The sequence below is a fragment of the Bacillus cereus group sp. MYBK79-1 genome, from assembly GCF_051915365.1.
Lineage (GTDB): Bacteria > Bacillota > Bacilli > Bacillales > Bacillaceae_G > Bacillus_A.
Window position 1 is genome coordinate 55,776 of sequence record NZ_JBQAEO010000003.1, and the last position, 57,671, is coordinate 113,446.

The window sequence follows — 57,671 nt, forward strand, 5'->3', positions numbered from 1 at the left end:
TCATTCTTTGCAGAGTTAGGTGCAGACGGTATTCGTTTAGATTTAGGATTTGACGGATTAACAGAAGCAAAAATGACGAATAATCCGTACGGCTTAAAAATTGAACTGAACGTAAGTAATGATATTGCATACTTAGAAAATATTCTTTCGCATCAGGCGAATAAATCAGCTTTAATTGGTTGTCATAACTTTTATCCGCAAAAATTCACTGGTCTTCCGTATGATTATTTCATTCGCTGTAGTGAACGCTTTAAAAAACACGGTATTCGTACGGCAGCATTTATTACGTCACATGCAGCCGACATTGGTCCATGGGATATTAATGACGGATTATGTACGTTAGAACAACATCGTAACTTACCGATTGAAGTACAAGCGAAACATTTATGGGCAACAGGGCTTATCGATGATGTTATTATCGGAAATGCTTATGCGAGTGAAGAAGAGTTAGAGAAACTAGGAAACTTAAATCGTTACATGTTACAGCTAAAAGTACACTTTGTAGACGAAGCGACTGAAGTAGAGAAGAAAGCCACGCTGCAAGAATTACACGTAAGACGCGGCGACATAACAGAATATATGGTACGCTCTACAGAAGTACGTAAAAAGTATAAAGACTATGATTTCCCAGTGCGCGAAAGTGTATTACAGGAAAGAGGGCAAGTTGTAATTGGTAACAACTCATTCGGAAAGTATAAAGGTGAACTGCAAATCATTCTAAAAGAAATGCCGATAGATGAACGGAAAAATATTGTCGGTACAATTGCAGAAGAAGAGTTATTCTTACTAGATTATGTAGGAGCTTGGACACAGTTTACTTGTGTGGAATAGGGAAGGGCAGGAGAGGATGCTATAGCATCCTCTTTTTTCTGTTGAAATAGTAATCTATCGTATATATAAAAAAAGAGTCAGTCTCATTATTGAGACTGACTCTTTTGCGTAATTAGTTTAAAACTTTTACTGTAACTGTTTTACGTCCCCAGTTACTTGATGTGCCTTTATCTGGCATTAAAACGTCGATTTTATTTCCTTTAATAGCTCCACCAGTATCACCAGCGATTGCTACTCCGTAACCTTCAACCCATACTTTTGAACCTAATGGAATGACACTTGGGTCAACTGCAATAAGTTTCATGTTTGGGTTAGCTGTTAAGTTATGGCCCATAGCTGATTTTACTTGGTCGCCTGCTTTATAACCATTTTCAAGTGGATCTGCTGTGTAAGCTGTTGCTACAACACGTAATTCACGAGAAGATGATGGTGCATTTGTTTCAGTTTCTTTTGCAACAGGTTGTTGTGTAGCTGGTTTTTGAGCTTTAGCCGCTTCACGAGCTTTAGCTGCCTCTTGAGCTTTAGCCGCTGCTTGAGCTTCAGCTGCTTCTTGAGCTTTAGCTGCTTCACGAGCTTTAGCTGCTTCTTGAGCCTTAGCTTCTGCTTGAGCTTCAGCTGCTGCCTGAGCTTTAGCTTCTGCTTGAGCTTTAGCTGCTTCACGAGCTTTAGCTGCCTCTTGAGCTTTAGCCGCTGCTTGAGCTTCAGCTGCTTCACGAGCTTTAGTTGCCTCTTGAGCTTTAGCTTTTGCTTGCGTTTCAGCTACTTCACGAGCTTTAGTTGCTTCCACCGCTTTAGCTGTATCTTGAACTTTAGTTGTTTTTTCTACTTTAACTGCTGGCTGAACTTTAACTGGAGCTTTACCTGTTAAGTAAGGAACATGAACATAAGCTGTTTTTCCGTTATATTCAAATTGGATCCAATCATTTTCAACTTGGTGTGTTGTTTCAATTACATCATCTTGTTTTAATTTACCAAGAATTTCTGAGTCTGTGTTTGCACCAGCACGTACGTTTAATACGTTTGCTGTTACGTAGTAAGTGTCTTTTGTATAGTCAGCGCTAATGAAAGCTTCTTTACCGCTGTTCAATTTCACTTTTGACCATCCGTTTTCTGTATGTAAAACGTTAACTTTATATCCATCTAATAATTTTCCGACAACTTTTGATTCAGTAGTTGGGTTTTCTCGTACATTTAGTACATCAGTCGTTACAAACGTTTCTGCTTTAGCAGATGTTGTGAAAATCCCAAGACCAAAAACCGCTGCTGTTGCTATACCCATAAATTTTTTCATAATAGCCTCCATTGCATTTGTTTTCGTTGACCTCATTATAGCAACCATTATTTTCTTATTTGCGGAAAACATAAAATTACAAAGGTTTCGTAACGGGTCATTAATATTCTGTAATAATTCCAGTAATATCCTAAAAGCGCTTTCTTATAGTTTATAGGGGAGGTTAGAGCATATAATGCATAAAAATAGAGGTATTTCAATTTCTAATGGGTTAATAATGTTTCTTTGGTATTACGTAATTATTTCGTAATGATTACAAAAACGACATTTTTTTCTATTGAAACAGGAAATTAGTTATGTAAAAATAACTATTTTAGTTGTGGAGAAATATAAATGGGGTGAAATTTAATGAAATATCGCTATAATTGTTACAAAATAAGTCGAGGTATGGAAAAAATTACGCCTTGATTTTAGTCTTTCACATATTATTTTTGCAATAATAGGATTCTATAATAGCTTTAGTACTTTGAAATAGTTAAAGGGATGTATAACATGAAACATATATAATAGAAGAAACATGATTTAATAGATAAAGTGAAACTTTAATCAGTGGGGGTTTTCTTCAGCCCCCACTGATTATCAGTCCTCACCAATCGGGCTGCCCATTAAAGCGGGATAAATAAAAAAACGTAGGAGTGTAAATTCCTACGTTTTTGTTTATTCATATCGTAAACATTCAATTGGATCTAGTTTTGCAGCTTTGTTAGCTGGTAGTAGACCGAATATAATACCGATTAGCATGGAAATACCTACTGCAAGAAGTCCAAGTTCTTTTGAGACAACGAGTGGCCATCCGGCAAATATGGAGACGATCCAAGCGAAGAAGATACCGAGCATGAATCCGATGAAACCGCCGAGACCTGTTAAAATACAAGATTCAATTAAGAATTGTGTTAATACTTTACCGCGCGTTGCACCAAGTGCTTTACGAATACCAATCTCACGTGTACGTTCTGTTACAGATACAAGCATGATGTTCATTACACCGATACCACCAACAAGTAAGGAGATAGCGGCAATACCACCGAATACCATTTTCATCATACCGATAGATTCGTCTAATTGTTTCGTAAATTCACCTAAGTCTTGTGCTTCGAATTTGTGCTCAAATTTAGGAGCTTTCATTTCGTTTAAAACAGAAACGGCTTGTTTTTCTACACTTTTACGTTCTGTTGGAGAGGTCATTGTTAATCTTACAGAGTCATATTCATTTACTCCTGAAATGACAGGCGCGTTTTCAAGTGATGTATAACCTTCAGGCATAGGCATTCCAAAGTCGTTTTTCGTTTCGTATACACCGACTATTTTATACGGCTTTCCTTTTATATCTGTGTATTGATTTGATTCCCAACCATTACTAAATAATTTGTTGAAAGCTTCTTCATTTAATATAACAGCAGGGATTGCTTGGTTTAATTCACTGTCATTTAATTCACGACCGTGAACTAATTTTATTTTCGAATCTGTCATAAAGGCGCCTGTTCCACCTTTTAAATCAAGATTTACATCTTTTGAACCAGCAGATGCTTTTACTTTCATACTTACGTCTGGATACACATCTTTAACGCCTGGTACAGCTTGAAGACGGTTTAGCATATCAGGTGTGATTTTGGCACTATCTGTTCCATAATCAGGATTGTTGTAGTAAATCGTTATTTCATTATCTTTTCCTTGGCCTAATTCTTCTTTAAACTTTGCATTCGTACCATCACCCATTGAAATGATAGTAATAATGGCACTGATACCGATAATAATTCCTAGCATCGTTAAGATAGAACGCATTTTATGGGCAAAGATAGAGGAAAGGGCCATGCGTATATTTTCACTCGTGTTCAAAATTAACCTCTCCAATCTTGGACGATATTTCCGTCACGAATTACAATTTGGCGTGCTGCAGCTTCCCCAATTTCACGATCGTGGGTAATCATAATGATTGTTGAGCCTTGTTTGTTTAGTTCGTAAAAGAGGTCCATAATTTGTGTACTTGTTTTCGTATCAAGTGCCCCCGTTGGTTCATCGGCTAAAATGAACTTCGGATTATTTACGATTGCACGTGCGACTGCGACACGCTGCTTTTGTCCACCTGATAATTCGTTCGGCAGGTGAGTGGCACGATCAGCTAGACCTACTTTTGTTAAAGCGGCTAATGAGCGCTCACGTCTTTCTTTTTTATCAACTCCAGCGTAAATAAGAGGTAGCTCTACATTTTGAAGTGCTGTAAGTCTCGGTAATAACATGAAGTTTTGGAATACGAACCCGATCTCTTTATTACGAACGCGTGCAAGTTCTGTCTCAGACATGTTTGAAATGTTTTGCCCAGCTAGTTCATACGCACCTGTCGTCGGTTTATCTAAGCAACCGATAATGTTCATTAATGTTGATTTACCAGAACCAGATGGTCCCATAATAGAAGTGAATTCTCCCTGGTTCAGTGTTACGTCAATGCCGTGTAATATTTGAACGGATTCTGCACCATTTTGGAAAGATTTCGTGATGCCTTTTAAGTTAATCATTCAACGACAACCTCCATACCATCTTTTAAGTCTTTTTCAGGTTTAGAGATAATTTGTTCTCCTTTTTTCACTCCAGAAACTTTTGCTTCGCTATCAGTCTCGAATTCAACAGTAACCGCTTGTTCTTTCGCTTTACCGTCTTTTACAACGAAGACAACATTTTTGTCACCTTTTTTCACGATGCTGCTTTTCGGAACAATTGTACCAGTTGCTTCGCCAGATTTACTTGTTACGTAAACGTGGAAGCCGTTTTGTAATTCTTCACTATTGTCTAATGTGACAGTGAATTGATAGTTAGAAACTGTTTTGTTTTCATCCATACTCTTTAATGGTGTAGAACCGATTTCTGTTACTTTTCCTGTCCAAGTTTTACCAGAGACAGTTTTTGAGGAAACAGTTACTTCTTGCCCAACTTTCATACTAGCAAGCTCATATTCAGAAAGTTGACCTTTTACTTTAAATGGACCAGCGTGACGAAGTGTAATGCCACTCATACCTGTTTTTTCATCAGCAGTTTTTACAATATCATCAATTACGCCGTCAGTAGGGCTTGTTACAGAAAGTGTGTTTACTTTCTCTTTTGCTGCTTTAATTAGTTCATCTGATTTTTCAACTTCAAACTTCTTCATTTCAAGTTGTGATTCTAATTGCTGTACTTCGATTTCTGATGCTTTTAATGCTTCAGCAGGAAGGCCTGCATTTTTATCTTTTTGTAATTTTTGTTTCGCTGCATCAATCTGTTTTTGGAACAATGTTACTTCTTTTTGTGCGATTTTCTTTTGCATTTCTGCTTCTGTTACACCTTGCTTCGCAGTTGGGTCATTATATTTAAAAAGGAGTTGACCTTTTTTTACTTCATCACCTTTTTTTACAGCTAATTCATACGTACCTTTTGTTGGATCGAATGAAATTGTTTCGATGCCGTTTGGAATGACTTCACCGCCAAATTTTTGCGCGTTTTCAATTTGTTTTTCTGTTACTTTATATCCGCTATATGCCATTGCTACTTCTGAACTCCCGCCAGCAAATGCAAAATATGATCCAGCTGCAATACCGATTGCTACTACACTAGTAATTAACACTTTATTTTTCTTCTTCATCTATTTATCACCTTTTCGTTCGTTTTAGTATCTACATTCAGTATAAAAGAGGTGAAGAATCTGACAAATCGTTTTAGCTTACAATAACCTTACAGTTTTGTAAGGTATGAATATGTAAATGTAAGGTAGAGCTTGTCCTAGTGTAAGCAAATGAATTGACTCGTTGTTTCTTTCTAACAATAATATTGTATGAAAGAGAGGAGGAGGTAAGATGGAAGCTTATTTTAGTGCGCATCCATTAAAACCATTTATTCCATACTCAAGGCAACACGTACTTATATTACTTATTATGTTGGTAGGAATATTTTTTCTGTATCAATACCAAGATGTATTACGGCAAAGTGAGTGGAATATAACGGTTCGATATGCGATTGCATTTCTATTTATAGGAAGTGAAATTGGACTTCATATGTGGGAGTGGAAAGCGGGGATATTTGAGCTAGGCACTTCATTACCATTTGAGTTATGTACGATTAGTTTATTGTTAGCATCGATTATGATTGTAACGAAAAGTTACCGCATATATGAGATTGTATTTTTCACAGGAAGTATTGGTGCATCACAAGCTATGTTAACGCCGAACTTGCAATATGCCTTTCCGCATTTTCGCTTTATAGAATTCTTCGTTGCACATGTATTACTCATTTGGGCACCACTTTTTATGACGTGGGTAGAAGGATATAGACCGACCTTGCAATCAATTAAGCGTACGATGATATTTTTAAACATAATAATTCCAATCGTTTCTTTTGTGAACTACAAAACAGGTGGCAATTATATGTTTTTAGCTCGTAAGCCAGAAACTGCTTCATTACTCGATATGTTAGGGCCACACCCTTACTATATTATTTCATTAGAAATAGCTGCGCTTATTGGATGCTTTATTTTGTATATGCCGTTTGCGAAAAGAGAAGGGCATGCGCATAAAGAATCACTAGGATCATAACCTAGTGATTTTTCTGTGTAAATATTTACAATTCAGAAAATTAAGAATAAAATTAGAAGGTAAATTATATAAAGAGAGAAGGGAAAACGTGGTCAAAAAAGTTTTTCTGAATGGGATGGAAGTGACGGTTCAATTTATTATTTCGATTTTGGGTATTATTTGTTTAGGGGCACTGCCGAAGTTGTTTTACGGATTTGAGCTGCATGCATCACAGTACATACAAAGTTTAAAAGAAGTGTTTGTGAACTTAATGGATATTTCCAATTTGCAATATGTGAGAGGTAAATTTTTATTTCCGCAGTTGTTCGTCCATTATAAAGAAACGATTATTATTTTTTTGGATGCTTTTTTTATTTCATTATTTGTAGCGTTTTGTATTGTTTATGTCATTATGAGTAGTTCACCGCGTATACAACATCGCATTAAATCATTTCTTATCTTCCTAGAATCTATTCCAGATATTCTTCTTATTTTAGTATCACAAATATTAGTTGTATGGTTTTTTAAAAGAACAGGTTTTTTACCTTTTCAAATTGCGTCAATTGGGGGCGAGTCGATTAGAGGATTGCCAATATTTTGTTTGAGTATACCGACTACGATTCTGTTTGTAAAAATGTTAGTGCTTCGTTTTGAAAATGAGCTAGAAAAAGATTATGTACTATTTGCTAAGGCGAAAGGGCTAGGGCGCTTTCATATTTTAAATCGTCATATTTTACGAAATGTGTTGCTTAGTACACTTTTCTTTGCGAAAACGAATATCTTTTTTATGTTATCTAATTTATATATTATAGAATGGATTTTTAATACGGGTGGTCTTTTTATGTTTTTAAAATCGTATGAGGGTATTAGGGTTGAGGTTTTCATCGTTAGTGTGCTACTTATTTATATTCCGATTTTTATTTTGTTTAAATTGTTTCATTACCTCATTCCAGCTGCGATGAAGGAGAGGCTATAATATGTGGACGTATATAAAACGCGATAAAAGATTTTGGATAAGTATTGGGTTTCTTCTCATATTAGTTCTTTTGAGCATCGGAAATACGATATGGAATGATGGACATATTAGACAAGTTACATTGCAATATGATGCAGATGAAAATCCAGAAGTTCCACCGTTTTCACCTTCATCCCAATTTTTACTCGGGACAGACCGGAAAGGATACGATCTTTTACATTTAGTCATTGAGGGCGCGAAGTGGACGATTGGTATATCTATTTTAATTGCGGCACTTAGAATGGTAATAGGTGTGTTTTTCGGTGTCGTACTCGGAACATATGTAAAAAGAGGGTTTTCAAAAATCGAGGCTTTTTTTGATAGTTTTACAGTTATTCCGACAGTTATGATTGCTTACTTTTTTCTTCGCTTTGCAAATACATTTGGGAGTGGAGAGGAAACAACAACCTTTTTTGAAAGGGCTTCGTTTCAAGTTTTATTACTTGTAATGCTTGTGATGCCAGTTATTGCACTGTATGTCGCGAAGGAAGTACGTAAATTGAGAACCGAGGAATTTATTGAAGCTGCGTACATATTAGGTGGATCGAGAAGACATATTGTTATAAAACATATTTTCCCGCATCTTTATATGACGTTTATACTTGTGTTTTTTCAGCAGTTTACGCAAACTCTTACTATTTTACTGCACTTAGGATTACTGGAAATATTCTTTGGCGGAACGGTTAAGTTTTTAGGACCAATAGAAGAAATAGAATCATACACACATGAATGGTCAGGTTTAATTGGAGTCTATTTTAGATCATTAACAGTGAATCCGTGGATTCCGCTCGTTCCCATTACATTTTTTGGATTTACTATTTTTTCAGGAAATATGATTGTAAAAAGTATAGAAGAAGCGATGATGAAAGTAAGGTTAGGAGGAGAGATAAAGAAGGATGTTGTAGAAGAGGAACAATCTGCTGTGCAGTCAAAAGAAGGGTTATTTACTTTTAAACATACGATGTGAAGAGCCTAGGAAACTAGGTTCTTTTATTTTGTTATATTACAATATCGTAAGGGAGATGTAATGAAAATCGATAGGGGAGAAATATAATTTTGTATACACTTCATGTATAGAGAAATGCGAGAGCAGGTGAAGGTATACGATGGATTTTTTAGAAGTATCAAAACGTAGTATAAAACGAAATATGAAAGATTATTTTCTATACTTTATTTCATTAGTAGGCAGCATTGTTATTTATTTTACATTCGTATCGATTAAACGAAATGAAAGTGTAGTAGCTCTTTTAAAAGAGTCGGATAAGGTGGAAACGACATTTACGTTTGCACAAATATTGTTGATTATCTTTTTAACGATATTTATTTTTTATTGTAATAGCTTCTTTTTGCGAAAGAAGAAAAAAGAAATTGCGCTATACAGTTTATTAGGTATCCGTAAAGAAGAAATTGCGAAGTTACTCTTTTATGAAACATTATTAGTTGGTGCTGCGGCAAGTGTGTTAGGTATTCTTGCTGGTTTATTTATAGCGAATATGTGCGCTGGGCTTCTCGTGAAGTTAATGGGAAGTGCGTTTACTTTTACATTTACAATTTCATTTTTATCTATAGTAGAAGTTCTTATAACGATAGGTGCAATTTTCTTTATTGCATCATGGAAAAGTAAAAAGTTAATTTATGAACATCGTTTAGTTGAATTACTATATGGTGAAAATCAGAAAGAAGAGGCACCTACGTATGCAAGTAAGAAGGCAAAACGAGCGGTTGTGTTATTAATTACAGGTTATATAATTGCTTTGCTTACACAAGGTTTTGGGTTTGGAGCAATTTTTATTACAGGTTTACTTATTTTTGGGTGTATTGTAAAAGGTACGTTTTTACTATTTGAACAATATACAGTGAAATCACTTCATAAAATAAAGGAAGATAAAACGAAATATTGGAATGGAACGAACATTTTATCGATTTCTTCATTGTTCTTCAGAATAAAAGGAAACGTAAAGATGCTTGCGCTATTATCTTTATTAAGTGCGGTAACATTATGTACCATTGGAATTAGTTCTAGTATGTATTATGGAGCGCAGAAGACAGCGTCATTAATGAATCCTGTTAGTTATGAATATGTAACAACTGGAAAGGAATTAGATAAGAAAGTTAGAGAAGAAATTCAAAAACATGAGTTAGCAATCAAAAATGAAACGTCTGCAGCTTTGCTCTCTATGCAAGGGAAGATAGATGGAGAACAAATATTAACAGGGTATTTAATAGGTAATGGTGATGTACAAATTATAAAAGTGACAGATTATAATAAATCAGCTTCTATGTTAGGCAATAAACAAGTTATTCTCGGTTCTGAAAAGGAAGTTGTTTTATTAGATTCATATAAATCATATAACATCGAAAAGAATTCGCTTGAAGGAAATCATGTGTCCTTTGAAGGAATGAAGAGTGGTTTAACAATTGTTGATCACCGTGAAGAAACAGTTGTTAGTGCGAAACTTGCACCAATTGGACTTGTTGTTCAAGATTCGTTATTTAATCAGTTGCAGCAAGGACATGCTGTTTCTACAGTTAGCGGATTTATCGTTGAAGGAAACGGTAATAGAGAGCTAACGAAAGAGCTAGGGACAATCCTTTCTAAGGAAGCGAAATTCCAATCATTTGAAGAGGCGAGCCAATCTGAATTGCAAGATGGTGCAGTGTTATTATTTGCTAGTGTATTTTTAGGGATTGTCTTTATTCTTGCAACGGGTTGTATTTTATACTTTAAACAAATAACAGAAGCGATGGCGGAGCGACCAGCGTACGGAATGTTAAAGAAAATTGGACTAACGAAAAAGGAAGCAACAGAGTCTGTAAGAAAGCAAGTAGGGGCTATATTTTTAGTACCATTACTCCTTGCGATTTGTCATACATTCTTTGCATTTTTAAGTTTGATGGGCTTTACAGGAATGTTTGAATATAGTCTTCCTCTACTAGGCAGTGTAGGGGTGTATATCATCATTTACTTTGGTTACTATATGTTAACGGTTCGTTCGTACACAAATACTGTGTTTAGCGATAGAAAATAAAAAGAAGCAAGCATGGAGTTCATGCTTGCTTCTTTTCTTTATTTTGTAGAAACTTCACCTTCAGCTTCTGTTTGCGGAATATAGTACCCGATTATGCCACCGATGATTGCTGGAATAATCCAGCCGATTCCTAAGTTGTAAAAAGGAATGGTGTGTACGATATTAGCGATAAAGTTTGGTATCATTTCCACATTATCAAGTGCATGAATACAGCTAATAATGAATGCAGCGATCATTGCTCCGATGTAGACAGAAGGTTTACGTTTCGTATATTTATCAATAAATGATACGAAAATTAAAATGATTGTAATTGGATACAAAATGATTAATACAGGTAATGTAATTTTTATTAGTAGGCTTAATCCTAAGTTTGAAATAACGAAGCTAAAGATACAAACGTATAGTACAAGCTTCTTATATGAAACGTTTGTAAGTACTGTTGCGAAATAATTGGCGAATGCACTTACAACACCAATTGCTGTTGTTAAACAAGCAAAGATAATGGCGATGCTTAATAAAACATTACCGCTTGTCCCAAAGAATTGGTACATAACAGTAGCTAATAGTTGACCACCGTTTTCGAATTGTCCTATATTGCCGTTTGAAGCGCCAATATAACCGAGTAAGAAATAAACAATTGTTAAGAATAGAGCTGCGATACTTCCGCAAATAATTGTATATTTTGCAATCGATTTCTTCTCTTGTATACCGTTTTGACGAATTGCATTTACAACAATTGTTGATAATACAAGTGCTCCAATTGCATCTAACGTTAAAAATCCTTCAAGAAATCCTTTGAAAAATGGAATTTCTTTATAGTCACCAACAGGTTCTGCAAACGTTCCTGGTGAAAGAATTGCTTTTGTTGCCATAATTGCAATAATTCCAAGTAAAATTGGCGTTAATATTTTTCCGATATGATCTACTAATTTTGATGGATTTAATGATAAGAAGTAGACGACTGTAAAGAAAATTGCACTAAAGACTAACATAGAGTACCATTGGTCCGGGAAAAGTGGTGCAATCCCAATTTCGTAAGATACAGATCCAGTTCGTGGAATAACAAATAGTGGGCCGATTGAAAGATAAATAATGATAGCGAATATTGCTGCGAATTTTGGATGAACACGGCTTGCTAAAGTATTAAAACTACCACCGGCAAGGGCAACAGCGACGATAGCAAGTAAAGATAAACCGACGTCTGTAATAATAAATCCTGTAATGGAAATCCACATATTTTCTCCGGAAGAAAGACCGAGAAGGGGCGGGAAAATCATATTACCAGCACCGAAGAAAACCGCGAATAGTAATAAACTAATCGAAAGTATTTGCGCTGGTTTTAAAGTTGTACGCATATAAAGAAAATCCTCCTAATGAGTGTTTTTGTCGAAAATTCAAATAATTTGTCGAGTAACTGTTACTATTTTAAAGGTCTGATGACTAGAAAGCAATAGGGAATTTTGAAAATATTAAAAAATAATGCATTAAATCGAATAAATATACTATTTATATCTTTAATAGGAAGGATTTAACTTTTAACGTAAAAAAACACATATCGCTAGGATACGTGTATTAAAAATAAATTTTTCGATCGCGTTCTTCTTTTAAAATTTCTACAGCTTCTCGGAAACGTTGTGAATGGACAATTTCTCGTTCACGTAAAAATCGTAAGCTGTCATTTATGTCAGGATCGTCAGATAAATCAATGAGCCATTGATAAGTTGCTCTTGCTTTCTCTTCAGCAGCAATATCTTCATATAAATCTGCGATAGGGTCTCCCTTTGCTTGAATGTAAGTAGCAGTAAAAGGAACACCGCCAGCATTATGATAAAACAAAGCACTATCATGATTAGCGTACTGTGCGTCTAATCCAGCAGCTTTCATTTGCTCTGGTGTTGCATCTTTTGTTAATTTATAAATCATTGTCGCAATCATTTCTAGATGCGCGAATTCTTCGGTGCCAATGTCGGTTAGTAAGCCAACCACTTTGTCAGGAATGGTATAACGTTGATTTAAGTAGCGAAGAGCAGCAGCTAGTTCGCCGTCCGCACCGCCATATTGTTCGACTAATAATTTTGCCAGTGCTGGATTACAAGTACTCACTTTAACTGGATATTGTAACTTTTTTTCATAAATCCACATATTGTCTCTCCTTTATATTTGCCATGGCCACGGTCCTTTGCTCCATTCCCATGGAGCGTTAGAATAACTATTTCCGAACTGCTGAAGTGGCCCGTATTTTTCTTCAATTTTTTGTTGTAATACTCTTCGCTTATAGGAGAAGTCATTAAATTGATTTATAGCTGCGGTATCATCGGGGTGCGTATCTAAATAGAGAGTAAGTTCAACTAAGACAAAGTCGAGTTCTTGTAGTTCTTCAATCCATTTGTAATATTCATCAGGCAATGTTTGTGTCACGTTGTTATTCACCGTCCTTTTTTATAAGGGTTTTCATAATAATCATAAAAAGCAGGCCATAGAGTTCCTTTTCTTAAAGCTTCTTTTGGTGGGAATTGTGGTAAGTTAGGTGGTTGAAAGCCCATAAATAGGTGTGGGGGAGTTGAGTAATATTTCTTTCCAATTGGAGGACAAGGATCATTGGGACCGTGATAAGGTATGTAAGATTTCATAAATTTATCCATGTTACACGCCTCCTTTATAAATGAAATATTCATCACTACATAGTGTATTCGTACATAATTGTAAATTATGACTCATATAGAAAACTAAAAGGGGCAGGGGGAGTGCGGATGGAAAGTGTTACAACATGTATTGTATTAGAATCCAAAAACTTAAAGGAAACATTATATTTTTATGAAGGAATTCTAGGGTTTAAACCGAGCAAGGAGAGGCCACAAATACGTGTAACAGGTGTGTGGTATGATATCGGTTCAACGAGAATTTGTTTTGTTGTAAACAGGGGACTAGGAGAACATAGAGAGACCGTTATATCATCAGTGAAAGAACTATTGTTAAAAACCACAAATATTGAGCGATTAAAGAAAAAGTTAGCGTTTTATCACATATCATTTGTAGAAGAGCGCCGTGGTGAAGAAGTTAAAATAATATTTCGTGATCCAGATGGTTATATACTCCAATTCCTTTCCATAGAGAACAGGGAAGAGAGCCTTTTACAATGTAATAATCTGGATGTCGAATGAAAAAAATATTGACAAGCTTAGGCAAATATTTTAATGTGATTGTATAAAATTGTGTATATAAAGGGGAGTAACTTATTACAGTAAAGTCGTCATTACAGGGAGAAACCCTCGGCTTTATTGGCAACGTTTCGTTGTTAGTGAGACCTTTACCAGCAATGGTAAAGGCCCCTTATTGTCTTTTTGAGGACCCTTACCATATATTTGGTAGGGTCCTTTTTGTATACAAAGAGAGGAGAAATAAAAATGAAAAAACTTATTAGTAGATTAAGAGTTGTATTTCATGTTCGCCGTTTCGTTCCATTCCTATTTGACTTTTTTACTTCAAAAGAGGTTTCAATAAAGAAGAAAATTTTATCTGTTGCTTTTTTAGTTGGGTATGTAGCGATGCCGCTTGATTTCATTCCAGACTTCCTGCCGTTTATCGGTATTTTAGATGATATTGGAATTGTGTTATTTATTTTGAACCGAATTGTAAAGATGGCGCCAGTGCAATTACAAGAAAAGCATAATGTAAACGTAGGATAGGAGTTAAAAATATGGAGCAAATGATTTTAGATATAATCGAGTTTTTAAAGCAGTTTTCTTATTTTGGAGTTGTACTAGCATTAACGTTTGAATTTATTCCAGCAGAAGTTGTTTTGCCCATGGTTGGATATTGGGTATACGAGGGTGATATGAATTTTTGGTTAGCTGTATTAGCTGGGACACTTGGCGGAACGACAGGACCATTAACGTTATACGCACTCGGTTATTACGGTGGTCGTCCTCTATTAATAAAGTACGGGAAATACTTCTTTATTAAAGAAGAACAAATTCAAAAAGCAGATGATTTCTTTGAGAAATATGGACCAGTTGTAGCATTTGTTGGACGCTTTGTGCCAGGAGTTCGAACGCTTATTTCTGTTCCATGTGGTATGGCGAAAATGAACATATGGAAATTTAGCATATATACATTTGTAGCAATGTTCCCGTTAACGACTTTATATGTCTATTTTGGAATGAAGTTAGGTCCGCATTGGGCAAAGGCTGCTGATGTTGTTGGCCAATATATGCTACCGATATTACTAGTCGTAGTTATTGTTGTAGGTGGTATTTTAATCTATAAATTTATGAAAAAAAGAAACAGAACGGAATCTATCTAGACATTAGTGCAGGAGTTGTCTTATTTTTTGAAAATAGATGAATAGTACAGGCAAAAGACTCTAAAGGACATACACATATAGGGAATATAAAAGAGAGAGGGGAAACAACTATGTCTTGTGAGTGCTCGGGGTCAGCATTAACTTGTTGTCCAGATAAAAATTATGTACAAGATAAAGTGTGTAGTCCGTGGTCTGCTACTGTAGTTGCAACAGCAATTGATAATGTTCTTTATACAAATAATATTAACCAAAATGTAGTTGGTACTGGTTTTGTTAAATATGATGTTGGTCCAGGTCCAATTACTGTAGAAGCGCTTGATTCTGCTGGGGCTACAATTGATACACAAATATTAAACCCAGGAACGAGTATCGCTTTTACGTATCGCCGATTTGATAGTATACAAGTTGTGTTACCTGCAACACCTGCTGGAACGTATCAGGGAGAATTTTGTATTACAACACGCTATCCACTTTCATAGTAGAATAGGAGAGGATTGAAATGGGAATGAGAAGTTCCGGTTTGTCTTGTTGTTCTAATAAAACACTTGTGCAAGATCAAGTATGTACAGACTGGTCTATTACAGGTGCTGGTACTCAAATTGTATATACGAATAATATTACACAAGAAGTATATGGTTCAGGATACGTGAAATATGATGTAGGGGCTGCTCCGATTACAGTTGACTTTTTAGTAGGTGCAACAGTAGTTGACACAATTACTGTACAACCACAAAGTAGTGGTACTTTCACTGTCCGATATTTTACGACTGTTCGAATTACTACGACAGGAACAACTGTTAATCAAGGAGAGTTTTGTATTACTGTACGTTATCCGATTTCATAAAAAAGCATACCGTAAATGGTATGCTTTTTTTAATTGAGAAAGTAATGAAATTGGTATTCTATAAGCAACATGTAAATTGGCAACAGTACTTGCCTTCTAAATATAGTGAAGGATTACTTTGTATATTAATAATACTGACTGATTGCAAGTCTTTTCCTGTGTAAGATATCGTATTGCCGGGAAACACAGTAAAAATATTGGTTACTGCTCCAACAATTTGAATTGTAATTGCTTCTGTGCTGCTAGTACTATTGTAAACCGAGACAGTACCTGATATAAGTAGTATCCCATCACTTTGCCACAGTATCATTGATTGTAGTGCATCTTTGGTAGAGGGGATGGTGTTGTTAGTTATGAGGAAATTCCCTGCAAATTCATTTGTTACTCGCTCACAACTTGGATTTGGAGGAGGGGGCGGTGGACAAGGGTCTGGACAAATGATAGATAAAGGAGCGAAACAGCCAATGTTTTTTTTATTCTTCAATACAACCCCTCCTTTTTAAGTTGTCTTTTACTACTATTAAATGTAGAAGCATGGCCGATGTGTTAAGAAAAGAAGAAAATTTTAAAAATTAAGATTGTCTAATAGGCTTAAACTTTAACTTATTATTATTGTTATAGAAAAGATTATATGTGAATAGTCATAGGAAAAGAATGATTAGACTCTTTTAGACAAAAGGTGGTTGTATACAAGTACGGGGAATGTTGGACTTAACCTCTAATTAACTGTATATTTACAAAAATCTAATAAAATTCATTTGTTATTTAAACGACATTAACATGTTTTAGATAAAATAGCCCTTGTAATGAATCAATTATTATGAGGAGGATTCACGTGGAAAGAACAGCTTTACGAAAAGTAAAAGGTCTTATTGGATTATTAATGGTTTTTGTATTAGCATTCGTATCATTTCCGTGGAGTACATCAGTCAAAGCGGAAGAGAAGAAGCAAGAAAAGGCACCAAGTGAAAAGAAGATCGTTTTTCCAGTTGTAAGTGATGTACATATTAAAAATAGTGGAACGGATGATACGTTTCGCTGGAAACGAGCGATTGAACAGCTCAATACGCTTGCACCAAAGCAAGATGCGTTTGTTATCGTAGGTGATTTCACAGATACAGGGTCACTGCAGCAATATGATCGTTTCATGCAAGTATACAATGAAAATGCAAATAAAGATGCAGTACGCATGAATTCTCTAGGAAACCATGATTATTGGAACGGTTTATCTGTAGAGGGAGCGCAGAAGCGTTTCTTAGAAAAAACAGGAATGGAATCGATTTATTATCATAAAGTGGTGAAAGGGTATCACTTTCTTGTTATGTCTCCAGAGAACGGGACAACTCATGGATATTATTCAGATAAGCAAATTAATTGGTTAAAAGAAGAGATGACGAAAGCACAAAAAGATGACCCAGAAAAACCGATTTTCGTATTTTTACATCAACACATTAAAGAGACAGTATACGGTAGTCATGAATGGGGAACACAAGATAGTGCAAAAATTAATGAGGTATTAAAACAGTACCCACAAGTTATTACGTTTTCTGGCCATTCACACTATCCGTTAGATGACCCAAGATCGATTCATCAAAAAGATTTTACATCAGTTGGTACATCTTCTGTAAGCTATATGGAAGTTGAAGGTGGTAAAGTACAAGGGAATATCCCACCAGGAGCAAGTACGTTAAGTCAAGGTTTATTAGTAGAAGTAGATGATAAAGAAGTAACGATTAATCGACGCGATTTCCATACAAATTCTTGGACAGGCGAACCGTGGAAAATTCAGTTGCCATCAAAGAAAGAAACATTTACACATGTAGAAGATCGTGATAAAGAAAAGCCTAACTTTGCAAAAGATGCGAAGTTATCAGTATCAAATGTAACAGAAAATGCAGCGACAGTAACATTCATGCAAGCATTGGACAATCTCCTTGTTCATTCTTATCGTGTACAAGCTAGAGATAAGCAAACGGGTGAAATAAAGAATAAATTGTTGGCATTCTCAGAGTTTTATCGTGACCCAGTGCCGAAAGAACTGACATTTACACTGGCAGGATTAGATGGTGGGAAAACATATACACTTGAAGTCGTTGCGATTGATTCATTTGGCAATGAAAGTGTACAGCCGTTAACAGCAGAAATCACTACGAAAAAAGATAATATTGATCCGAATGTAAAAGTACCAAAGGCAGACGTCTTTGATGTGAATTTTTTAGATGGTACATTTAAAGATAACTCATCGTTTGGAACGAAAGGCGATGTAAAAGGGAATGTATCTATTGCATACGATAAAGCTTTAAAAACAAGTGTAATGAAATTGAATGGACAAGCAAATACATTTGGATACCTTCCATTTTCAGCAGCACAAAAAGAGAAAGTAGCAAATACGTTTACGTTAGAAACTGTATTTTCAATGAATCAAATCCGTGGACAAGGTATTTTACAAAATACAGAGAGCGGCGGAATTGGTTTTGAGTCTACAGGAAGTGGATATGTTGAATTATGGGCTCATATTGGCGGTAGCTATAAGCGTGTTGGGGTTCAATTAGCAGCAAATAAAACGTACCATTTAACTGGAACGTATAATGGAAGTGAAGTAGCTATTTACGTAGATGGTAAAAAAGTAAATAGCCAACCAGCTACAGGGAAAGTATATCACCCGAACGTACCATTTGCACTTGGGGCAGATCCAGATAGCAACGGGAATGGCGGTATTCCGTTAAATGGACAAATTGCGCTTGCGAAATTATATAGTAAAGCGTTAAGTTCTTCAGAAGTGTTAGCAGCGTATAATGAGTTTTCTAACCGTACAAAGTTAGAAGAAGTAAACGCGTTATATGAAGAGCTTGGAAAAGTAAAAGAAGTGTTAGCTGGTACGTATGAGTTTGGTGACAAACCAGGTCAATATTCAAAAGCAGCATTTCAAGAACTAGAGAAAAGCTATAACACTGCAAAGCAAGCATTTGAAAATGTAGGAAGTACTGGAGAGCAAATCGTTCAAACGTATAACGAATTAAAAACAGCTAATGTAACATTTGTACAATCAAAAGTGGCAGAAGAACAACCGAAAACACCGAAAGAAAAATTACAAATCAATATTGAATCTGCAAAAGCAGTAGTGAAAAAAGCGCAAGCTGCAAATGTAACGGACGGTTCAGTGAAATCATTGAGTCAAAAAATTACAGTGGCAGAAGCTGTGTTAAAAGATGCGAAAGTAAAAGATGCACAAGTAGAAACGATGAATCGTACGGTAGAATATGCGATTTCACTCGTTGAAAAAAGCATAAACAAATAAGAGAGAAGAAAAAGAAGCTTATCATGATAGGCTTCTTTTTTGTTATACTAAAAGTAGCATAGAATGAAGGAGCGAATAATTTGGAAGAGAAAAAGCTAAAAAGAATTCTTGAATATGTATGGATCGCGGTTGTGCTCCTTGTAGGATATTATTTCTTAAAAGAAAAAAGTATATGGGTTCTATTTTTAATGACGTTTTTATTAGCGGGTTTAGGCACGTTATTTATTAATTTCTTCTTTGACAGCCTAAATGCATGGAAGAAGAAAAAGAAGGGAACGAAGTAAAGGAGGGACTATATGCAAAAGTGGAAGCTCATATATCAGGTGATCCTTTTCATCGTGCTTGTAGGTATTGGCGTTTTTAAATATTCTACACCAATAGGGAATTGGGCATCGTTTACAGCTTGCATCGGCATATTTTTCATTTTACAATCGTTAACGAGAAAATATAATAGTACAGAAAAATAGCTCGCCGTTTTACCGGCGAGCTATTTTGTTATGCTTTTTTCTGTCCATCATTTGTTTTTTCAGTAGCTAAATGACTATGCTTTCTAGAGTAGAAGAAATAGAAGCATAAGCCGACTATAAGCCAAGCTATAAAGCTAATCCATGTCGTTTTAGACAAATTAATCATTAAATATAAACAGCAAAGAATCGCGACAACTGGTAATACAGGTACGAAAGGTGTGCGGAATCCGCGTTTTAAGTCAGGATGTGTTTTTCGTAAAATAAGTACCGCACAACAAACGAATGTAAAGGCTGTTAACGTACCGATGTTCACTAAATTAGCTAATACGTGTAGATCTAAAAGTCCTGCTAATAAAGCGGCAACAACGCCAGTGATCCACGTGTTTAATAAAGGGATTTTTACTCTTTTATTTACACGTGCTAGCGCTTTTGGAAGTAGACCGTCGCGGCTCATCGCATAAGAAACGCGAACTTGTCCATACATAACGACTAGGAGAACGGTTGTCATTCCAGTCATCGCTCCAACAGCGAGTAGTCCAGCAATTGTATCTTCGCCAACGAAATGTAAGGCAAATGCAACTGGATCAGAAACGTCTAATTGTGTATACGGAACCATTCCTGTTAAAACGAAAGATACAATCATATATAAGACAGTACAAATAAGAAGGGAACCGATAATACCAATTGGCAAATCACGCTGTGGCTTTTTCGTTTCTTCCGCCGCGGTTGCAATTGCATCAAAGCCTAAAAAGGCGAAGAATACAGTGGCAGCCCCAGTAATGATACCGTCGTACCCGAAAGGAATGAACGGCGTCCAATTTTCAGGTTTTACATATTTTGCGCCTGCTACGATAAAGGCGATAATAACAGCTAACTTGATAAGAACCATAATATTATTAATGCGTGCGCTTTCGCGTATACCGAAACTTAATAGACCAGTAATGAGTAGTAAAATACAAACAGCTGGTAAATCGATAATGCCACCTTTTCCTACGCCAGGGGCCGAGGCGATTATGGCGGGCAGATGGATGTTAAATCCTTGTAGTAAAGATTGTAAATAACCAGACCAACCGACAGCTACTGCCGCGACTGCAAGTAAATATTCGAGCATTAAACACCAGCCGACGATGAAGGCGACGACTTCTCCGACTGTCATGTATGCGTAAGTATACACACTTCCTGAGACAGGAATAGAAGAAGCAAATTCGGCATAGCAAAAGGCTACACAAGCACAAGTAAATGCAGCAATAAGGAATGATAACATAATACCAGGACCAGAATGTTTCGCTGCGACAATACCTGTTAATACAAAGATCCCTGTGCCAATTACGGCGCCAATTCCTAAAAACGTTAAATCAAGTGCAGTTAATGTTCTATTTAACTGCCGTGGTGATTCAGTACTAAGCGCTTTTTTTCGTAATAATGACTTCACTTTGGACTCTCCCCCCGTTTTTTCATTTCCATAACTGCGAATATAGTAGGAGCCCACTAGAAAAGAGTATGTAAGTAAATGGAGGTACAGTTATGGTATATAGTTTTTAAAATTGCTGGATTAATCTTAATATAATTCAGAATATTTTGTCAAATAAAAATGCGACAAATAAAATGCGAATGAATAGGGGAAACTACTGGCAGGAATGGACGAGGGTTAACGACCCACTGATTAAAGTAAAGTAGGAGCAGATGCTATGTTATTTTATTTTGAACTTGTTGTCATTTTACTTTGTACGAAATTAGCTGGCGATATTAGTGTGAGACTCGGCCAGCCTTCTGTACTTGGTAAATTAATTGTTGGTATTATTATCGGTCCGGCTGTACTCGGTATTATTAATAGTTCTGAATTGATCGATGAACTAAGTGAGATTGGTGTTTTACTACTTATGTTTATGGCAGGGCTTGAAACAGATTTAGAAGAGTTAAATCGGAATTTGAAATCTGCATTCGCAGTAGCGATGGGAGGAATTATTTTCCCATTCCTTGGTGGATATTTAGCGGGACTTGCGTTTGGAATGTTACAGTCACATGCGATCTTTTTAGGGTTATTACTTTGTGCTACTTCGGTTAGTATTTCTGTTCAAACATTAAGAGATTTAGGGAAAATGAATACGAGAGAAAGTACGACGATTTTAGGTGCAGCTGTATTTGATGATGTAATTGTTGTTATTTTATTAGCATTTGTGATGAGCTTTTTAGGTACACAAGATGTAAATGTAACGCTTGTCATTGCAAAGAAAATTATCTTTTTTGTAAGTATCGTTTTCATTTCTTGGAAAGTTGTTCCATGGATTATGAAAATGCTCGTACCACTTCGCGTAACAGAAGCATTAATTAGTGCAGCTCTTATTATTTGTTTCTCTTTTTCGTATTACAGTGAAATGATGGGGATTGCAGGTATTATCGGAGCATTTGCAGCAGGAATTGCCATTTCGCAAACAGAGTATAAGCACGAGGTAGAACATAAAATTGAGCCAATTGCTTATGCGATATTTGTACCAGTGTTCTTCGTAAGTATCGGAATGGAAATTACATTTCAAGGTATCGGAAGCCAGATTTGGTTCATTATCATTATGACGCTTATTGCAATTTTTACAAAGTTAATCGGATCAGGTTTAGGTGCAAGACTAACAGGATTCAACCTTCAATCTTCTATTAGTATCGGTGCGGGGATGGTATCGCGCGGAGAAGTGGCACTTATCATCGCAGCGAATGGACTTGCGGCGAATTTATTAGCGAAAGAAAATTTCACAGCGGTTGTTATTGTTGTTATATTAACGACGATTATTACACCACCGCTTTTGAAGAAGTATTTTGTATAGAGAGTAAGAGCTTATCTCATGTAGGTAAGCTCTTTTTTTATTGTAAAAGCAATAGTCATTAGCTTGAATAGGTTGTAATTATGGTAAAATCTACGTATATGATAAGTCGAGGGGAGAAAATGTGTGAAGATTACGAAGGGGACGGTTATCGGTGTAATCATACTTATTGCACTATGCATACCATTTACCGCATGGAAAGAATCAAAAGTGAAAGATTTTCCAGTTTCTATTTTTTCTTCCTATGTAGAAGACGAAAACCCAAAAGACTATAAGTACACTGCTTTTGTATCTGACTTTGCAATTTGGCTAGGTGGTTGGGAAAAACAGCGGTCTGAAGGTGAAATAAAGTCATATAAAAAAGGGGATCGAACTGTAATTGTTCACCATCCACCTGGTAATGATGGTTTTTACCTATATGATACAAATGATAGTAGAGAATATACGCAACCGTAAGAAGTGGAGGTTAAATAGTGAAAGCTTCAACGTTACTATTTAAAATTGAAAGTAATATGGATCAATTTTCACCAGCTGAAAAGAAGGTTGCCATGTACATAATGGAGAATGCAGAGATTGTTCCGAACTTAACGACGAAAGAAGTGTCAACGAATGCGGGAGCAAGTGAAGCAAGTGTTGTTCGGTTTTGTAAATCGATTGGTATCGGAAGCTTTAAAGCATTTAAAATCGCGCTCGTTCGTGAATTAACGATTGCTGATTATAATATTAATGATTTTTCAGTGATGAATACGGAAGATGGACCGTACGATTTGTTTAATAAAGTTACGTATGTGAATAAAGCTGCCATTGAGGCGAGCGTTACGGCTATAGATAAGAAGGAGCTGGAGAAAGCAGCGGACCTTATTGTAGATGCGGATAAAATTATCTTTTACGGAGTCGGCGGATCAGCTACTCCGGCGATGGACGGGGCTTATAAATTTACAAGGCTCGGATTTACAGCGATGATGCTATCTGATTTTCATATGATGTTACCGCTTGTGACGAATTTAAAAGAAGGCGATATATTTGTTGCGATTTCAACATCTGGTCGTACGAAAGATGTACTTGAAATGGCGCAGTATGCGAAGAGACAAGGTGCAACAGTTATCGGAATTACGAAGCTCGATCAATCATCACCGTTATATAAAGCAGCGGATATTCGTCTTTGTATGCCAGATGTAGAGCAAGATCATCGTATTGCGAGTATTGCTTCGAGAATGACACAGCTGAATATGATTGATGCTTTATATGTGATTACTTTTAATCGTATTGGTAATAAAGTGTTGGATCAATTTATGGAGACGCGAGAAGAAGCAGTGCGGTTACGGAAGTTAAAGTAGAAGAAAAGATGAGGGGACTCATCTTTTTTATTATCTTTGACACAAATATGTCATTTTATGAAATTTTATTTCATAAAATAAGAAAGTAATATTGATTTTTAATTTCTTAAAGTTATAATAAAAGTGTGAAATATAATTTCAAAGAGGGTGGCAATATGTTAGAAAATTTATCGACAGAACACCGTAATGAGAAAACGACGAATCTAGATGAGATGAGTATAAAAGAAGTGTTACAGAGTATGAATGAAGAAGATCGAACAGTTGCGTTAGTAGTTGAAAAAGAGATAGAACAAATTGAAAAGGTTGTACAGACTGTTATTAAATCTTTTGAAGCAGAGGGCCGATTAATTTATATTGGGGCTGGTACGAGTGGTCGTTTAGGTATTTTAGACGCAGTGGAATGCCCGCCGACATTTGGCACAGACGATAAAATGGTGCAAGGATTTATAGCAGGCGGATTGAAAGCGTTTACTAAGGCGGTGGAAGGTGCCGAAGATCGCGAAGAGTTAGCAGAAGAAGATTTGAAAAGTATTGGATTAAACGAGAAAGATACAGTGATTGGTATTGCCGCAAGTGGTAGAACCCCTTACGTAATTGGCGGTTTGAAGTACGCGGCTAGCGTGGGAGCAAGTACAGCTAGTATCTCCTGTAATAAAAATGCTGAAATAAGTAAATATGCAAAACTAAACGTGGAAGTAGAAACAGGCGCAGAAATTTTAACAGGCTCAACGCGTTTGAAAGCTGGTACAGCGCAAAAATTAGTACTTAATATGATTTCAACAGCTTCTATGATTGGTGTTGGGAAAGTATATAAAAACTTAATGGTAGATGTTCAATCTACAAATGAAAAGTTAGTAGAACGATCAAAACGAATTATTGTGGAAGCAACAGGGGTTAGTTATGAAGTAGCGGCAGAGTATTATGAAAAGGCAGAACGTAATGTGAAAGCTGCGATTGTTATGGTGTTATTGCAGTGTGAGTATGGGGAAGCACTGGAGAAATTAAAAGAAGCGAAAGGGTTTGTGAAGAAGGCACTATAAAATAATAGGGAGGGGAATTCTATTATGAAGAAAGAAGAGAGAATGGCCAAAGAAATTTCAGAGCAACTTGGGGGAATAAAAAATATTCGTGGCATTGCTCATTGTATGACGAGACTGAGGTTAACGCTTCATGATGAAAGTAAAGTGAATATGGATCTTTTGAAAAAGGTTGAAGGCGTTATGTGCGTCATTGAAGATGAAACACTTCAAGTTGTTGTTGGTCCAGGAACGGTAAATAAAGTAGCAGCCGAAATGGAAGTTTTAACAGGATTAAGAATTGGTGAGGTTGCAGATCATCATCTTGAAGATATTGGTCAAGAGATTAAATCAGAGATGAAGAAGAAAAATAATACACCAGTGAAAAACTTTTTACGAAAAATAGGAAGTATTTTCATTCCGTTAATTCCGGGTCTTGTTGCGTCAGGAATTATAAATGGGGTCGCTAACTTTGCGAAAAACGCAGGTGCTGATCCGAATGCAACATGGCTACAAATGTTACTACTTATTGGCGGCGGTATCTTTACATTTTTAGGGGTTTTAGTCGGTTGGAATACAGCGAAAGAATTTGGCGGGACACCAGTTCTTGGAGCGATTGCGGGTATTTTAATTTTCAATCCAGCGATGGCAAATGTGAAATTATTTGGTGAAGCAATGGTACCCGGGCGGGGCGGATTGTTTGCAGTTATTTTTGCAGCGTGGCTTATGGTTGTAGTGGAAAGACAAGTTCGAAAAGCAGTACCAAATGCAGTTGATATTATAGTAACGCCGCTTATTACTGTATTAGTTGTAAGCATCGTAACGATGTTAGCGATTCAGCCGGTAGCAGGCTTTTTATCTGATGGTATTACGAGTGGAATTAATGGTATTTTAAATATTGGCGGAGCGTTTGCTGGAGCAGTGCTTGCAGGAACATTTTTACCTCTCGTTATGGTCGGATTACATCACGGTTTAACACCGATTCATATGGAATTTATTAATCAAACGCACGTAACGCCTTTATTACCAGTACTAGCAATGGCAGGTGCTGGGCAAGTAGGAGCAGCAATTGCGATTTATGTAAAAACAAAAAATAAACGACTTCGTAACGTAATAAAAGGTGGATTACCAGTTGGATTTTTAGGGATTGGTGAACCGTTATTATATGGGGTTACATTACCACTTGGGAAACCGTTTATTACCGCTTGTTTAGGTGCAGCAGTTGGCGGTGCATTCCAAGCAGTTATGAAAACAGCTTCACTCGGAATTGGCGTATCAGGATTATCATTAATTCCATTAATTGCTGATAATAAATATTTATTATATTTCCTTGGATTAGTAGTGGCATATACGTTCGGATTTATCTTTACGTACTTCTTCGGATTCAAAGAAGAAATGGCAGAAAACATATAGAGAAAGGGATTCCTTTCTCTTTTTCTATTCATAGAAAGGGAGATTCATATGATAGGAGTTTCAATTTACCTTGCAAAAGAACGAGTAAAGAAGCAAGAAGAGTGGCTAAAAGTAGCGAAGGAAAACGGGTTTTCATCTATTTTTACATCATTGCACATTCCAGAAGATGATCCAAATACGTATAAAGAGTTAATTCAAATACTTGGGAAGCAAGCTCTCAAAAATGAAATGGAATTAATGGTTGATGTTTCTCCAAAGTCGTTACACCATTTAGGTATGACGTACGAAAATGTGGAAGAGCTAGTAAACTGGGGCATTACAGGTTTACGAATGGACTACGGCATCACGCCGAAAGAAATCGCACGCGTATCTCATAAAATGAAAGTAGCTTTAAATGCGAGTACGATTACAGATTCATTTTGGAAAGAGTTAATCACTGAAAAGATACAGGTAGAGAATGTTGAAGCGTGGCATAATTTTTACCCGCGTCCAGAAACAGGACTAGCGAAGTCCTTTTTACAAAAACAAAACGAATACTTACATGAGTGCGGAATAAAAACGATGGCATTTATTCCGGGGGATGGTGAAAAACGAGGTCCGTTATATGAAGGGTTACCAACGTTAGAAAAGCACCGCAATATGCGCCCGCTTGAAGCGTACTTAGAACTTGTACAACATTGTGGTGTCGATAAGGTGTTAATCGGGGATATAAGCGGAAGTGTAGAAAGTGTACAAGAGATAGCGAGTGCAAGTAGAGGGATTATCCCGCTGCGATACGAGCCATTGATAGAGAAAAGTGAAGTGTTAAAAATGGTAGAACAAGTGCATACAAATAGACTAGATCCAGCTCGTGATGTCATTCGTTCTGTAGAATCACGAGAAGGAAATAAAGTCGTGTTACAGCCGGTGCATACCATTGTAAGAAAGAAAGGCAGCATTACAATGGATAATGAATTGTACGGTAGATATGCTGGAGAGATGCAAGTTGCCAAACATGATTTGCCTCAAGATGAGAAAGTGAATGTTGTTGGCATGGTTGTAGAAGAGGACTTATCTTTATTGCTTTATGTTGGAGCTGGAAAAATGTTTCAACTTTTTTGTGCGATAGAATAAAAGCTTGAATTAGCGCTATTTTGTAAGAAAACATTATCCGTAAAAGGGATAATGTTTTTTGTTTTCTTAAAAAAAGTATTTGACGAATGAAATGAAATACCGTATTGTTTTGACTTGCAAATAAAAGTTCACCATAACAAAACAAAAAGGAGAGTTCAAAATGAACCAATATATTGGGAATTTAATGATTCGCATCGTGTTAGGAGTGACATTCTTTGCGCACGGTTTAGCGAAGTTTCAATCAGGTATCGATAACGTAGCAGGATGGTTTACAAGCATTGGCTTACCAGGCGGTCTTGCGTATGGCGTGGCAACAGTTGAATTAGTTGGTGGTATATTATTAATTATCGGTTTAGGCGTAAAATATGTAGGGTTGTTATTCGCTCTTATTTTAGCTGGAGCTATCGTAAAGGTAAATGGAGCAGCAGGTTTATTAGGAGATGGAAAGAATCCAGGATATGAATTAGATCTTGCGTTATTAGCAATGGGTGCGTATTTATTCGTTGTAAAAGCAGAAGGATATGTAGATCGTTTCGTAAAAGAGAAAGTAATGAAAACGAAGTAAAACTTATTTATAAATTGTTGACTTGAATCATAATTGTAACTATAATGATTACAACTTGTAGGTTAAGAATAAAACAATTTAAATATTTTTTTACACAAGATGTAACTTTGTTGGTTACGTCTTGTGTAAAAAATAAATAAAATAGGAGGAAATAACATGCTTAAATCAAATTTAGAAATGATTCGAAGTACATATGAAGGATCAGCCTCTTCGAATGCAAAACATTTAGCAGAAGCCCTCTCTGAAAAAGTAGAATGGACAGAGGCAGAAGGATTCCCGTACGGCGGAACATATATAGGTGTAGAAGCAATAATGGAAAATGTATTTAGCCGATTAGGATCAGAATGGGATGATTATAAAGCGAGCGTAAATACGTACCATGAAGTAAACGGAAAAAATGTAATTATTGCTGAAGGTATGTATTCTGGAGTTTATAAAGAAACAGGAAAATCATTTGAAGCAGAATTCGTTCATGTATGGCAGCTTGAGAACGGAAAAATCATGAAGTTTAAGCAATATGTAGATAGTCATATTGTTAGGGAAGCGATGAAGAGCTAATGCTTTTTAAATGGATCGTAAGTATATGTATTACAATTATGGTAATTATCTCGTCTATAGTTGGCGGAAAGAAATTGCTGGCATATGTAGAAAGAGAAAATAAAAATATTCAAACCCAGCGAGTAGCAAACGAAAAAGAGAAGAAAGTTGCAGAAGAAGCTCCACAAGTTAGCGAAGGTGAAATTATCTCTACTATGCACAAAATGGTACACCAAAAGGTAAAATCCTCTGAGAAATGGGGGTTTGTAGAAATGACAACAAAAGAAATTTATAACGTAAAGAAAGGTATTGAAGATAGTGTAGGTTTTCAATATAAAACGAAGCTACTTTCTATTATAAATAGATGGGAAAAAGGAGATTTTTCTCAAACTGTTGAGGAGCATAACTTTTTATGGAGTCTTCAAGGTGGAGATACTGGCAAGGCAACTGAACGTTTATCGTCAGAAGAGGAAAAGCAGTATATAAAAGAAATGAAGAGTAAATAAAAAACATCGCCACTCGGATGACGATGTTTTTTAATTAAGAATGCTTTCGCATTAAAGCTCTAGTTGGCTGAACAGTAACCGTTTTGAAATGAGAAAATAAATAACATCCTGTTACAACAATCATTGTCCCGAAAATTTGTATCCACGTTAGTTCTTCACCGAGGAAAAGGAATGCTAAAATAGCTGTGAAAATCGGATTGAAGTTTAGAAAAATTCCGGATGTAGTCGCTCCTAATTTTTGTACGCCGATATTCCAAAACACCATACATAAAACGGTAGAAATAAGCCCTGTATATAAAAGTGATGTGATGAAAGAAGTATTTATATTTGTAACAGTGAAGCTCCCTATGTTAAATGGTAGTAATAAAATAACGCCGAAAATACCAGAGTAAAGTGTCGCCATGAGCGGTGTAGTTGTTTTTGTTGCCCATTTACTACAAACAGAATACATGCCCCAAATACAAACAGCCGCAATCATCCATAAATCGCCGCTATTAAAATGTAGTGAAAATAAAAGGGCAAAGTTACCTTTTAATAGGACAAGAATAACCCCAAAGAATGAAAGAATCATGGATAGAATTTGAAGTGTATTTACTTTTTCTTTTAGAAATAATACTGAAAATAGTGCAATTGAAATCGCATTTAATGTAGAAATAAGTCCTACATTCGTTGCGGATGTTTTTTCTAGAGCTAAAAATTGAAAGATGTTAAATAGAGCGACTCCTGAAATCCCCATTAGTATTAACGGAAGTATTGCAGCACGAGGCGGAATGATTTTCTTTTCTTTAAACCATACGATCGGTAATAAACAAACAATCGCAATGATCCATCTTAAACTTGTAAGTGTCATCGGAGACGCATGATTAACGAGCGATTTTCCGACGACGAAATTTCCTCCCCATAATAAGCTCGTTAATAATAGTAAAAAGACATAAAAATAAGGCATATTAAAATCCCCTTTGTTGTAATCAATGTGAATTGTAAATAATTTTAGCATTTTTCTTTATTATGTAATATATTCTTTTGTATAATGGGGAAAAGTCGATAAGATATTTTGTTTTTAATGTTATTTACGGAAAGATATTCAGTTTTATGTAGATTATAAAGTGTTTTTTCGAATAATCATCGGTAATAAAAAGGGGGAGTTTTGGTGGAGTCATCTGTTATTAAAGTGTTAGATGATTTAGATGTACAAATTTTAGATATATTGCAGAAGGAGTCACATGTAAGTAATGCAGAGCTTGCGCGCCGCGTTAATTTATCACCGGCTGCGATGCATGCAAGAATAAAAAGATTAGATGGGGAAGGTTTCATTGATAAGCAAGTCGCCATTTTAAATCAAGAAAAGCTTGGTTTTGATTTGTTATGTTTCATTTTTATGAGTACGAATATTCATCAATCAGATAAGCTTGAAGTGTTGGAAAAAGAGTTAGAAGCGATGCCTGAAGTGTTAGAGTGTCACTGTTTAACAGGAGAGTATGATTATTTATTAAAGGTTGCAAATCGTGATCGTAAAGAGCTGGAGCAGTTTATTAGAAAGCTGAATAAGCTTGGTATTACAAGGATACAGACGAGTTTAGCACTTCGTGAAATTAAATATTCGACCGTATTACCGATACGAAATGAGGAACCGAGCATCGATTAGATTGCTTGGTTTTTTGTTTGTATAAAGTGATTGACGAGGAGATAGGAGAGATGTATTATTATATAAAATTGTGTATTAAAATTCATTTAAGTTTATAAATATTAATATCGGGGGCAAGGGGATAGAATATGAAAATCTTTAATGCAGTTACGAGTGATGTGAAAGAAATTTATAGTCTCATTGAAACTTACGCAAAAGAGGGAGTTGTTTTACCGCGTTCTTTGTTGTCTCTCTATCAATATTTGCAATGTTTATATGTGATGAAAGCAGACGGGGAAATTGTTGGAGTTGCTGGATTACATGTATTAGGGGAAGACCTTGCAGAAGTACGGTCTTTGGTCGTTTCGCATACATATGCAGGAAAAGGAATCGGGCGTATGTTAGTGAACCATGTAATAAATGAGGCAGCGAAAATAAAAGTGAGTAGAGTCATTTCTTTAACGTATGAAACGGAATTTTTTCAAAAATGCGGGTTTGATTTTGTGAATAGAGATGCGCTACCAGAGAAAGTATGGATTGATTGTATGCATTGTCCAAAGGTTGATTATTGTGATGAGGTGGCGATGATTCGGTATGTTGGGTGAAACAAATATAAAAAAGAGCAGCTAGCAAACGCTAACTGCTCTATTAAAGGGATCTCTCCAAGGGGGAGTGGAGAAAATATTATGTTACTAGCAGTATTAACAGATTATTAGGAAATATACAAACCGGATGAAATAAATTTAAAATAAACTTTCGGCATTGACAGATTTTAAAATATTCATGTACAATATTTATGAATGACATTCAGTCATTTTTATATAACAGGATGTAGTTTGCTTGGAAATGGAACAAATATAACGGTAAATGAGGATGATAGTTGTTTATATATAGTAGTGATAAAGGAGTATATTTTTTTAAAACAAAAATGACTGATAGTCAGTCATAAGAGGTGAGAGGTATGAAAAATAGAGCTTGGTTATATGTCATATTAACATGTATCTTTGAAATTTTTTGGGTGTTTGGTTTTAATACGGCCGATACTTGGTGGCATTGGATTATTATTTTAGGAGTTATCGCTGTTGATTTTCACTTCTTTTCTAAAGCGTGTGAGCATCTTGCGACAGGGACTGTGTATGCCATTTTCGCCGGAGCTGGTACGGTAGGTACTTTCTTAATGGACGTATTCCTTTTCGGCGGGAGTTTCAGTGTAGGGAAATTATTCTTTATCGTGATGGTTGTAGCTGGCGTTATCGGTTTAAAGCTAGCTGATAATAAGGAAGAAACTGTGGAAGGAGCTGCTTAAAGATGGGTTGGTTTTTCGTATTTTGTGCTGCAATTAGTGAAATAGTCGGTGTGATCGGTCTTAAAATGTATAGTAAAGATAAAACGTTAGCAAATGGGGCACTTTATATAGGCGGGTTTGCTACATCCTTTGCATTCTTGTATACATCTTTCTTATTCTTACAAGTCAGTGTCGCGTATGCGGTTTGGATTGGTATTGGAACAGCAGGTGCCGTTTTATTAAACATGTTCCTGTTTGGTGAGTCAAAAAGTAAAGCGCGTATCATTAGTGTGGCTCTTATTGTATGCGGAGTGACAGGATTAAAGGCTCTTTCGTAAAGATATATTGTATCTCCTAACAAGTTGTTAGGAGATTTTTGTTATAAAAAGTGCACGATAATTGACAGTACAGCTAGTTATTTTATAAAATGAGTGACAGTCATTCAATACGCGTTTGAAAGGGTTTAGATGATGAATAAAAAAGAGAAAATTGTCTATGCAGCTATTGAAGTGTTTCAGGAAAAGGGCGTTGAAAAAACGAAGATTTCTGATATCGTGAAATTGGCTGGCATTGCACAAGGAACTTTCTATTTATATTTTCCTTCTAAGTTATCTGTTATGCCTGCAATAGCAGAAGTGATGGTTGAGAAGATGATCCTTGCAGTGAAAGAAAAAGTGCAAAATGATGCGCCTTTCTCAAGTAAAGTTACGCAAGTAATAGATGCGGTGTTTCACTTCATAGCTGAGTATCGTGAAATACAAGCTTTAATGTATGCAGGTCTTGCATCTACGGAACATATAAAAGAATGGGAAGCTGTGTATGAGCCTCTTTATATGTGGCTAAGTGAATTTTTAAATGAGGCGAAAGAAGCTGGTGAAATTCGTGATTCGGTTCACGCAGAGCGAACAGCGAAATTATTTATCGCTCTTGTTGAATCAGCAGCGGAACAAGTTTATTTATATGATCATAAAGATGAAGAGCAAGTCGAGCTACAAAAGGCAGAAGTACTAGATTTTTTAACACATGCACTACATATAAAGAAATAGTGAGATGAACCTGTCTGAAAAGGTAGGTTCATTTTTGAGGAAAACTGAATGATAGTCATTCACCTAATGCTTATGTATGTGTGGAAGGATAGTGTGCAATTCTAATGAGTGGAGGCATCTCTACTCATGATTAGCCCACAAATAGTAGGATAAAGAAAAAGCTTCTTGGGCATTATTTTTTTTGAGAGGAGCTTACGGGAAGAGGTGTTAAAAAGTGAAGAAACCGATAAAAGAACAAAAGATGGTATTGGTCATTCTTTTGAGTAATATATTTATCGCTTTTTTAGGGATTGGATTAATCATTCCGGTTATGCCGTCCTTTATGAATGACATGAGTTTAACAGGGAAGACGATGGGGTATCTCGTTGCAGTGTTTGCAATGGCTCAGCTTATAGCTTCACCTATTACAGGCCGGTGGGTCGATCTTTACGGTAGGAAGAAAATGATCATCATTGGATTATTTATTTTTGGTGTTTCAGAACTTCTTTTTGGATTAGGAAAAGATGTGTGGATGCTTTATGCAGCACGGGTCTTAGGCGGAATTAGTGCCGCGTTTATTATGCCTGGTGTTACGGCATATGTTGCGGATATTACATCTATGCAGGAACGTCCAAAGGCGATGGGATATTTATCTGCGGCGATTAGTACCGGGTTTATTATAGGGCCTGGAATTGGCGGATTTATTGCAGAATACGGTATACGTGTACCGTTTTTCGTTGCAGCAGCAATTGCTTTTATAGCATGTGTAATTTCTATCTTTATTTTAAAAGAGCCGTTAACGAAAGAAGAGCTTGCAGAGATTTCTTCTAATACGAAAGAATCAAGTTTTATTGGTGATTTAAAGAAATCATTACATCCAATGTATGCAATTGCATTTATTATCGTATTTGTACTCGCATTCGGATTATCAGCGTATGAAACTGTGTTTAGTCTGTTCTCTGATCATAAGTTTGGATTCACACCGAAAGATATTGCGGCGATTATTACAATTAGTTCAATCTTTGGGGTAGTTGTGCAAGTATTTATGTTTGGCAAATTGGTCGACATGTTCGGTGAAAAAGTGTTAATTCAAATCTGTTTAATTGTAGGTGCAGTATTAGCGTTTGTTTCAACTGTAGTCTTTAATTATTGGATTGTACTTCTCGTTACTTGCTTCATTTTCCTTGCATTTGATTTACTACGTCCAGCTTTAACGACGTTCTTATCAAAAGCAGCTGGAAAAGAGCAAGGATTCGTTGCTGGTATGAACTCGACTTATACGAGTTTAGGAAATATCGCAGGACCAGCGATGGGCGGAATATTATTTGATATGAATATTCATTATCCATATGCTTTCTCAGGAGTTGTTTTAATAGTTGGTCTCGCTATTACATTTATGTGGAGAGAGAAACAGCTAGCTGAAAGTTTTGCGAAGTAATGAGAATAAAGAGTTATTGGAAAGCCCCTTTTTGTAAGGGGCTTTTTGCATGTGAATGCGGGACTCCTTTTTTATATAATTTTTAAAATGGATCAACTTCAGCTAAATTTGGAGTAGTTCTAAGCTTTAGTAAAAGATTTTTTAAAGTTCCTACTTCAGAAAGAGCTACTAATATGTAGCCGCTAATCAGTACGATAAGCCCGATAACGCGTAACGTTTGTAAGCTCACTTCACGAGTATTTGTTTCTGTAGGATTTGGGGGCGTTGAAGGTGGAGTGTTATTCATAATTAAGGCTCCCATCTTTTGTATTTATCCCGCGTTAACGGACAGTAAAACTCCCACTTCAAAATTCAGTTGGAGCAAAGCAGTTAGGTGGGAGATCAACTGTCCGTAAACGTCCGATTGGTTCAACTAATAATCAGTGGGGGATGAACAAAACCCCACTGATTACATCCTTTCATATAAATAAAAGGGGATTAATCAAAGTAACTATCCTAATATGCGCAACGATTCTTCAATAAACGCTGGGATATCCTCCGGTTGTCTACTTGTTACTAGCTGATTTTGGCATACGACAACCTCTTTGTCATGAAAATGTCCACCAGCATTTTTTAAGTCAACCTCAATGGATTTATAGCCAGTCACATCGCGTCCTTCAAGTGTTTGTGCAGTGATGAGTAATTGGGGTCCGTGACAAATAGCAAAAACAGGTTTTTTCGCATCCATACATGCTTTGCTAAATCGAACAAAACGTTCATCTGCACGAAGTATATCTGGGGAAAATCCGCCTGGTATGAAGAGGGCATCAAAGTCCTCTGAAGAAACATCATCGATACCTTTATCGATTACGACTTCACTATTTCCTTGTTTACCGTGTACTGTTTTACCTTTTTCTGCTTCAATAGTTGTTAATTCATATCCTTTTTGATGAAAAGCTTCCACTGGCTCTGTGTATTCTGTATCCTCGAAATAATCCGTTATTAAAATAGCAATTTTTTTACTCATTGCAATCAGCTCCTTATATTGTATTATCGATTTCAGAATTGTCCTTGAGCAATGTCTTTTATAAAGTGAAACTTTAATTCATATTTTTCCATTCCCTTCAGTTCCTTTGCCCTGTTAATTTAATACATACCCTTTTTATTAGGACGTAAACATGTATTATCATTTTTGTATGTAAAAATCATAGAATAGCGGTTGTTGCGGTAATTCTTGTTTGAGGAAGAAAAATAAACAAGCCAAGGAGATAATTTATTTTCTCCTTGGCTTTTAAGATACTTCTTTTCGTTAAAACGAAGAAACGCGTTGCTTCGTTTTTGGTACAATAATAAATTTGATCCAGATTAACCCGATAATCATAATGATAAGGCTATGTAAAAATTGACCTGTAGCAATGAGTATAACAGTTGAAAATACAACGAGTTGAATACTTAGCAATATGAAAATTAAGTTAAGAAATTCCTTCATTTTTTCTTCGGTATGAATCGGATATAATGCTGCAATAATATTTCCCGAAAAATATTTCCACAGGGAACGCATTTGCATAGAAATCATATATAGGACGATATATGCGATAGCGCCTTTTACGTATATGTTTGGTATAAAATATAAGGCGAAGGCACCGATCAATCCTAAGCGAATATATATACCGAAATAATCATTTCCGCGTAAAAATGCTAGTGTATGTAAGTAGAAGAAAGTTGCTCGCTTTTTATGTAATAAAGGTTCAATCCAATTTGTAAGCCATTTTCTTTTATTTACTTGCTTATTTAGTTGCGGCACATCGGTGAAGATGCTAGCAAATTGATAAAAACGAACGTTCATTTTTTCTTCTTGTTCAATTATGTAATCCCACGGTATTCGTTTTGTTGGCTGCTTTTTCGTATATAGAAGCAGGAAAGCAAGTAGTAAGAGTAATCCGCCTAATATGAGAACATTTGCTGAGTAAAACAGCATGTAAATAATTAGTGCGTTACAAGTAATCCGAATAATGAACCATATGTTTTTTTCGTGACTATCACGCCATATCCAATGTATGTACATGTTCCAAGCTTTCGTAATCATTAAAACGAGAAAGATTGTACATAAGAAAGGGACCGTTAATTGTAATGACTGCAATGCAAGTGGAACGAGAATAAGGAACGTAAATAATAATGGGAAAAGCTGAATGATGTAATTATATAGAAGAGATTTTTTGAAATAAGATGTTAGTTTCTCTTCTAGTGCGAGTAAATAGACAGCATCAGGTTTCTGAATAAATGTACGGATAGGGCATCTCGTTATAATCGCTGTTAGGACGATTGTAATAAGTAATAAAGATAGTCCTTTAGAAGGAGCTGTCTTAAGAAACTTTGCGTAATAATAAGCACCTATACAGACAACGAAGATAAAGCTATATAGTAAACCGTTAATCATACGTGCAAAGTATGTAATGATATTTTGAATATGTTGTTGGAAGCGACTGCTCCATAGCGATTCGATTGACATGTTTTTCACCTCTTTGTTCTATTATATATGTTTTATAAAAGAAAAAACGAGCAAATTGCGTTACGCAACTTGCTCGTTTTTCTTTTCGTTATTTTTTTTCTGATCACGATTCATTAATGGATAGAAGGCAAAGCCGATTACGAATAAACCAATTCCGAGAAGGAACGTTTTTATATCGGATGCACCTGTTTTAATAACCCATAGTGCGTAACAAAGTGCGATTACTGCGACTATGCCATCTGTAATTCTTGCTCGTATTTCATTTTTATATGTTTCACCAGTTGCGACTAGTTTTAACTGGAAGATTGGTGAAACGAGATATGGAATGAGGTAGGCTAGTGTTGATACGGTAATAACGAATGTATAAGCTTCCGCAATCGTTCCTGATAATGTTGAGAATAAGAACACTTGCGACATAATGTTTGTTAATCGTAATGAGTAAATTGGACTTCCTTTTTTGTTCGTTTTTGTGAAGAAGGAAGGGAAGAAACCTTCTTTTGCTGCTTGATACGGTACTTCCGAGCTTAATAAAATCCAACCTAAGATAGAACCGAATAGGGAAGTAAGAGCAAGTAATGCCATCAGTTTCCCGCCGCCATGACCCATTGCAGCGTTTAATGCGTCTGCTAATGGACGTTCCGAAGCTTGTAATTTATCAACGTGAAGGACACCCATTGTTAAAATTGTAATTCCTAAGTAAATCGCAACTGTAATAAGTAATCCAGCTACCGTTGCGCGTTTTACTGTTTTGGGAGAGGTAGCACGGTTTGATAAAAGTACTGCTGATTCAATTCCGATAAATGCCCAAAGCGTTGTAAGAGCCGCTAAATTTACTTGTGAAAGAAGGCCGTGTGATACGCCTGATTTATCGATCATCGGTGTGTACCATTGTCCAAACTTAGAAGCTTCGAATGCAAATAACGTAACGACGATGAATAAAAGGAATCCAGTTACTTTCGTTGTTGTTGCTAAGAAGTTTAGCTTTCCAGCTCCGCTTACACCGTTTGTTAATATAATATGAGTTCCCCAAAGTAAGATAGAACAAATCGTAAATGTAATGAGTTTTCCAACTTCTATATCGAACGAGCCGATTGAAAATAGTAGTCGTGTATCTTTCATAATTGGGAAGAAGAGTGATAAATATCCCGCGAAAGATGTAATGATGGCAACGTTACTTGCCCAGTTTGCAACCCAATATCCCCATACCATACTGAAACCAGCCATTTTTTTCTTTTTTGGTGATGAGAATAAAGCATATGCATGACTTTGTGGTCCTGTCGTTAAATCAGGACGACGAATTGCTAAATTACCGAAAACAAGAGCTAGCATTAAAACACCAAACCCTGTTGTTAACCAAGCTAAAGTGACACCGAGAGGGCTTGCTGTTTGTGCCAACGTACTTGGCACCATGAAAATCCCAGCGCCAACCATGTTACCGACAACGAAAGCTGTTAGTACCCAAAAGCCCCATTTTTTTTGTTGCATAGAAAATACCTCCAAAGTTAGTATAACCAAGTCAAGCGAGGAGATATGTATGTCTTCTTAGTAGAGAAGAGAAGTCCCAAACAAAACAAAAAAAGCACGTAATTTGCCGCTACATGCTTTCTATCTTATAAGAAACCCACGACATACCTCTCGATAGCTCTCCACAAACGAAACGTTTGTGACAGTTCTGCACTTATTAAATGCAGACCCAGCAAGTGTGCATGGTGGACACGACTTACTTCGGCAATCATTCCTTTCTCATTCCTTCATCAATGCCACTACATCTCCTGAAATGATACTCTTAATGACTGCAACCTCTACCTCACCGAGATACGAATGAGGATTTAAATATTAAATTAACGTCTTTAAGAGTAACAAATGAATTTTTATACGTCAATGGATATAGTAATAATCAGATTATAGAGAAGAGTTTGTTATTAGGAATGAATAATTATTTGATATAAAAAGAAGCTGATCTAAAACTAGATCAGCTTCTACATATAAGATTAAACTAAGTTTAATACAGTTACTTTTTCACGTGTCATAGACTCAAGGCTCTTACGAATACCTTGTGCGCCCATACCTGAACCTTTTACACCGATGAATGGGAAGTGGTCAGGGCCGCGCTCTGTGCGTCCGTTAATTTGAACAGAACCAGTTTCGATTTTGTTAGCAATTGCAAATGCTTTGTTAATGTCTTTTGTGAAGACACTTGCTTGCAAGCCGAACTCTGATTTGTTAGCAATTTCAATTGCTTGCTCATCTGAAGAAACACGGATGATTGGAAGGATTGGGCCGAATGGCTCTTCCCAAGCAACTTTCATTTCTTCTGTTACGTGGTCGATTAATGTTGGGTAAATTAAGTTACGCTCACGTTTGTTACCGATAACGATTGTTGCACCTTTTTCTACAGCGTCGTCAACTAAACCTTGAACGAAGTCAGCAGACTTGTCGTCGATTAATGGAACGATTGTGCTGTCTTGTTCTGGAGATCCAACTGATAGTTCAGCTACTTGCGCTTTTAATAAGCTAACAAGCTCGTCTGCTACGTTTTCGTGTACAAGTACACGTTTAATAGCTGTACAACGTTGACCAGAGTAAGAGAATGCACCGCTTACGATATGGTTTGCAGCATCTTGTAAGTCAGCATCTTCACGAACGATACCAGGGTCTTTACCACCAAGTTCTAATACAAGTGGAATCATTGCAGCTTTTTTCGCTAAATGTTTACCTGTGTTTGTACCACCTGTGAACGATACCATATTGATGCCTTCGTGTTCTACTAAGTAGTCACCAATTACAGAACCGCGTCCTGTCGCTACGTTTACAAGTCCTTTTGGAAGGCCAGCTTTATGAAGTGCTTCAACCATTTTAATACCACTAATTGCACCTTGAGTTGCTGGTTTGAAAATAACAGCGTTACCCATAATTAATGCTGGTGCAAGTTTTGCAGCAGATAAGTTTACTGGGTAGTTAAACGGTGCGATTGCTAATACAACACCAAGTGGTGCGCGTTGGATGATCGCAAGTTTAGATTTCGTTCCGCCAGGGAAGCTATCGCCCATCATGCTTTCTCCGTGCATATGAAGAGCTTCTTCGATTGTGTAACGAATGAAGTCAGCTGTACGAACAACTTCTTTCTTCGCATCTTTATATCCTTTACCGACTTCTTTCATAATGATATCGGCAATTTCATCTTGCATATTTACGAGCTCATCAGCCCATTTATATAAATATTTTGCGCGATCTTGTAGAGAAGCTTCTGCCCATGATTTTTGAGCTTCTTTTGCAGATGCAATTGCTTCATCTACTTCTCCGCGAGTAATTGCTTGTACTTGTCCAATTACTTCGTGTAAGTATGGAGATGGAATTTCGATTGTTTCTCCTGAAGAGCTTTCTCTCCATTCTCCGTCTAAATAAAATTTGTACGTATTGCTAGTTGTCATGATTAGTCCTCCTAAAATAGCAACTTGTAAGAGTGAGTATAAGGTGATTGTAGGGTGTTTGATAACATTTTTCAAATGAAATGTTTGTGAAAACGATTTCTTATTCTTTTTTTATTTTGTATGCCCTTTCTTACAGAAGATTCCCTTATTTCAAAATGATGTAGCGTATATTTTTATTCTATAGCTAAAAAAACAATTGACAGAATACTCAATAAAGTTGTAAGATTATAAATGGAAAATAAATGAAGGGGGTGTGCGTAATGATTGTAATCGTAAATGTAATGGGCTTAGTTCTGTTAAATGGCAGAAAACATTCATATCATTACGCAACCCGTACGGATATATAGGGCATCTTTGTCTTATAAAAGCGTACGTTGCGTATATCGTAACGTACGCTTTTATGCATTTCTGTGCATATCGTCAAGCGGCGGTATGCTTTTTTTTGTTTTCCATGTTACTATATAAAACTTTGGAAGGTGGAAAAATGTGATGAGATTGTATGGATTACGAAATGTAAATGTGATGGGTCTGGATAGTGGGTAAAGAAATGGGAGTGAAACGAGAACGAGAAGGGAGAGGTTACATTGTTATCAGTATTACTAAAGTTAAAATGGTTTTTTAAAGAACATTGGAAGAGATATAGTATCGCTATTGGAGCTCTTTTAATTGTAAATATAGTTGAAGTCATTCCCCCGAAAGTGCTAGGGGTTACGATTGATAACATAAAAACAGGAACGTTATCGAATGAAGCAATTATGCAATCTATTCTTATTTTAATTGGGGTTACGATCGTTGGATACGGTCTTACTTTCGTTTGGCAACATCAATTGTTTGGCGGTGCATTCGTACTGGAGAAAACGATGCGCTCTAAATTTATGGGGCATTTACTTAAAATGACACCGACGTTTTATCAAAAAAATCGTACTGGCGATTTAATGGCGAGAGCGACAAATGACTTAAAAGCAATTGCTATGACAGCTGGTTTCGGTATATTAACGCTCGTGGATTCGAGTTTATATATGCTTACAATCGTTTGTATGATGGGATTTACAATTAGTTGGGAGCTTACATTTGCGGCACTTATACCGCTTCCGATTATGGCGTATGCGATGAATATATATGGAAAGAAATTGCATGAAAGATTTACAGTTGCGCAAGATGCGTTCGGTGATATGAACGATAAAGTATTAGAATCGATCGCTGGTGTGCGCGTTATTCGTGCATACGTACAAGAGAACGCAGATCAAGAAAGATTTCATCATTTAGGAGATGACGTCTACGAAAAAAATATGAAGGTAGCGAGAATCGATGCATTATTCCAGCCAACTGTGAAAATGCTTGTTGGCCTTAGTTATTTAATTGGTTTAGTGTATGGCGCATATCTTGTATTTCAATCAAAGGTAACACTTGGTGAACTCGTTTCTTTTAATGTGTATTTAGGGATGATGATTTGGCCGATGTTTGCAATTGGCGAATTAATCAATGTTATGCAAAGAGGAAATGCTTCGTTAGACCGTGTGAATGAAACGTTAGCGTATGAACCAGATGTAAAAGATCCAAAAAATCCAAAGCTTGTACAAGAGCCGGATTATATTCAGTTTGATGACGTTACCTTTTCATATCCTTCATCAACTGAAACAAATTTAAAGAAGGTTTCGTTTACATTAAAACAAGGAGAAACGCTAGGGGTTGTCGGGAAAACAGGAAGCGGAAAAACGACGCTTGTACGTCAGCTTCTGCGTCAATATCCGCTTGGTGATGGGGATATTGCGGTCTCTGATGTGACGTTAGATAAAATAACAAATGAAAATGTACTCGGATGGATTGGGTATGTACCTCAGGAACATATTTTGTTCTCAAAAACAGCGAGGGAAAATATTTTATTCGGGAACCGAGAAGCGACTGAAGAAGAACTCGAGAAAGCGATTGAAATTGCGGCGTTTACAAAGGATTTAGAGTTTTTACCAGAAGGGTTAGAAACGCTCGTTGGAGAGAAGGGTGTTTCTTTATCAGGAGGGCAAAAACAAAGGATTTCAATTGCGCGAGCTGTGATTCAAAATCCAGAAATTTTAATTTTGGACGATTCTTTATCAGCTGTTGATGCTCGTACGGAAGCAGCGATCATTGAAAATATAAGAACAGAAAGAAGCGGAAAGACGACGATTATTACGACGCATCGTTTATCGGCCGTACAACATGCGGATTGGATTCTCGTTATGGATGAAGGCAAAGTTATGGAAGAAGGTACGCATGATCAGCTTATCCGAAGCGGGGGCTGGTATGCTGAGCAGTTTGAAAGGCAACAAGGGGAAAGTGAAAGTGCGGATAATGGGGTGAAAATATGAGCGTTTCAAAACGATTGTTTCAATATGCGATGAAAGTGAAAGGGGCAATTTTTGCAGCGATGCTAATGTTATTTATTTTCGTCATCGCAGAGCTTGCTGGCCCTTTCGTCGCGAAAACGATGATTGACGATCATATCGTCGGGATAGAGAAACCTTGGTATGAAACAGAAAAGAGTGAAGAGGCTGTTTCGTATAATGGCGCCTTTTATAAGCGAAGTGATCGCTTCCAGGAAGGTGAGAAAAAAGGAAAAGAAGTACGCGTGATGCAAGTCGGTTTTCAATATTACTTTGTACCAAATAAAGTGAATGCTGAAGGGTCACGTACTGTAAAAGATGATATGATTACCGTCCAAAATGGTAAGGCAGTGCAAGTGTATAAAGCGAAAGCATTAACGAAAGAAGAAGTGTTTGCATTTTATAAACCAGAAATAAACCCCCTATTATTACTTGGTGGTGGTTATTTCGCTTTATTAGTAGTTGTCTCATTATTTGCATACGGAAAGCAATTTTTCTTACAGAAGGCAGCGAACAAAATTATTCAAATTATGAGGGAGGATGTCTTTTCTCATATTCAAACGTTGCCGATTCGTTATTTCGATCATTTACCAGCAGGGAAAATTGTATCGCGTGTAACGAATGATACGGAAGCCATTCGTGATTTATACGTAACGGTACTGGCGACATTCGTTTCTAGTATCATTTATATTATCGGGATATTCGCCGCGCTATTTTTACTCGATGTAAAATTGGCGACGTTATGTTTACTTATCATCCCGATTTTAATTGTGTGGGCGATTCTTTATAGAAAGTATGCGTCTGTATACAATCATAAAATGCGCTCACGTTTATCGGATATTAACGGAACAGTGAATGAATCTATTCAAGGGATGCCAATCATTCAAGCGTTTCGTCAAGAGCGTGAAACGAAAAAAGAGTTTGAGGAATTAAATGGCGATTATTTTAAGTATCAAAATAAAATTTTGAATTTAAATGCAGCAACTTCTCATAATTTAGTGTCTGTATTAAGAAATATCGCTTTTACAGGTGTGATTTGGTATTTCGGTGGCGCTTCATTAAGTGCTTCAGGCGTCATTTCTCTAGGGATACTGTATGCGTTCGTTGATTATTTAACGAGATTGTTCTCTCCGATTACAAATATGGTAAATCAGCTTGCTAACTTAGAACAATCGCGTGTTGCATCAGAACGTGTTTTTGAATTGTTAGAGGAAAAAGGGGAAGTAGTAGAAGAGGAACGTATGCCTCGTTTACAAGGAAATGTGAAATTTGATAATGTGTCATTTTCTTATAATGGAAAAGATGAAGTGTTAAAAAATATTTCTTTTGAAGCGAAACAAGGCGAGACAGTAGCACTTGTCGGTCATACTGGATCAGGAAAAAGTTCGATTATGAATGTACTCTTCCAGTTTTATGAGTTTGAAAAAGGAAAGCTTACGATTGACGGTCATGATGTAAAAGAGATGCCGAAACAAGCAACTCGTGAACATATGGGAATTGTATTGCAAGATCCGTTTTTATTTAGCGGGACGGTGGCATCCAATGTTAGCTTAGAGAACGAAAAAATTTCAAAAGAGCGCATCGTAAAAGCATTACGTGATGTTGGTGCTGAACGGTTTGCGAACAATATAGATGAAGAAATTACGGAGAAAGGAAGTACACTTTCAACCGGAGAACGTCAGCTTATATCGTTTGCTAGGGCGCTCGCTTTTGACCCAGCCATTTTAATTTTAGATGAGGCAACGTCTAGTATCGATACAGAAACAGAGGCGATGATCCAACAGGCGCTAGAAGTTGTGAAAAAAGGAAGAACGACATTTATTATCGCTCACCGTCTTTCAACAATTAAAAGCGCAGATCAAATTATTGTGCTTGATAGAGGAACGATTTTAGAAAAAGGCTCTCATGATGAGCTAATGAAAAAGCGCGGGCGTTATTACGATATGTATAAAACGCAAATGGAAGGTAATCAGAGCGCTTAATAGGTACGGGGGAGAACTTGTGATTTTCGCAAGTTCTTTTTTATTGGTGAACACATCGATTCTTCAGAGAATCACGACAGTTAAATAAGAAGTATTGTTTTACCTTTTTCTTTATAAATGCTATATTAAAAAATGTTACTTATTTTTTGTATGTAGCGTTTTTTCCCCTTTTGTTTGATTATGAAGAAAAAGGATAAACTAAATAAGAACATTTTCATTGAAAAATTGTTCAAGATTGCATACAATCAATATAGTTTTTAAATTCCTATCAGAATACTTGGAGGATTACCATTATGAAAAAATTATTTTCAGTACTTGCAGTAACTACATTAGCGATCGGAATTGTAGCGGGCTGCGGTAAAGAAGAGAAAAAAGATACAGCTAGTCAAGATGCGTTACAAAAGATAAAACAAAGTGGTGAACTTGTAATTGGAACAGAAGGTACATATCCACCGTTCACATTCCACGATTCAAGCAATAAATTAACTGGATTTGACGTTGAATTAGCAGAAGAAGTTTCAAAACGTTTAGGGGTAAAACCTGTATTTAAAGAAACACAATGGGACAGCTTACTTGCTGGTCTAGATGCAAAACGTTTCGACATGGTTGCAAACGAAGTTGGTATTCGTGAAGATCGTCAAAAGAAATATGACTTCTCTAGCCCATACGTTTCATCTTCAGCGGTATTAGTTATTGCGAAGGATAAAGATAAACCGGCTACATTTACTGATGTAAAAGGATTAAAAGCAGCACAATCTTTAACAAGTAACTATGCAGATATTGCTAAGAAAAATGGCGCAGAAATTACGAATGTAGAAGGCTTTAGCCAAGCCGCAGAATTATTAAATACTGGACGCGTTGATTTCACAATTAATGATAAATTATCAGTGTTAAACTACTTAGAAACGAAAAAAGATGCAAAAATTAAAATTGTAGATACAGAAAAAGAAGCGTCACAAAGTGGATTCTTATTCCGTAAAGGTAGCGACAAGCTAGTACAAGAAGTAAATAAAGCGTTAGAAGATATGAAAAAAGATGGTACGTACGATAAAATAGCGAAAAAATGGTTCGGTGAAAATGTATCTAAGTAGTGCGTTGGTTTCAGATCGATTGTCTACTTGGATAGATATTATGCAGTCTTCCTTCATGCCTATGCTGAAGGAAGCTGTGTTTACGACAATTCCATTAACGCTTATTACATTTATTATCGGGATTATACTTGCGACGTTAACGGCGCTCGCACGTATTTCAGGTAGTCGTATTTTACAATGGATTGCTCGTATCTATGTATCTATCATTCGCGGAACGCCACTTCTTGTACAGTTATTTATTATTTTCTATGGTCTTCCAACTCTTAATATTGAAGTTGAGCCATATACAGCAGCAGTTATTGGATTTTCATTAAATGTTGGTGCGTATGCATCTGAAATTATTCGTGCTTCTATCCTTTCAATCCCGAAAGGACAGTGGGAAGCAGCTTACACAATTGGGATGACATATCCGCAAGCGTTAAAACGTGTTATTTTACCGCAGGCAACGCGCGTATCTATCCCGCCGCTTTCGAATACATTTATTAGTTTAGTGAAGGATACTTCATTAGCATCGTTAATTTTAGTAACAGAAATGTTCCGAAAAGCGCAGGAAATTGCGGCAATGAATTACGAGTTTTTAATTGTTTATTTCGAAGCAGGTCTAATTTATTGGGCAATTTGCTTCTTATTATCTATTGTGCAACAAATATTAGAAAAACGTTCAGAACGTTACACTCTAAAATAACCCTTTCATAAAAGGAGTTTTTGTTTTTATGATTTCAATTCAACATTTACAAAAAAGTTTCGGAGATAATACCGTATTAAAGCATATAGATTTATCAGTTGAGAAGGGGGAAGTTGTTGTTATTATCGGCCCATCTGGATCTGGTAAAACGACATTCTTACGTTGTCTCAACGTATTAGAAACACCGAATGCTGGTAATATTCGTATCGGTAATAAAGAGCTCGACTTCTCAAAAAAAGTATCGAAGAAAGATATTGTCAATCTTCGTACACAAACAGGTATGGTATTCCAGCACCATAATCTATTTCCGCATTTAACAGCACTTCAAAATGTAATGGAAGGGCTCGTTACAGTGAAAAAGATGGGGAAAGAAGAAGCGAAGAAAAAAGCAAACTATTTCCTTGAAAAAGTTGGTCTTGCGGATAAAGTAGACTTATATCCGTTCCAATTATCAGGCGGACAACAACAGCGCGTTGGAATTGCTCGCGCGCTTGCGATGGAGCCGGAAGTGTTACTATTTGATGAGCCAACGTCAGCGCTTGATCCTGAACTCGTTCAAGAAGTTCTGAAAGTAATGAAAGAACTTGCTAAGGAAGGCATGACGATGGTGATTGTAACGCACGAAATGCGCTTTGCACATCAAATTGCGAACCGCGTTATTTTCATGGATGGCGGTGTCGTTGTCGAACAAGGTACACCAGAAGATGTATTTACCAATCCAAAAGAAGAACGAACGAAGAAGTTTTTACAAATGTTGCAATAAATGAAGGAAGGTCTCAAGGTATATGCCTTGAGACCTTTTTGCCATATATATTTATTTTTGGAATCCGCCAAGGCTTTGCTCAGCCATTGCAACTAGACGTTTTGTAATTTCTCCACCAACTGAACCGTTAGCGCGAGCCGTAGAATCTGCTCCTAATTGTACACCAAATTCTTGAGCGATTTCGTACTTCATTTGATCGATTGCAGCTGTTGCACCTGGTACTACTAATTGATTGTAAGAACTTTGGTTTGCCATAGGAATATATCCTCCTTAGAGTTATAAAAATTTTTTTGGTTGGACTAGCTGGATTTGAACCAGATTATCGCCCCGTTGGCGCTAATCCATCGGTAATTAAGTTTGTACTCATAGTATGGATGTTACCTAGAAAGATATACGAAATAATAATTTGTAAATTTTGTAAAAAAATATTAGTGATTTCGTAAATTATGAAATAAGAGTAATCGTTGTATTTTTTAGAAAGAAGGCTAAACTAAGAGCGATTTGAAATATGCTTTTCTTTTTGTATCCCGCTAATCGGGGGCAAATCATTAACTTGTTATTTATGACTTATTACAATTAAATCTGTAGCAACTTCATAGCCGGTTCTACGTGTGACTAGATGCTTTTAAACGAAAACGTATGGAGGAATCATGATGGGAATTTGCCCGCTTTGTAACGCATTAGAATCACAAACATATTCTTGTCAAAATTGCCAAGGTATACTCCAAGATTATGGGAAAACTGTAGATTACATAGACGATTATAGTGCGTATATGGATCAAGAATTATTAAGCGTAGTAGATGGTTTAACACATAGTAATTCACAAGAGTACTGCAATCATGTTTTTTATTGCGGGATGTGTAATGTGGAAACAGAGGTTGTAGTGAAACTTGTGTAAATAGAAAACTTCCACCTTATGAATGAGGTGGAAGTTTTTGTTTTCGTATTTGTGAATGAATCATAGGGGAAGGGATATGCTCGGTGTTTGAGGAAGCATCTGATTTTATTTGAGACATTTTTTCTTTTGCATCGCGCAAAGAATGTTCAGTTAAGTAGATGGCATATTCGTAAAATAATTGGCGCGTCAGTTCACTTTGTTCTTTTAACTTTTCATCTTGGAATACAGTCCGCCCAGGTTTAGAGTTTGCTTCAAAGAGCCACGGGTTTTCCTGCGTGTCTAAACCGATATCAAAGCCGATTTCTCCGATATTTCCGGTTACTTGTTCATCGAGCGCGTAACTGATTTGTAAGGCTGTATGTTTTAATTTATTTTCAATTTGAACTTGTTTCGTTGAATCTGGAAAAAGTTCTTGCAGTAATTTTGTATTCCCGCCGCTATTTACATGCGTTGTTAAGCTACCTTTGCCAGCAATTTTTGCGACGATTGCACTGACCATCCATTGACCGAAATGATTTTTATTTGTATGAATACGGAAATCAACAGGTTGCCCGTCGAAGCGAAGTAAGGAAATACCTTGTTGTACGATAAATTTTTTTAAATCATGTCCTTTTAACACATGATTTAAAAGCGTTTCTAATGATTGGTACTTTCTTAGTTTATTTTCTTCATTTTCGCGATAACGACAGTAGTAGCAATTCTCTGCTTGAGAATAAAATAGTTGATGAATATTTCTCCCGAAGCTACCGTGTATCGGTTTCATGTAAATCGATTTATACGTTCCGAGAAATCGTTCAACTTGTTCGAAGTGCTGAAATGTTTCTGTGTTTGGTAAGAATGGCATAATGGATTCATCTTTCACAAGAAGTTGATGCACTTCCCATTTATTAAAAAAACCTGGATTAAACCATGGAATAGCATAGTTATGCTCTAATTTTCTTTTTGCTCTTACGATTGGTTTATAATTTTCAGCTTTCCGATTTGGTAATCGGTCATAAATGACATTCGGAAAAGGTACTTTTTTCTTAATCCATTGCCCTTCTTGAAAGAAATATCCTTCAATTGTTTCATCTTCCCAGTCTATATGTTCCACACCAAAAACGAATACAAACGGTCTCAAAGTGAATGGCGGCGTTAGTAACTCGCCAAGAGAAGTTGAACGGCGTCCTAAAGGATTAGAAGAGTCATCGTTAAAACCAGTTGTAAAAATCCCGATTAATGGTCCGAAAATAATGGTTTCATTTTGCGTGAATGCATGGATAGTAGTGGAATGAGGAAGTAAAAGTTTCTCTGCGATTTGTTTTCCGATAATGATTTCGCGAGTAAAGGAATAATGAATTTTTACCTCTTCACTTGCAACATGGCGTACGCCGAAGGAAAGGGATGTAATGGGTGGTGTAATGGAAAAAATATAAGGTAAAGTAATACTATTTGGATGCTCATCTGAAATATTTAACGTATATATATGCTCTTTCAAAATGAAATTGCCTCCTTTCATTATGGTGTAAAGCGACTAAATGTTAGCGGTCCGTGATATATTTTCTCGGCTAATGAATCACTATGACGAATGTAATGTTCGTACGGGGGAATCGTGTTGACATACATAAGCCAAATGGCCCCTTTTTGATCCATAATGGTGGAAAGCTCTAGCTCGAATAACGAAGAATAAGATTGATCTAATGTTTGAAACACTTCATTTATAATGTCATGTAAAGCATCTTGTAATAATTGTACCCCAGTACTAGATAGTACGTATTTAATTTTTGAAAATGAATGCAGCGAGGAATCATCTGTTGCGGAAAGTAAAAGTTGATTCGGAAATGAGCTTTTTTGTATAAATTGACCGATAACGTTCCACTGCTGTTCTTTATTCTTTTGCAAAATGGTCCGAATATGGAGTGGGTATGTTAATTGATTTGGTGGCTGCAGCATTGTATGGGTGATGTAACGTGCTGATCGTATGTTACGTTTGTACCAAGATATAAATTCATCTGTCCGTTTGATTGAAGTAGAAGTATGATATGCGTCACTTATCATATCGATATGAAACGTTTTATTTTTGTAAGCGATCCGGTACAGATTTTCAGTAGAATATGTATGAGTAGGACGTATAATAATATCTTTTGTTTTTAATAACAGCTTGAAAACGTTTTGTATCGTTGCTGTTTCAAATTTTGGTATATAAGGAGATAATTTTTTATTCGTGAGAAATAAATCGTGTAGTTCGCTTAAGTCAATGAGTGTGTTATTTAAAAAGGTAGTGGTAGGGCGGTTGTGTAATGAGTGAATAATTGTCTTTGCTTTTTCGAAGTCTGTTTCTTCGTTAAAAGAAGAACGATCGTATATATAAGAAGGAATAGGGAATATATGCTCTTTCCATTTTCCTGTATCAGTATCATAAATCAGACCAGAAATAAGATCTGTTTTAGGATCAATACCAAATGGCGTAAACTGGGCAACGACATTATGATAAAGCCGAGCTCGTTTAGCGATTTCGGTGTAATACGTTTGCTCATAATGAGGCTGAGAAGTTAAAATACCGAGAACCAACGAAATCACTCCTTTACTAACAAAATGTTGGCATAATAGGCGAAGTTATATATTGCAAATACGTTTTTATACCATTATACTGTTGTCCGTATGATGATATGCTATAGTTTTGAAGAAGTGAAAGGTTGATTGCAATGAATATATGGTTAAGTATGTTAACGACGACAGGGCTCGGAGCAATTATTGGAGGATTCACAAATCATTTAGCGATAAAAATGTTATTTCGTCCTCATCGTCCTATTTATATTGGAAAGTTTCAATTGCCATTTACACCAGGATTAATTCCGAAGCGCCGCGATGAGCTTGCTGTTCAATTAGGAAAAATGGTTGTTGAGCATTTGTTAACGCCAGAAGGAATCGGAAAGAAGCTAACAAATGAAGAGTTTCAAAAAAGTTTAATCCAATGGACGCAAGTAGAAGTGAATAAAGTAATTAAGAATGAACAATCACTGCGACATATGTTAGAAAAATGGAATGTAGCGCATGTAGAAAAAGAAGCAACCGGGAAAATTGAACGTGTGATTACAGAAAAAATAGAGGCATTTTTAGAAGAGTACTATACATATACATGGGAACAGGCTTTACCTCATTCTGTTCATGAAAAAATAAAAAATACGATCCAAAATGTTTCGGCGTTTATCTTAGAGCGAGGCATTCAGTTTTTTGAAAGTGAAGAGGGGAAAGCGCGTCTTTCAAAAATGATTGATGATTTCTTTGCTTCCAGGGGAACGCTACTTAACTTAGTCGGAATGTTTTTAGGGAATGTAAGTGTAGTGGATCGTGTGCAACCAGAAGTTATTAAGTTTTTAGGGCAAGATGGCACAAAGCAGCTTTTAACTGATGTACTGCAAAAAGAGTGGGAAAAGTTAAAAGGAAGAGATGTAAAAGAATTAGAAACGTTTGTAGAAAAAGAAATGATTGTAAGCTCCATATTGTCAGCAGTTAAAGTTGAGGAAACAGTGAGTAAATTTTTAAACCAATCTGTGCAGCAAGTATGTGAGCCAGTTCGAGAAACAATCAAGGAAAAGCTAGTCCCAAGTGCTGTAACGAAAGGCTTGAAGTGGGGAACAGAAAACGTAGCGAGTATATTAAACAATCTCCACCTTGCGGAAATTGTCCAGCAAGAAGTATCTACATTTTCAACGGAAAGACTAGAAGATTTAGTGCTGTCCATTACAAAAAATGAGCTGAAAATGATTACGTATTTAGGTGCCTTATTAGGCGGGATGATTGGACTCATACAAGGGGTATTACTGTTGTTCCTTAGGTAGTAAAGATAAGTACATAGAAATAAAAGTGAAATTTCTTCACATCTCTTGCATAGTTTGATATGGTAAGAAGAGGTGCGTATGTAAATGCACTTAAAAGGCAGTGTGAGCGAAAAGCGCTAGCCTTCTAAAGGAGGAAAAATAAAATGACAAAAAACATTCATGATGTTGCATATGAATTACAAAAAGCAATCGCTGAAAACGAAGATTTCCAAACATTAAAAGAGAGCTACGCAGCAGTACAAGGTGACGAAGCGTCAAAGAACTTATTCGATGAGTTTCGCACAATGCAACTTGGCCTACAACAAAAAATGATGCAAGGTCAAGAAATCACTGAAGAAGATAACCAAAAAGCACAAGAAGTTGTAGCTCGCATTCAACAAGATGCTAAAATTACAAAGTTAATGGAAACTGAACAACGCCTAAACATCGTTATCACTGACGTTAACAAAATTATCATGAAGCCACTTGAAGATTTATATAACGCGCAACAACAAGCGTAATAGTGGAAGACGCTCCTTTTATGGGAGCGTTTTTTTGTTGCTTATGGAACTGATGCCGCTACTTAAATATTTTATATTTTCGTTTGCGCGCATTAATATTGCGGTGAGGGATCTTTCGTTATTGCTAATATTGAATGAATAAAATTATAATTTTTAAAAAGTAAGGGGATTCATATGAATATAATTAAAATTTGTCTAAGGAAATTCACCTAGGTTAATAAAAGCTGTAAGGGTTAAGATTTATATAGCAAGAATATTAAAGGCGTTTTCTTGCGGTAATCATTTATCTCTTTCGTGAGGGCGCGTAAGTTATTCGGTGAAATAATTGCGCGCCTTACATATAATGTTTGTACTAACGACACGATGGAGAAAAATAAATGAAAGAGGCTAGAATAGATGGGAACCCTTATAGATTTAAATAGTTTTAGAACGGAAATATTAGCGAAACATATACTTCATATGATGATAGAAACCGAATTTTTTTATCAAGGATCGCAATTGGTTGAAAATATTTGGGTAAATGACTCTACTATTTTTATAAATAATGTAAAGATACTTACAAAAGGTATTGAGATTTATAAGAAGAATAATGAATTTTATTTAACCCATCAATCTAGTGATACGAGAGTGATAATATATTAAGTGTAGAATTGGTTACAAATTATTTTTATTTTATGTTATAATTCTCTTCTTAATCTAATGAACGCAAATAGCTATTTTTATGGGACTCTACTTCTTTTGAGAAGTAGAGTTTATCTATTTATTTTGGTGAAATTCGGAATTACCTTTAATGTTGTAAGTTGTTTAGTTTTATCAGCATTGAGAAGCATGCAATAATGTTTTTTAGTTTGAAAAATATCCATGGGGGAATTGGAGAGGAATTTTATTTATAGAAAGGAGTTATATAATGATAGCAAGAATTTGGAAATCTAAGTTGCAGTTTTTGATTTTATTACTTTCGCTTGTAGTTAGTAGCTATTTCGCTTATTTAATAAAAGAGTACCCTGAAACAGGAATATCTGTAAAGTATACTTCTAACCAATATGTTATATATGACCTGAAGAAATATAGTTGGGCAGGAAAACGAGATTTTCAACTAGGAGATATTATAGAAAAAATTGATGGAGAACCAGCATCGAAGCACTTTACAGTTTCATCGTATCACTCAATTGAACAGGTGAAAAAAATAACATTAAATAGGAACGGGGAAATAAAAGAGTTTGAGGTAGAATATCCACCTTATAGTAAACAAGTGTTTTATCACCTTATTATTCCTGTTGGATTTTATATAATATGTTTTCTAATGGCATTATATCTTTTAATATTTGTTCCTGAAATGAATCGTAGTACAAATGATTTAGTGTATTTTTTAATTTCACTTGGAATTAGTTTTATTAGTATTATAGCTGTTCAAAGAAAAGATACTTTATCTTTCATTGTGGTCTCAATTTCGCTAGTATGTTCATTTACTTTCTTTATTCGATTTATGAAATTATATTTTTCAAATAATCAAATCAAATTTTTGTCACCGAAACAATTACAAATTTTAAATGTTATATCAGCGTTTCTTATTATATTAAGTATTTTTGTGTTTAAAAAATATAATGCATGGGCTAGTTTGGTTACAATTACTCTGAGTATGCTACTATTTTTGTTTACAGTATATCTTTTAGTAAGGTTTTATTTTAGAAGTGGGAATAGTAGTTATTTTAAATATTTAAAAATGATTATTATTAGTTTTTTAGTTTCGGCGCTTCCATTTGTATGTTTATATTTAGTTCCAAACGTATTTTATGGAGAAGAGTTTATAAGTAGTGAAACAACAGGGATATTTTTCTTATTTGTTCCGGTTTGTATTTTTTATTTAGTAATCGCAGGAAACTTATTTAATTTTAAATTTATTATTCAGCGACTACCGTATTATATTGTGTTAGCGGTAGGTGTTAATGTGTTCTGTGCAGTACTGGGTATGGTTATTTTTGAAGACAGTAATGAGCATTTGTTAAAGTGGATAAAATTTAGAATAATTTCTATTATAGTTTGTATTTGTTTTTTATACATTAAAGATTATATAGATTTTAAGTTAAGAAAAAGTTTATACCATCATCAAAAAAATTATCAATTCAGTTTGCATCGTTTTTTACACCAAGCGAAAAATGAATACAAATTGTCTAATCTTATTTATAGCTTAAGAAGAGAAATATCCGATATGTTAAAAATTGAAGAGACATGCTGTGTAGAAATAAATAAACGAAAACATTCTATTCATGTTTTGGAGAGTGAATATGTTCCACAAAGGATATTAGAAACGGTATTTGATCACCAATTGGATACATATAAAGTTGGTTCTATCATGGAACTAGATAAGCATTATGGTTTTGTTCTTTCAACTTCGGGAGAAAAAATGATTATTTTAGTATGTAATCATAATGGAAAAGATAATCTAAATGTAGATGACATGGTTTGGATCGAAACGTTATGTAACTATACAGATTTATTATTGGAATGCTCTAATCAAATTGAAGATTTACTAAAACAATTACAAGAAGTACATGATTTCGAACAACCACCGATGTGGTTGACAAGGCTTATGTTCAAACTATCTGAAAAAGAGAGAACGAATCTTGCGAGTGATATACATGATGGAGTTTTACAAGATCAAATACGTTTGTCTCGAAAATTTGAAGATTATAGCGCTCGTGTACAAGATGAGGAAATGAAAAAAATATTGAATGAAATTGAAGATGAACTATTGGATCATATTTATACAATTCGAGAAACATGTAATAATTTGAGACCACCATTTCTATATGAGTTAGGTTTAAAACAAGCGCTGCTTAATTTGTTTAAGCAGATTAATTTAAAAGCGACATTTTTCTTTTATTATGACATTCCTGAACGAATTGTTGCACCTAGTGTTGAACATGAACAAGCAATTTATCGCATTATACAAGAGCTATTAAATAACGCGATGAAACACTCAAAAGCATCAAATGTAACGATAAGGCTATTTGAAAAAGATGAAAATCTTTATTTAACTTATGTGGATAATGGAATTGGAGCCGAATTTAATGAAGTAAACCATTCATATAACACATTAGGGTTGTTAGGAGTTATAACTAGAATTCAAAGTCTTAATGGAGATATATCTATTGAATCAAAACCTAATCATGGTTTGCAAATAATTATTAAGTTCTAGGGTGAATACGAAGAATTATTTTTATATAGTCATCGGATGTTATGATGACTATATAAAAAATGTTGAAAGGGTGATAGTATGATTTCGGTGCTTGTAGTAGATGATCATGTTGCAGTAGGTTTAGGAACGAAAGCGTTAATTGAAAAATATGATGATATGAGTGTAGATGTAGTACATGATAGTACAGAGGTAGAAAAAGTACTTACAGATAAAAAATACGATGTGCATTTAATTGATTTACAAATGCCTAATATAAACGGATTAGACCTAACTAAGAAAATTTTAAATATACACCCAGAGGCAGCCATTCTTATCTTCACAGGGTTTGATATATTTTCACATTATAATTTACTTATAGAAAGTGGTGTTTTGGGGGTATTAAGTAAAACTTCATCTGAAGAACAAGTAATTAATTCGATTCGTCATGCGATTAAAAAGGAAGTTGTTTTATCCTATCAACTTGTTCAGCAGTTAAGAATACAAGAAACGGTTTCGAATATAACAAATACAGATGGAGAAGTAATGAGTAAAGTGTCTTTAAATGAAGATGAAAAAAGGATTTTATTAGAAGTTAGTAAAGGAAAGACGAATAAAGAGCTTGCTGAAATTTTAAATTTAAGTCAGCGTTCTGTTGAGTATAAGCTAACGGATATATTCCATAAATTAAAAGTTTCTTCTCGAATGGAAGCAGTGCAGAAAGCGAAAGAATTGTGGTTGATTCCGTCGCTTGATTTATAAAGTAGAAAATTGAATAGTTGAATTTAAAGAAAAAAGATATCCTTCATAATAATTTTAGAGGGATGTCTTTTTTTCGTTCGGACGCAATCCGTTTTGCGCGAGCGCGCGTTGATTCTTCGTTTTAACTTTTGGAAAAAATCGTTAATCTAATAATAGGTCAACGTAATAGGGAAGCGGTAGATTTCACTTCACGTTGATTTTTAAGAAGGTATTTTAAATGTGAGTGGGATAAGCGATTTTTTTTATGTTTCGTACATGAAGTTATCGATAATAGAATGATACGAGAAGTTAAAGATAAGGAATATCGTAATAGTTAACCAGTGGGAATTTAAATACCTTATAAGTAAGAAAGAAGGGGGGAGCAAATTGAGGAAACAAACAAAGAGGCTAGGTAAAATTTGTTTAGCGGGTGGAATCCTATTTACTCAAGTCAGTACTTTGGGCGCTTTTTCAACAACTGCTTATGCAATTACAGATAATCAAATGTCGGATTTTATTATAAAAGCTGACAAAGATACGGCGAAAGTAGCTGAAGAAATTACTCTTCAATTAAAAGATACGAATCAATATGATCAAAATTTTGAAGTAACGTTACCTAAAGGTATGAGTTTTAATGAAGAAGCGACAATGAAGCTGAATGAAAAAAATACGGCAATTGGAACGATTCGTATGACTGATCAATCAGTTATTCAAATTGAACGAAAGTCACAAAGTAACGTTTTAGGAGAAGTGTTTTTAGCTGTTAAAGCAGAGCAAGCTGGAAATTATACATTTACAGCGAAAGTGCAACGCGAAAACAATGAAGTGAAGGTAAAGACACAAGTTCTAAATGTGCAAGAGGATAAAAGCGACGCCATTCAGAAGGCTGAAGTCATAGCATCACAAGAGCTACCAAAAGAAATCTCAGCTGAAGTGCCAGTAGATGTACCAAACGCCACTCAGGAAGAAAATCCGAAACAGGCAGAGGAAGTATTAAAGGAAACGCCAGCTGAAGCAACAATAGATGAATCGGACATTGTTAAGGAAGAAGAACCGAAACAAGTAGAAGAAATATCAAAAGAAACACCTGATGTAACCAAAGTGGATGCAGAAATTGTGACACCCCAGCAGGATAATGAAAAAGTTGAGCAAGCTGCGGTAAATGGAGAAGTAGATGCTCACGATGAAAAAACATTTAAGGATGCTTTAGAGAATCCGGATATTTCCAAAATCAATATAACAGAAAGTTTTATCATTTATCAATCTGGATTTAATCTAGGTTCGCGATATAAATCTAGACCAAATTTAACAATTGAAGGAAATAATCATACTATTGACTTCCGTGGGCATACTGCACTCTTTAGAGCTACAAATAATGAAAAAATGAATCTTACCTTTAAAAATGCTAGAGTCCTGGGCGGAAACTATTATGGTTTTGTAAGGATGG

General features: G+C 35.8%; 58 protein-coding genes and 1 riboswitch (2 of these 59 cut by a window edge). Of the genes, 39 read left to right on the forward strand and 19 right to left on the reverse strand.

Going from position 1 to position 57,671, the window contains the following annotated elements:
• Window positions 1–831, forward strand: partial view of a DUF871 domain-containing protein gene (locus tag ACTFOB_RS07165; RefSeq protein WP_440028398.1) — the 3' portion only. It extends 255 nt beyond the left edge of the window; the window shows 831 of its 1,086 coding nt (coding positions 256–1,086); its start codon lies beyond the left edge, outside the window; its stop codon occupies window positions 829–831.
• 112 nt (window positions 832–943) lie between these two features.
• Here ACTFOB_RS07165 and entC read toward each other — a convergent pair whose 3' ends face one another.
• The 4 genes from entC to ACTFOB_RS07185 form a co-directional block, all read right to left on the reverse strand.
• The gene (gene entC / locus ACTFOB_RS07170; RefSeq protein ID WP_440032720.1) at window positions 944–2,245 is read right to left on the reverse strand and encodes a cell wall-binding protein EntC; all 1,302 of its coding nucleotides are present in this window, start codon (window positions 2,243–2,245) and stop codon (window positions 944–946) included.
• A 534-nt stretch (window positions 2,246–2,779) separates the two neighbouring features.
• Window positions 2,780–3,934 carry an ABC transporter permease gene (locus tag ACTFOB_RS07175; RefSeq protein WP_409536341.1) on the reverse strand — a complete coding sequence of 385 codons (1,155 nt, stop codon included), beginning with the start codon at window positions 3,932–3,934 and terminating at the stop codon, window positions 2,780–2,782.
• Between the two features lie 26 nt (window positions 3,935–3,960).
• Complete coding sequence (locus ACTFOB_RS07180; RefSeq protein ID WP_000609098.1) at window positions 3,961–4,635, reverse strand: ABC transporter ATP-binding protein; 675 nt, start codon at window positions 4,633–4,635, stop codon at window positions 3,961–3,963.
• Window positions 4,632–5,735, reverse strand: coding sequence for an efflux RND transporter periplasmic adaptor subunit (locus ACTFOB_RS07185; RefSeq protein WP_440028402.1), 1,104 nt, complete (start codon window positions 5,733–5,735; stop codon window positions 4,632–4,634). Before ACTFOB_RS07185 ends, ACTFOB_RS07180 begins: the two co-directional genes overlap by 4 nt.
• Window positions 5,736–5,946: 211 nt before the next feature.
• Here ACTFOB_RS07185 and ACTFOB_RS07190 point away from each other — a divergent pair, with 211 nt between their 5' ends.
• From ACTFOB_RS07190 to ACTFOB_RS07205, 4 genes are all read left to right on the forward strand, one after another.
• Entirely contained in the window at window positions 5,947–6,681 is a 735-nt protein-coding gene (locus ACTFOB_RS07190) for a YwaF family protein (RefSeq protein WP_440028405.1), read from the forward strand.
• Between the two features lie 88 nt (window positions 6,682–6,769).
• Window positions 6,770–7,636: an ABC transporter permease subunit gene (locus ACTFOB_RS07195; protein WP_440028407.1), complete on the forward strand. Its 867-nt coding sequence runs from the start codon at window positions 6,770–6,772 to the stop codon at window positions 7,634–7,636.
• A 1-nt stretch (window position 7,637) separates the two neighbouring features.
• Complete coding sequence (locus ACTFOB_RS07200) at window positions 7,638–8,642, forward strand: ABC transporter permease (RefSeq protein ID WP_440028409.1); 1,005 nt, start codon at window positions 7,638–7,640, stop codon at window positions 8,640–8,642.
• Between the two features lie 139 nt (window positions 8,643–8,781).
• Complete coding sequence (locus tag ACTFOB_RS07205; protein ID WP_440028412.1) at window positions 8,782–10,704, forward strand: FtsX-like permease family protein; 1,923 nt, start codon at window positions 8,782–8,784, stop codon at window positions 10,702–10,704.
• A gap of 38 nt (window positions 10,705–10,742) precedes the next feature.
• Here the strand turns inward: ACTFOB_RS07205 and brnQ2 are convergent, their stop codons facing one another.
• From brnQ2 to ACTFOB_RS07225, 4 genes are all read right to left on the reverse strand, one after another.
• Window positions 10,743–12,059 (reverse strand): branched-chain amino acid transport system II carrier protein BrnQ2, encoded by a 1,317-nt coding sequence (gene brnQ2 / locus ACTFOB_RS07210; RefSeq protein WP_440028415.1) that lies wholly within the window; start codon window positions 12,057–12,059, stop codon window positions 10,743–10,745.
• 217 nt (window positions 12,060–12,276) lie between these two features.
• Window positions 12,277–12,846, reverse strand: coding sequence for a spore coat protein CotJC (gene cotJC, locus ACTFOB_RS07215; protein WP_002170510.1), 570 nt, complete (start codon window positions 12,844–12,846; stop codon window positions 12,277–12,279).
• A gap of 12 nt (window positions 12,847–12,858) precedes the next feature.
• Window positions 12,859–13,122, reverse strand: coding sequence for a spore coat protein CotJB (locus ACTFOB_RS07220; protein WP_136699588.1), 264 nt, complete (start codon window positions 13,120–13,122; stop codon window positions 12,859–12,861).
• Between the two features lie 8 nt (window positions 13,123–13,130).
• The gene (locus tag ACTFOB_RS07225) at window positions 13,131–13,346 is read right to left on the reverse strand and encodes a spore coat associated protein CotJA (RefSeq protein ID WP_426832533.1); all 216 of its coding nucleotides are present in this window, start codon (window positions 13,344–13,346) and stop codon (window positions 13,131–13,133) included.
• A 108-nt stretch (window positions 13,347–13,454) separates the two neighbouring features.
• Between ACTFOB_RS07225 and ACTFOB_RS07230 the strand changes: the two genes are divergently transcribed.
• The 5 genes from ACTFOB_RS07230 to ACTFOB_RS07250 all read left to right on the forward strand — a co-directional run bounded on the left by ACTFOB_RS07230 (window position 13,455) and on the right by ACTFOB_RS07250 (window position 15,851).
• Window positions 13,455–13,865, forward strand: a complete 411-nt coding sequence (locus tag ACTFOB_RS07230; protein ID WP_440028420.1) for a VOC family protein — start codon at window positions 13,455–13,457, stop codon at window positions 13,863–13,865.
• 243 nt (window positions 13,866–14,108) lie between these two features.
• Window positions 14,109–14,390, forward strand: coding sequence for a YkvA family protein (locus ACTFOB_RS07235; protein WP_000733849.1), 282 nt, complete (start codon window positions 14,109–14,111; stop codon window positions 14,388–14,390).
• Window positions 14,391–14,401: 11 nt separating this feature from the next.
• Window positions 14,402–15,007, forward strand: coding sequence for a DedA family protein (locus ACTFOB_RS07240; RefSeq protein ID WP_440028424.1), 606 nt, complete (start codon window positions 14,402–14,404; stop codon window positions 15,005–15,007).
• A 110-nt stretch (window positions 15,008–15,117) separates the two neighbouring features.
• A complete protein-coding gene (locus ACTFOB_RS07245) occupies window positions 15,118–15,486 on the forward strand; it encodes a DUF3992 domain-containing protein (protein WP_001277539.1) in 369 nt (122 codons plus the stop codon).
• Window positions 15,487–15,506: 20 nt separating this feature from the next.
• Complete coding sequence (locus ACTFOB_RS07250; RefSeq protein ID WP_000525802.1) at window positions 15,507–15,851, forward strand: DUF3992 domain-containing protein; 345 nt, start codon at window positions 15,507–15,509, stop codon at window positions 15,849–15,851.
• 58 nt (window positions 15,852–15,909) lie between these two features.
• On the opposite strand, the gene ACTFOB_RS07255 is transcribed toward ACTFOB_RS07250, so the two are convergent.
• Window positions 15,910–16,335, reverse strand: coding sequence for an S-Ena type endospore appendage (locus ACTFOB_RS07255; protein ID WP_078184515.1), 426 nt, complete (start codon window positions 16,333–16,335; stop codon window positions 15,910–15,912).
• A 351-nt stretch (window positions 16,336–16,686) separates the two neighbouring features.
• On the opposite strand from ACTFOB_RS07255, the gene ACTFOB_RS07260 reads away from it, so the two are divergent.
• The 3 genes from ACTFOB_RS07260 (at window position 16,687) to ACTFOB_RS07270 (ending at window position 19,616) form a co-directional block, all read left to right on the forward strand.
• Window positions 16,687–19,149, forward strand: coding sequence for a LamG-like jellyroll fold domain-containing protein (locus ACTFOB_RS07260; protein ID WP_440028429.1), 2,463 nt, complete (start codon window positions 16,687–16,689; stop codon window positions 19,147–19,149).
• Window positions 19,150–19,229: 80 nt separating this feature from the next.
• Window positions 19,230–19,433 (forward strand): hypothetical protein, encoded by a 204-nt coding sequence (locus ACTFOB_RS07265; RefSeq protein WP_000391504.1) that lies wholly within the window; start codon window positions 19,230–19,232, stop codon window positions 19,431–19,433.
• 12 nt (window positions 19,434–19,445) lie between these two features.
• Window positions 19,446–19,616 (forward strand): hypothetical protein, encoded by a 171-nt coding sequence (locus ACTFOB_RS07270; RefSeq protein WP_440028433.1) that lies wholly within the window; start codon window positions 19,446–19,448, stop codon window positions 19,614–19,616.
• Window positions 19,617–19,644: 28 nt separating this feature from the next.
• Here ACTFOB_RS07270 and ACTFOB_RS07275 read toward each other — a convergent pair whose 3' ends face one another.
• Complete coding sequence (locus ACTFOB_RS07275) at window positions 19,645–21,048, reverse strand: amino acid permease (protein WP_440028436.1); 1,404 nt, start codon at window positions 21,046–21,048, stop codon at window positions 19,645–19,647.
• A gap of 256 nt (window positions 21,049–21,304) precedes the next feature.
• Here ACTFOB_RS07275 and ACTFOB_RS07280 point away from each other — a divergent pair, with 256 nt between their 5' ends.
• The 9 genes from ACTFOB_RS07280 (at window position 21,305) to ACTFOB_RS07320 (ending at window position 28,916) form a co-directional block, all read left to right on the forward strand.
• Window positions 21,305–22,432 (forward strand): cation:proton antiporter, encoded by a 1,128-nt coding sequence (locus tag ACTFOB_RS07280; RefSeq protein WP_151631555.1) that lies wholly within the window; start codon window positions 21,305–21,307, stop codon window positions 22,430–22,432.
• Window positions 22,433–22,555: 123 nt separating this feature from the next.
• The gene (locus ACTFOB_RS07285) at window positions 22,556–22,885 is read left to right on the forward strand and encodes an outer surface protein (RefSeq protein ID WP_440028440.1); all 330 of its coding nucleotides are present in this window, start codon (window positions 22,556–22,558) and stop codon (window positions 22,883–22,885) included.
• A 17-nt stretch (window positions 22,886–22,902) separates the two neighbouring features.
• Window positions 22,903–23,766 carry a MurR/RpiR family transcriptional regulator gene (locus ACTFOB_RS07290; protein ID WP_440028443.1) on the forward strand — a complete coding sequence of 288 codons (864 nt, stop codon included), beginning with the start codon at window positions 22,903–22,905 and terminating at the stop codon, window positions 23,764–23,766.
• Window positions 23,767–23,921: 155 nt separating this feature from the next.
• Window positions 23,922–24,806: an N-acetylmuramic acid 6-phosphate etherase gene (gene murQ / locus ACTFOB_RS07295; protein WP_440028446.1), complete on the forward strand. Its 885-nt coding sequence runs from the start codon at window positions 23,922–23,924 to the stop codon at window positions 24,804–24,806.
• A gap of 24 nt (window positions 24,807–24,830) precedes the next feature.
• The gene (locus tag ACTFOB_RS07300; RefSeq protein WP_440028448.1) at window positions 24,831–26,195 is read left to right on the forward strand and encodes a PTS transporter subunit EIIC; all 1,365 of its coding nucleotides are present in this window, start codon (window positions 24,831–24,833) and stop codon (window positions 26,193–26,195) included.
• Between the two features lie 48 nt (window positions 26,196–26,243).
• Window positions 26,244–27,308: a DUF871 domain-containing protein gene (locus ACTFOB_RS07305; protein ID WP_440028450.1), complete on the forward strand. Its 1,065-nt coding sequence runs from the start codon at window positions 26,244–26,246 to the stop codon at window positions 27,306–27,308.
• A gap of 160 nt (window positions 27,309–27,468) precedes the next feature.
• A complete protein-coding gene (locus ACTFOB_RS07310; RefSeq protein ID WP_440028453.1) occupies window positions 27,469–27,873 on the forward strand; it encodes a DoxX family protein in 405 nt (134 codons plus the stop codon).
• 156 nt (window positions 27,874–28,029) lie between these two features.
• Window positions 28,030–28,431, forward strand: coding sequence for a nuclear transport factor 2 family protein (locus ACTFOB_RS07315; protein WP_440028456.1), 402 nt, complete (start codon window positions 28,030–28,032; stop codon window positions 28,429–28,431).
• Window positions 28,431–28,916, forward strand: coding sequence for a PRK06770 family protein (locus ACTFOB_RS07320; protein WP_440028459.1), 486 nt, complete (start codon window positions 28,431–28,433; stop codon window positions 28,914–28,916). The genes ACTFOB_RS07315 and ACTFOB_RS07320 overlap by 1 nt, the downstream gene beginning before the upstream one ends.
• Before the next feature lie 34 nt (window positions 28,917–28,950).
• Here ACTFOB_RS07320 and ACTFOB_RS07325 read toward each other — a convergent pair whose 3' ends face one another.
• On the reverse strand, window positions 28,951–29,862 hold the full coding sequence (locus tag ACTFOB_RS07325; protein ID WP_440028462.1) for a DMT family transporter: 912 nt from the start codon (window positions 29,860–29,862) through the stop codon (window positions 28,951–28,953).
• 204 nt (window positions 29,863–30,066) lie between these two features.
• Here ACTFOB_RS07325 and ACTFOB_RS07330 point away from each other — a divergent pair, with 204 nt between their 5' ends.
• The 6 genes from ACTFOB_RS07330 to ACTFOB_RS07355 all read left to right on the forward strand — a co-directional run bounded on the left by ACTFOB_RS07330 (window position 30,067) and on the right by ACTFOB_RS07355 (window position 34,288).
• Window positions 30,067–30,561 carry an Lrp/AsnC family transcriptional regulator gene (locus ACTFOB_RS07330; RefSeq protein ID WP_144613081.1) on the forward strand — a complete coding sequence of 165 codons (495 nt, stop codon included), beginning with the start codon at window positions 30,067–30,069 and terminating at the stop codon, window positions 30,559–30,561.
• Window positions 30,562–30,689: 128 nt separating this feature from the next.
• Entirely contained in the window at window positions 30,690–31,145 is a 456-nt protein-coding gene (locus ACTFOB_RS07335; protein WP_440028466.1) for an N-acetyltransferase, read from the forward strand.
• Window positions 31,146–31,501: 356 nt separating this feature from the next.
• Window positions 31,502–31,846 (forward strand): DMT family transporter, encoded by a 345-nt coding sequence (locus ACTFOB_RS07340; RefSeq protein WP_440028469.1) that lies wholly within the window; start codon window positions 31,502–31,504, stop codon window positions 31,844–31,846.
• A gap of 2 nt (window positions 31,847–31,848) precedes the next feature.
• Window positions 31,849–32,163, forward strand: coding sequence for a DMT family transporter (locus tag ACTFOB_RS07345; RefSeq protein WP_000539674.1), 315 nt, complete (start codon window positions 31,849–31,851; stop codon window positions 32,161–32,163).
• A gap of 129 nt (window positions 32,164–32,292) precedes the next feature.
• On the forward strand, window positions 32,293–32,871 hold the full coding sequence (locus ACTFOB_RS07350; protein WP_002070619.1) for a TetR family transcriptional regulator: 579 nt from the start codon (window positions 32,293–32,295) through the stop codon (window positions 32,869–32,871).
• A gap of 214 nt (window positions 32,872–33,085) precedes the next feature.
• Window positions 33,086–34,288 carry an MFS transporter gene (locus ACTFOB_RS07355; protein ID WP_151631543.1) on the forward strand — a complete coding sequence of 401 codons (1,203 nt, stop codon included), beginning with the start codon at window positions 33,086–33,088 and terminating at the stop codon, window positions 34,286–34,288.
• An 82-nt stretch (window positions 34,289–34,370) separates the two neighbouring features.
• Here ACTFOB_RS07355 and ACTFOB_RS07360 read toward each other — a convergent pair whose 3' ends face one another.
• The 5 genes from ACTFOB_RS07360 to gapN all read right to left on the reverse strand — a co-directional run bounded on the left by ACTFOB_RS07360 (window position 34,371) and on the right by gapN (window position 40,207).
• Window positions 34,371–34,574 carry a hypothetical protein gene (locus ACTFOB_RS07360; protein WP_440028474.1) on the reverse strand — a complete coding sequence of 68 codons (204 nt, stop codon included), beginning with the start codon at window positions 34,572–34,574 and terminating at the stop codon, window positions 34,371–34,373.
• 204 nt (window positions 34,575–34,778) lie between these two features.
• The gene (locus ACTFOB_RS07365) at window positions 34,779–35,294 is read right to left on the reverse strand and encodes a type 1 glutamine amidotransferase domain-containing protein (protein ID WP_151631541.1); all 516 of its coding nucleotides are present in this window, start codon (window positions 35,292–35,294) and stop codon (window positions 34,779–34,781) included.
• A gap of 282 nt (window positions 35,295–35,576) precedes the next feature.
• The gene (locus ACTFOB_RS07370) at window positions 35,577–36,776 is read right to left on the reverse strand and encodes an ABC transporter permease (RefSeq protein WP_440028476.1); all 1,200 of its coding nucleotides are present in this window, start codon (window positions 36,774–36,776) and stop codon (window positions 35,577–35,579) included.
• Between the two features lie 60 nt (window positions 36,777–36,836).
• Window positions 36,837–38,261, reverse strand: coding sequence for an amino acid permease (locus ACTFOB_RS07375; RefSeq protein ID WP_440028478.1), 1,425 nt, complete (start codon window positions 38,259–38,261; stop codon window positions 36,837–36,839).
• 146 nt (window positions 38,262–38,407) lie between these two features.
• Window positions 38,408–38,589: riboswitch (Lysine riboswitch) on the reverse strand.
• Between the two features lie 178 nt (window positions 38,590–38,767).
• On the reverse strand, window positions 38,768–40,207 hold the full coding sequence (gene gapN, locus ACTFOB_RS07380; protein ID WP_087985762.1) for an NADP-dependent glyceraldehyde-3-phosphate dehydrogenase: 1,440 nt from the start codon (window positions 40,205–40,207) through the stop codon (window positions 38,768–38,770).
• Between the two features lie 584 nt (window positions 40,208–40,791).
• Between gapN and ACTFOB_RS07385 the strand changes: the two genes are divergently transcribed.
• From ACTFOB_RS07385 to ACTFOB_RS07405, 5 genes are all read left to right on the forward strand, one after another.
• The gene (locus tag ACTFOB_RS07385; protein ID WP_440028481.1) at window positions 40,792–42,552 is read left to right on the forward strand and encodes an ABC transporter ATP-binding protein; all 1,761 of its coding nucleotides are present in this window, start codon (window positions 40,792–40,794) and stop codon (window positions 42,550–42,552) included.
• On the forward strand, window positions 42,549–44,549 hold the full coding sequence (locus tag ACTFOB_RS07390; protein WP_440028484.1) for an ABC transporter ATP-binding protein: 2,001 nt from the start codon (window positions 42,549–42,551) through the stop codon (window positions 44,547–44,549). The genes ACTFOB_RS07385 and ACTFOB_RS07390 overlap by 4 nt, the downstream gene beginning before the upstream one ends.
• A gap of 293 nt (window positions 44,550–44,842) precedes the next feature.
• Window positions 44,843–45,640: an amino acid ABC transporter substrate-binding protein gene (locus ACTFOB_RS07395; protein WP_151631536.1), complete on the forward strand. Its 798-nt coding sequence runs from the start codon at window positions 44,843–44,845 to the stop codon at window positions 45,638–45,640.
• The gene (locus ACTFOB_RS07400) at window positions 45,627–46,325 is read left to right on the forward strand and encodes an amino acid ABC transporter permease (RefSeq protein ID WP_033657688.1); all 699 of its coding nucleotides are present in this window, start codon (window positions 45,627–45,629) and stop codon (window positions 46,323–46,325) included. The genes ACTFOB_RS07395 and ACTFOB_RS07400 overlap by 14 nt, the downstream gene beginning before the upstream one ends.
• A 28-nt stretch (window positions 46,326–46,353) precedes the next feature.
• Entirely contained in the window at window positions 46,354–47,088 is a 735-nt protein-coding gene (locus ACTFOB_RS07405) for an amino acid ABC transporter ATP-binding protein (RefSeq protein WP_440028488.1), read from the forward strand.
• Between the two features lie 51 nt (window positions 47,089–47,139).
• On the opposite strand, the gene sasP is transcribed toward ACTFOB_RS07405, so the two are convergent.
• Window positions 47,140–47,343 (reverse strand): small acid-soluble spore protein, SasP family, encoded by a 204-nt coding sequence (sasP, locus tag ACTFOB_RS07410; RefSeq protein ID WP_000013349.1) that lies wholly within the window; start codon window positions 47,341–47,343, stop codon window positions 47,140–47,142.
• A gap of 398 nt (window positions 47,344–47,741) precedes the next feature.
• Here sasP and ACTFOB_RS07415 point away from each other — a divergent pair, with 398 nt between their 5' ends.
• Entirely contained in the window at window positions 47,742–47,987 is a 246-nt protein-coding gene (locus tag ACTFOB_RS07415) for a hypothetical protein (RefSeq protein ID WP_151631788.1), read from the forward strand.
• Window positions 47,988–48,003: 16 nt separating this feature from the next.
• Here ACTFOB_RS07415 and ACTFOB_RS07420 read toward each other — a convergent pair whose 3' ends face one another.
• The gene (locus ACTFOB_RS07420; protein WP_440028492.1) at window positions 48,004–49,464 is read right to left on the reverse strand and encodes a YheC/YheD family endospore coat-associated protein; all 1,461 of its coding nucleotides are present in this window, start codon (window positions 49,462–49,464) and stop codon (window positions 48,004–48,006) included.
• Between the two features lie 20 nt (window positions 49,465–49,484).
• Window positions 49,485–50,537, reverse strand: coding sequence for a YheC/YheD family protein (locus tag ACTFOB_RS07425; RefSeq protein ID WP_440028494.1), 1,053 nt, complete (start codon window positions 50,535–50,537; stop codon window positions 49,485–49,487).
• A gap of 134 nt (window positions 50,538–50,671) precedes the next feature.
• Here ACTFOB_RS07425 and ACTFOB_RS07430 point away from each other — a divergent pair, with 134 nt between their 5' ends.
• From ACTFOB_RS07430 to ACTFOB_RS07450, 5 genes are all read left to right on the forward strand, one after another.
• The gene (locus tag ACTFOB_RS07430) at window positions 50,672–51,808 is read left to right on the forward strand and encodes a DUF445 domain-containing protein (RefSeq protein ID WP_440028496.1); all 1,137 of its coding nucleotides are present in this window, start codon (window positions 50,672–50,674) and stop codon (window positions 51,806–51,808) included.
• Between the two features lie 143 nt (window positions 51,809–51,951).
• Window positions 51,952–52,308 (forward strand): YlbF/YmcA family competence regulator, encoded by a 357-nt coding sequence (locus ACTFOB_RS07435; protein ID WP_151631532.1) that lies wholly within the window; start codon window positions 51,952–51,954, stop codon window positions 52,306–52,308.
• 907 nt (window positions 52,309–53,215) lie between these two features.
• Window positions 53,216–55,507 (forward strand): ATP-binding protein, encoded by a 2,292-nt coding sequence (locus ACTFOB_RS07440; protein ID WP_440028497.1) that lies wholly within the window; start codon window positions 53,216–53,218, stop codon window positions 55,505–55,507.
• A 78-nt stretch (window positions 55,508–55,585) separates the two neighbouring features.
• Window positions 55,586–56,245 (forward strand): response regulator, encoded by a 660-nt coding sequence (locus ACTFOB_RS07445; RefSeq protein ID WP_440028500.1) that lies wholly within the window; start codon window positions 55,586–55,588, stop codon window positions 56,243–56,245.
• Window positions 56,246–56,611: 366 nt separating this feature from the next.
• Window positions 56,612–57,671, forward strand: partial view of a pectate lyase-like adhesive domain-containing protein gene (locus ACTFOB_RS07450; RefSeq protein WP_440028503.1) — the beginning only. Its footprint extends 2,561 nt past the window's final position; 1,060 of the gene's 3,621 nt are visible here — the first part of the coding sequence; its start codon is at window positions 56,612–56,614; the stop codon falls past the right edge of the window.

Bases quoted from the DNA above. Each gene is read 5' to 3' on its own strand.
- ACTFOB_RS07175 (WP_409536341.1), bottom strand. From the start codon at position 3,934: ATGGCCCTTTCCTCTATCTTTGCCCATAAAATGCGTTCTATCTTAACG.
- ACTFOB_RS07180 (WP_000609098.1), bottom strand. From the start codon at position 4,635: ATGATTAACTTAAAAGGCATCACGAAATCTTTCCAAAATGGTGCAGAA.
- ACTFOB_RS07185 (WP_440028402.1), bottom strand. From the start codon at position 5,735: ATGAAGAAGAAAAATAAAGTGTTAATTACTAGTGTAGTAGCAATCGGT.
- ACTFOB_RS07190 (WP_440028405.1), top strand. From the start codon at position 5,947: ATGGAAGCTTATTTTAGTGCGCATCCATTAAAACCATTTATTCCATAC.
- ACTFOB_RS07200 (WP_440028409.1), top strand. From the start codon at position 7,638: ATGTGGACGTATATAAAACGCGATAAAAGATTTTGGATAAGTATTGGG.
- ACTFOB_RS07205 (WP_440028412.1), top strand. From the start codon at position 8,782: ATGGATTTTTTAGAAGTATCAAAACGTAGTATAAAACGAAATATGAAA.
- brnQ2 (WP_440028415.1), bottom strand. From the start codon at position 12,059: ATGCGTACAACTTTAAAACCAGCGCAAATACTTTCGATTAGTTTATTA.
- cotJC (WP_002170510.1), bottom strand. From the start codon at position 12,846: ATGTGGATTTATGAAAAAAAGTTACAATATCCAGTTAAAGTGAGTACT.
- ACTFOB_RS07225 (WP_426832533.1), bottom strand. From the start codon at position 13,346: ATGGATAAATTTATGAAATCTTACATACCTTATCACGGTCCCAATGAT.
- ACTFOB_RS07230 (WP_440028420.1), top strand. From the start codon at position 13,455: ATGGAAAGTGTTACAACATGTATTGTATTAGAATCCAAAAACTTAAAG.
- ACTFOB_RS07235 (WP_000733849.1), top strand. From the start codon at position 14,109: ATGAAAAAACTTATTAGTAGATTAAGAGTTGTATTTCATGTTCGCCGT.
- ACTFOB_RS07240 (WP_440028424.1), top strand. From the start codon at position 14,402: ATGGAGCAAATGATTTTAGATATAATCGAGTTTTTAAAGCAGTTTTCT.
- ACTFOB_RS07245 (WP_001277539.1), top strand. From the start codon at position 15,118: ATGTCTTGTGAGTGCTCGGGGTCAGCATTAACTTGTTGTCCAGATAAA.
- ACTFOB_RS07250 (WP_000525802.1), top strand. From the start codon at position 15,507: ATGGGAATGAGAAGTTCCGGTTTGTCTTGTTGTTCTAATAAAACACTT.
- ACTFOB_RS07270 (WP_440028433.1), top strand. From the start codon at position 19,446: ATGCAAAAGTGGAAGCTCATATATCAGGTGATCCTTTTCATCGTGCTT.
- ACTFOB_RS07280 (WP_151631555.1), top strand. From the start codon at position 21,305: ATGTTATTTTATTTTGAACTTGTTGTCATTTTACTTTGTACGAAATTA.
- murQ (WP_440028446.1), top strand. From the start codon at position 23,922: ATGTTAGAAAATTTATCGACAGAACACCGTAATGAGAAAACGACGAAT.
- ACTFOB_RS07300 (WP_440028448.1), top strand. From the start codon at position 24,831: ATGAAGAAAGAAGAGAGAATGGCCAAAGAAATTTCAGAGCAACTTGGG.
- ACTFOB_RS07305 (WP_440028450.1), top strand. From the start codon at position 26,244: ATGATAGGAGTTTCAATTTACCTTGCAAAAGAACGAGTAAAGAAGCAA.
- ACTFOB_RS07310 (WP_440028453.1), top strand. From the start codon at position 27,469: ATGAACCAATATATTGGGAATTTAATGATTCGCATCGTGTTAGGAGTG.
- ACTFOB_RS07315 (WP_440028456.1), top strand. From the start codon at position 28,030: ATGCTTAAATCAAATTTAGAAATGATTCGAAGTACATATGAAGGATCA.
- ACTFOB_RS07320 (WP_440028459.1), top strand. From the start codon at position 28,431: ATGCTTTTTAAATGGATCGTAAGTATATGTATTACAATTATGGTAATT.
- ACTFOB_RS07325 (WP_440028462.1), bottom strand. From the start codon at position 29,862: ATGCCTTATTTTTATGTCTTTTTACTATTATTAACGAGCTTATTATGG.
- ACTFOB_RS07335 (WP_440028466.1), top strand. From the start codon at position 30,690: ATGAAAATCTTTAATGCAGTTACGAGTGATGTGAAAGAAATTTATAGT.
- ACTFOB_RS07340 (WP_440028469.1), top strand. From the start codon at position 31,502: ATGAAAAATAGAGCTTGGTTATATGTCATATTAACATGTATCTTTGAA.
- ACTFOB_RS07345 (WP_000539674.1), top strand. From the start codon at position 31,849: ATGGGTTGGTTTTTCGTATTTTGTGCTGCAATTAGTGAAATAGTCGGT.
- ACTFOB_RS07350 (WP_002070619.1), top strand. From the start codon at position 32,293: ATGATGAATAAAAAAGAGAAAATTGTCTATGCAGCTATTGAAGTGTTT.
- ACTFOB_RS07360 (WP_440028474.1), bottom strand. From the start codon at position 34,574: ATGAATAACACTCCACCTTCAACGCCCCCAAATCCTACAGAAACAAAT.
- ACTFOB_RS07365 (WP_151631541.1), bottom strand. From the start codon at position 35,294: ATGAGTAAAAAAATTGCTATTTTAATAACGGATTATTTCGAGGATACA.
- ACTFOB_RS07370 (WP_440028476.1), bottom strand. From the start codon at position 36,776: ATGTCAATCGAATCGCTATGGAGCAGTCGCTTCCAACAACATATTCAA.
- ACTFOB_RS07375 (WP_440028478.1), bottom strand. From the start codon at position 38,261: ATGCAACAAAAAAAATGGGGCTTTTGGGTACTAACAGCTTTCGTTGTC.
- gapN (WP_087985762.1), bottom strand. From the start codon at position 40,207: ATGACAACTAGCAATACGTACAAATTTTATTTAGACGGAGAATGGAGA.
- ACTFOB_RS07390 (WP_440028484.1), top strand. From the start codon at position 42,549: ATGAGCGTTTCAAAACGATTGTTTCAATATGCGATGAAAGTGAAAGGG.
- ACTFOB_RS07395 (WP_151631536.1), top strand. From the start codon at position 44,843: ATGAAAAAATTATTTTCAGTACTTGCAGTAACTACATTAGCGATCGGA.
- ACTFOB_RS07400 (WP_033657688.1), top strand. From the start codon at position 45,627: ATGTATCTAAGTAGTGCGTTGGTTTCAGATCGATTGTCTACTTGGATA.
- ACTFOB_RS07405 (WP_440028488.1), top strand. From the start codon at position 46,354: ATGATTTCAATTCAACATTTACAAAAAAGTTTCGGAGATAATACCGTA.
- sasP (WP_000013349.1), bottom strand. From the start codon at position 47,343: ATGGCAAACCAAAGTTCTTACAATCAATTAGTAGTACCAGGTGCAACA.
- ACTFOB_RS07415 (WP_151631788.1), top strand. From the start codon at position 47,742: ATGGGAATTTGCCCGCTTTGTAACGCATTAGAATCACAAACATATTCT.
- ACTFOB_RS07430 (WP_440028496.1), top strand. From the start codon at position 50,672: ATGAATATATGGTTAAGTATGTTAACGACGACAGGGCTCGGAGCAATT.
- ACTFOB_RS07435 (WP_151631532.1), top strand. From the start codon at position 51,952: ATGACAAAAAACATTCATGATGTTGCATATGAATTACAAAAAGCAATC.
- ACTFOB_RS07440 (WP_440028497.1), top strand. From the start codon at position 53,216: ATGATAGCAAGAATTTGGAAATCTAAGTTGCAGTTTTTGATTTTATTA.
- ACTFOB_RS07445 (WP_440028500.1), top strand. From the start codon at position 55,586: ATGATTTCGGTGCTTGTAGTAGATGATCATGTTGCAGTAGGTTTAGGA.